Source organism: Enterobacter sp. 168J2 (genome assembly GCF_034107265.1).
In the GTDB taxonomy this organism is placed as follows: Bacteria; Pseudomonadota; Gammaproteobacteria; order Enterobacterales; family Enterobacteriaceae; genus Enterobacter; species Enterobacter nematophilus.
In genome coordinates this window covers 166,753-224,423 of sequence record NZ_JAWNEB010000005.1, presented here as the reverse complement: position 1 = coordinate 224,423, position 57,671 = coordinate 166,753, and the positions used below count along the sequence as shown (strand labels likewise).

Annotated in this window: 52 protein-coding genes and 1 pseudogene (2 of these 53 only partly in view); 21 read left to right on the top strand and 32 right to left on the bottom strand. The window is 56.2% G+C overall.

The features are described from left to right. Nucleotides 1-808: the 5' portion of an HMP-PP phosphatase gene (gene cof, locus USG84_RS15235; RefSeq protein ID WP_061099034.1), read on the bottom strand. 11 nt of this gene lie to the left of the window's left edge; only the first 808 of its 819 coding nucleotides appear in the window; its start codon is at nt 806-808; the stop codon falls past the left edge of the window. Between the two features lie 101 nt (nt 809-909). Between cof and USG84_RS15230 the strand changes: the two genes are divergently transcribed. Both USG84_RS15230 and queC read left to right on the top strand, forming a co-directional pair. Beyond that, a complete protein-coding gene (locus USG84_RS15230; protein WP_253540928.1) occupies nt 910-2,610 on the top strand; it encodes an SgrR family transcriptional regulator in 1,701 nt (566 codons plus the stop codon). Nucleotides 2,611-2,676: 66 nt separating this feature from the next. Next, the gene (gene queC, locus USG84_RS15225; RefSeq protein ID WP_151413941.1) at nt 2,677-3,372 is read left to right on the top strand and encodes a 7-cyano-7-deazaguanine synthase QueC; all 696 of its coding nucleotides are present in this window, start codon (nt 2,677-2,679) and stop codon (nt 3,370-3,372) included. A gap of 2 nt (nt 3,373-3,374) precedes the next feature. Here the strand turns inward: queC and USG84_RS15220 are convergent, their stop codons facing one another. From USG84_RS15220 to bolA, 10 genes are all read right to left on the bottom strand, one after another. Beyond that, nucleotides 3,375-3,704 (bottom strand): addiction module antidote protein, encoded by a 330-nt coding sequence (locus USG84_RS15220; RefSeq protein ID WP_151413942.1) that lies wholly within the window; start codon nt 3,702-3,704, stop codon nt 3,375-3,377. Nucleotides 3,705-3,868: 164 nt separating this feature from the next. Next, nucleotides 3,869-4,267 carry a YbgC/FadM family acyl-CoA thioesterase gene (locus USG84_RS15215; protein WP_014830880.1) on the bottom strand — a complete coding sequence of 133 codons (399 nt, stop codon included), beginning with the start codon at nt 4,265-4,267 and terminating at the stop codon, nt 3,869-3,871. Between the two features lie 97 nt (nt 4,268-4,364). Further along, nucleotides 4,365-4,745, bottom strand: coding sequence for a helix-hairpin-helix domain-containing protein (locus tag USG84_RS15210; RefSeq protein WP_253540925.1), 381 nt, complete (start codon nt 4,743-4,745; stop codon nt 4,365-4,367). Nucleotides 4,746-4,893: 148 nt separating this feature from the next. Continuing rightward, complete coding sequence (gene ppiD, locus USG84_RS15205; protein WP_151413944.1) at nt 4,894-6,765, bottom strand: peptidylprolyl isomerase; 1,872 nt, start codon at nt 6,763-6,765, stop codon at nt 4,894-4,896. Nucleotides 6,766-6,977: 212 nt separating this feature from the next. Beyond that, entirely contained in the window at nt 6,978-7,250 is a 273-nt protein-coding gene (hupB, locus tag USG84_RS15200) for a nucleoid-associated protein HU-beta (protein ID WP_002444653.1), read from the bottom strand. Nucleotides 7,251-7,460: 210 nt separating this feature from the next. Next, a complete protein-coding gene (gene lon / locus USG84_RS15195) occupies nt 7,461-9,815 on the bottom strand; it encodes an endopeptidase La (RefSeq protein WP_061099040.1) in 2,355 nt (784 codons plus the stop codon). A gap of 183 nt (nt 9,816-9,998) precedes the next feature. Beyond that, nucleotides 9,999-11,273 carry an ATP-dependent protease ATP-binding subunit ClpX gene (gene clpX / locus USG84_RS15190; protein WP_061099041.1) on the bottom strand — a complete coding sequence of 425 codons (1,275 nt, stop codon included), beginning with the start codon at nt 11,271-11,273 and terminating at the stop codon, nt 9,999-10,001. Between the two features lie 125 nt (nt 11,274-11,398). Beyond that, nucleotides 11,399-12,022, bottom strand: coding sequence for an ATP-dependent Clp endopeptidase proteolytic subunit ClpP (gene clpP, locus USG84_RS15185; RefSeq protein ID WP_014069126.1), 624 nt, complete (start codon nt 12,020-12,022; stop codon nt 11,399-11,401). Between the two features lie 260 nt (nt 12,023-12,282). Continuing rightward, on the bottom strand, nt 12,283-13,581 hold the full coding sequence (tig, locus tag USG84_RS15180) for a trigger factor (protein ID WP_008503318.1): 1,299 nt from the start codon (nt 13,579-13,581) through the stop codon (nt 12,283-12,285). 330 nt (nt 13,582-13,911) lie between these two features. Further along, a complete protein-coding gene (bolA, locus tag USG84_RS15175; RefSeq protein WP_003859051.1) occupies nt 13,912-14,229 on the bottom strand; it encodes a transcriptional regulator BolA in 318 nt (105 codons plus the stop codon). Nucleotides 14,230-14,534: 305 nt separating this feature from the next. Here bolA and USG84_RS15170 point away from each other — a divergent pair, with 305 nt between their 5' ends. The 8 genes from USG84_RS15170 to USG84_RS15135 all read left to right on the top strand — a co-directional run bounded on the left by USG84_RS15170 (nt 14,535) and on the right by USG84_RS15135 (nt 23,406). Then, nucleotides 14,535-15,113, top strand: a complete 579-nt coding sequence (locus USG84_RS15170) for a lipoprotein (protein ID WP_023310568.1) — start codon at nt 14,535-14,537, stop codon at nt 15,111-15,113. Nucleotides 15,114-15,158: 45 nt separating this feature from the next. Then, entirely contained in the window at nt 15,159-16,634 is a 1,476-nt protein-coding gene (gene ampG, locus USG84_RS15165) for a muropeptide MFS transporter AmpG (protein WP_253540920.1), read from the top strand. A 477-nt stretch (nt 16,635-17,111) separates the two neighbouring features. Next, nucleotides 17,112-18,059 (top strand): cytochrome o ubiquinol oxidase subunit II, encoded by a 948-nt coding sequence (gene cyoA / locus USG84_RS15160; RefSeq protein WP_008503322.1) that lies wholly within the window; start codon nt 17,112-17,114, stop codon nt 18,057-18,059. Nucleotides 18,060-18,075: 16 nt separating this feature from the next. Continuing rightward, entirely contained in the window at nt 18,076-20,067 is a 1,992-nt protein-coding gene (gene cyoB, locus USG84_RS15155) for a cytochrome o ubiquinol oxidase subunit I (RefSeq protein ID WP_028012157.1), read from the top strand. Next, nucleotides 20,057-20,671, top strand: coding sequence for a cytochrome o ubiquinol oxidase subunit III (locus tag USG84_RS15150; RefSeq protein ID WP_003859057.1), 615 nt, complete (start codon nt 20,057-20,059; stop codon nt 20,669-20,671). Before cyoB ends, USG84_RS15150 begins: the two co-directional genes overlap by 11 nt. Further along, complete coding sequence (locus USG84_RS15145; protein WP_006176899.1) at nt 20,671-20,997, top strand: cytochrome o ubiquinol oxidase subunit IV; 327 nt, start codon at nt 20,671-20,673, stop codon at nt 20,995-20,997. Before USG84_RS15150 ends, USG84_RS15145 begins: the two co-directional genes overlap by 1 nt. A gap of 11 nt (nt 20,998-21,008) precedes the next feature. Beyond that, on the top strand, nt 21,009-21,896 hold the full coding sequence (gene cyoE / locus USG84_RS15140) for a heme o synthase (RefSeq protein ID WP_061099044.1): 888 nt from the start codon (nt 21,009-21,011) through the stop codon (nt 21,894-21,896). Between the two features lie 148 nt (nt 21,897-22,044). Then, a complete protein-coding gene (locus USG84_RS15135) occupies nt 22,045-23,406 on the top strand; it encodes an MFS transporter (RefSeq protein ID WP_253540918.1) in 1,362 nt (453 codons plus the stop codon). Nucleotides 23,407-23,438: 32 nt separating this feature from the next. Here the strand turns inward: USG84_RS15135 and USG84_RS15130 are convergent, their stop codons facing one another. Further along, nucleotides 23,439-23,930 (bottom strand): YajQ family cyclic di-GMP-binding protein, encoded by a 492-nt coding sequence (locus USG84_RS15130; RefSeq protein ID WP_023293165.1) that lies wholly within the window; start codon nt 23,928-23,930, stop codon nt 23,439-23,441. Nucleotides 23,931-24,051: 121 nt separating this feature from the next. Here USG84_RS15130 and panE point away from each other — a divergent pair, with 121 nt between their 5' ends. Both panE and yajL read left to right on the top strand, forming a co-directional pair. Next, complete coding sequence (gene panE, locus USG84_RS15125) at nt 24,052-24,963, top strand: 2-dehydropantoate 2-reductase (protein WP_061099046.1); 912 nt, start codon at nt 24,052-24,054, stop codon at nt 24,961-24,963. Next, nucleotides 24,926-25,516: a protein deglycase YajL gene (gene yajL / locus USG84_RS15120; RefSeq protein ID WP_151413945.1), complete on the top strand. Its 591-nt coding sequence runs from the start codon at nt 24,926-24,928 to the stop codon at nt 25,514-25,516. The genes panE and yajL overlap by 38 nt, the downstream gene beginning before the upstream one ends. 67 nt (nt 25,517-25,583) lie before the next feature. Here yajL and thiI read toward each other — a convergent pair whose 3' ends face one another. After that, nucleotides 25,584-27,032: a tRNA uracil 4-sulfurtransferase ThiI gene (thiI, locus tag USG84_RS15115; RefSeq protein ID WP_253540916.1), complete on the bottom strand. Its 1,449-nt coding sequence runs from the start codon at nt 27,030-27,032 to the stop codon at nt 25,584-25,586. Nucleotides 27,033-27,223: 191 nt separating this feature from the next. Between thiI and xseB the strand changes: the two genes are divergently transcribed. The 4 genes from xseB to USG84_RS15095 are packed head-to-tail and all read left to right on the top strand — an operon-like array spanning nt 27,224 to nt 31,288. Then, entirely contained in the window at nt 27,224-27,466 is a 243-nt protein-coding gene (xseB, locus tag USG84_RS15110) for an exodeoxyribonuclease VII small subunit (protein WP_008503331.1), read from the top strand. Further along, nucleotides 27,467-28,366: a (2E,6E)-farnesyl diphosphate synthase gene (gene ispA / locus USG84_RS15105; protein ID WP_008503332.1), complete on the top strand. Its 900-nt coding sequence runs from the start codon at nt 27,467-27,469 to the stop codon at nt 28,364-28,366. Between the two features lie 24 nt (nt 28,367-28,390). Then, nucleotides 28,391-30,253 carry a 1-deoxy-D-xylulose-5-phosphate synthase gene (gene dxs, locus USG84_RS15100; RefSeq protein WP_151413946.1) on the top strand — a complete coding sequence of 621 codons (1,863 nt, stop codon included), beginning with the start codon at nt 28,391-28,393 and terminating at the stop codon, nt 30,251-30,253. 60 nt (nt 30,254-30,313) lie between these two features. Next, nucleotides 30,314-31,288, top strand: a complete 975-nt coding sequence (locus USG84_RS15095) for an aldo/keto reductase (protein ID WP_061099050.1) — start codon at nt 30,314-30,316, stop codon at nt 31,286-31,288. A 57-nt stretch (nt 31,289-31,345) separates the two neighbouring features. Here USG84_RS15095 and thiL read toward each other — a convergent pair whose 3' ends face one another. From thiL to nrdR, 5 genes are all read right to left on the bottom strand, one after another. Then, a complete protein-coding gene (gene thiL / locus USG84_RS15090) occupies nt 31,346-32,317 on the bottom strand; it encodes a thiamine-phosphate kinase (protein WP_061099051.1) in 972 nt (323 codons plus the stop codon). A 77-nt stretch (nt 32,318-32,394) separates the two neighbouring features. Next, nucleotides 32,395-32,814 (bottom strand): transcription antitermination factor NusB, encoded by a 420-nt coding sequence (nusB, locus tag USG84_RS15085; protein ID WP_006809908.1) that lies wholly within the window; start codon nt 32,812-32,814, stop codon nt 32,395-32,397. A gap of 21 nt (nt 32,815-32,835) precedes the next feature. After that, the gene (gene ribE, locus USG84_RS15080; protein ID WP_006176874.1) at nt 32,836-33,306 is read right to left on the bottom strand and encodes a 6,7-dimethyl-8-ribityllumazine synthase; all 471 of its coding nucleotides are present in this window, start codon (nt 33,304-33,306) and stop codon (nt 32,836-32,838) included. Between the two features lie 87 nt (nt 33,307-33,393). Further along, the gene (ribD, locus tag USG84_RS15075; protein ID WP_320738356.1) at nt 33,394-34,497 is read right to left on the bottom strand and encodes a bifunctional diaminohydroxyphosphoribosylaminopyrimidine deaminase/5-amino-6-(5-phosphoribosylamino)uracil reductase RibD; all 1,104 of its coding nucleotides are present in this window, start codon (nt 34,495-34,497) and stop codon (nt 33,394-33,396) included. 4 nt (nt 34,498-34,501) lie between these two features. After that, the gene (nrdR, locus tag USG84_RS15070; RefSeq protein ID WP_008503337.1) at nt 34,502-34,951 is read right to left on the bottom strand and encodes a transcriptional regulator NrdR; all 450 of its coding nucleotides are present in this window, start codon (nt 34,949-34,951) and stop codon (nt 34,502-34,504) included. 153 nt (nt 34,952-35,104) lie between these two features. Here nrdR and USG84_RS15065 point away from each other — a divergent pair, with 153 nt between their 5' ends. Both USG84_RS15065 and USG84_RS15060 read left to right on the top strand, forming a co-directional pair. Further along, the gene (locus tag USG84_RS15065) at nt 35,105-35,644 is read left to right on the top strand and encodes a DUF3251 domain-containing protein (RefSeq protein ID WP_320738355.1); all 540 of its coding nucleotides are present in this window, start codon (nt 35,105-35,107) and stop codon (nt 35,642-35,644) included. Nucleotides 35,645-35,914: 270 nt separating this feature from the next. Then, complete coding sequence (locus tag USG84_RS15060; protein ID WP_028012146.1) at nt 35,915-36,799, top strand: nucleoside-specific channel-forming protein Tsx; 885 nt, start codon at nt 35,915-35,917, stop codon at nt 36,797-36,799. Nucleotides 36,800-36,913: 114 nt separating this feature from the next. Here the strand turns inward: USG84_RS15060 and USG84_RS15055 are convergent, their stop codons facing one another. The 7 genes from USG84_RS15055 to queA form a co-directional block, all read right to left on the bottom strand. Then, nucleotides 36,914-37,594, bottom strand: a complete 681-nt coding sequence (locus USG84_RS15055) for a helix-turn-helix transcriptional regulator (protein ID WP_061099053.1) — start codon at nt 37,592-37,594, stop codon at nt 36,914-36,916. A 14-nt stretch (nt 37,595-37,608) separates the two neighbouring features. Further along, the gene (locus USG84_RS15050; RefSeq protein ID WP_061099054.1) at nt 37,609-37,974 is read right to left on the bottom strand and encodes a VOC family protein; all 366 of its coding nucleotides are present in this window, start codon (nt 37,972-37,974) and stop codon (nt 37,609-37,611) included. Nucleotides 37,975-38,116: 142 nt separating this feature from the next. Then, the gene (gene secF / locus USG84_RS15045; protein WP_028012143.1) at nt 38,117-39,088 is read right to left on the bottom strand and encodes a protein translocase subunit SecF; all 972 of its coding nucleotides are present in this window, start codon (nt 39,086-39,088) and stop codon (nt 38,117-38,119) included. Nucleotides 39,089-39,098: 10 nt separating this feature from the next. After that, nucleotides 39,099-40,946: a protein translocase subunit SecD gene (secD, locus tag USG84_RS15040; RefSeq protein ID WP_071888278.1), complete on the bottom strand. Its 1,848-nt coding sequence runs from the start codon at nt 40,944-40,946 to the stop codon at nt 39,099-39,101. Nucleotides 40,947-40,973: 27 nt separating this feature from the next. Further along, a complete protein-coding gene (gene yajC / locus USG84_RS15035) occupies nt 40,974-41,306 on the bottom strand; it encodes a preprotein translocase subunit YajC (RefSeq protein WP_000007630.1) in 333 nt (110 codons plus the stop codon). A gap of 22 nt (nt 41,307-41,328) precedes the next feature. Beyond that, nucleotides 41,329-42,456, bottom strand: coding sequence for a tRNA guanosine(34) transglycosylase Tgt (gene tgt / locus USG84_RS15030; protein ID WP_045259930.1), 1,128 nt, complete (start codon nt 42,454-42,456; stop codon nt 41,329-41,331). A 53-nt stretch (nt 42,457-42,509) separates the two neighbouring features. After that, the gene (gene queA, locus USG84_RS15025) at nt 42,510-43,580 is read right to left on the bottom strand and encodes a tRNA preQ1(34) S-adenosylmethionine ribosyltransferase-isomerase QueA (protein ID WP_032646148.1); all 1,071 of its coding nucleotides are present in this window, start codon (nt 43,578-43,580) and stop codon (nt 42,510-42,512) included. 92 nt (nt 43,581-43,672) lie between these two features. Here queA and acpH point away from each other — a divergent pair, with 92 nt between their 5' ends. Both acpH and USG84_RS15015 read left to right on the top strand, forming a co-directional pair. After that, a complete protein-coding gene (gene acpH / locus USG84_RS15020) occupies nt 43,673-44,254 on the top strand; it encodes an ACP phosphodiesterase (RefSeq protein ID WP_061099057.1) in 582 nt (193 codons plus the stop codon). Nucleotides 44,255-44,381: 127 nt separating this feature from the next. Further along, complete coding sequence (locus tag USG84_RS15015) at nt 44,382-44,984, top strand: peroxiredoxin C (RefSeq protein ID WP_003859113.1); 603 nt, start codon at nt 44,382-44,384, stop codon at nt 44,982-44,984. A 43-nt stretch (nt 44,985-45,027) separates the two neighbouring features. Here the strand turns inward: USG84_RS15015 and USG84_RS15010 are convergent, their stop codons facing one another. From USG84_RS15010 to phoB, 7 genes and pseudogenes are all read right to left on the bottom strand, one after another. Further along, nucleotides 45,028-46,413: a DUF3999 domain-containing protein gene (locus tag USG84_RS15010; protein ID WP_253540906.1), complete on the bottom strand. Its 1,386-nt coding sequence runs from the start codon at nt 46,411-46,413 to the stop codon at nt 45,028-45,030. After that, the gene (locus USG84_RS15005) at nt 46,410-49,031 is read right to left on the bottom strand and encodes a DUF2339 domain-containing protein (RefSeq protein ID WP_253540904.1); all 2,622 of its coding nucleotides are present in this window, start codon (nt 49,029-49,031) and stop codon (nt 46,410-46,412) included. The genes USG84_RS15010 and USG84_RS15005 overlap by 4 nt, the downstream gene beginning before the upstream one ends. 86 nt (nt 49,032-49,117) lie before the next feature. Continuing rightward, complete coding sequence (malZ, locus tag USG84_RS15000) at nt 49,118-50,935, bottom strand: maltodextrin glucosidase (protein ID WP_253540902.1); 1,818 nt, start codon at nt 50,933-50,935, stop codon at nt 49,118-49,120. 162 nt (nt 50,936-51,097) lie between these two features. Continuing rightward, nucleotides 51,098-52,471 (bottom strand): proline-specific permease ProY, encoded by a 1,374-nt coding sequence (proY, locus tag USG84_RS14995; protein ID WP_028012135.1) that lies wholly within the window; start codon nt 52,469-52,471, stop codon nt 51,098-51,100. An 81-nt stretch (nt 52,472-52,552) separates the two neighbouring features. Then, a pseudogene (gene brnQ, locus USG84_RS14990) lies at nt 52,553-53,871 on the bottom strand (branched-chain amino acid transporter carrier protein BrnQ). A 409-nt stretch (nt 53,872-54,280) separates the two neighbouring features. Further along, entirely contained in the window at nt 54,281-55,576 is a 1,296-nt protein-coding gene (phoR, locus tag USG84_RS14985) for a phosphate regulon sensor histidine kinase PhoR (RefSeq protein ID WP_253540899.1), read from the bottom strand. A 21-nt stretch (nt 55,577-55,597) separates the two neighbouring features. Next, nucleotides 55,598-56,287: a phosphate response regulator transcription factor PhoB gene (phoB, locus tag USG84_RS14980; protein ID WP_008503265.1), complete on the bottom strand. Its 690-nt coding sequence runs from the start codon at nt 56,285-56,287 to the stop codon at nt 55,598-55,600. A 187-nt stretch (nt 56,288-56,474) separates the two neighbouring features. Between phoB and sbcD the strand changes: the two genes are divergently transcribed. Continuing rightward, nucleotides 56,475-57,671, top strand: partial view of an exonuclease subunit SbcD gene (gene sbcD, locus USG84_RS14975; RefSeq protein ID WP_151413371.1) — the 5' portion only. It continues 9 nt past the right edge of the window; 1,197 of the gene's 1,206 nt are visible here — the first part of the coding sequence; the start codon lies at nt 56,475-56,477; its stop codon lies off the right edge, out of view.

Here is a 57,671-nt window from a genome sequence, read left to right as displayed (position 1 = left end):
AATATGGGAGGTTGTTGTTGTCCAGCCAATGCGTCAAAAAATGGGACACCGCTTCCTTACCGCAGTGCCCGATAACCGGCAGATGAGGAAGCTCTGCGATCAGCTGCGGCATCGCATTCCCCATAATCAGACCGCGCCCCACGCTGCCCAGCATTTCGCGGTCATTCATGGCGTCGCCAAACGCCATACACTCCTGCAGCGTTAAGCCCAGGTGGTCGCTCAGCACCGCCAGGGCGGAACCTTTGTTACAGCCCACCGGCAGCACTTCAAGACAATCCACCGCCGAGAAGGTCAGGTGCGCCCGGTCGCCCAGCGCCTCATTCAGTTGAATCCGTAAGCGGCAAAGATCGTCGTGATCGCCACAGAAGCAGATCTTGGTCACCGCGTGGGCGGGGATCCGACGCAGATCGATAAGCTGGTATTTGAAGCCGCTGTAAACATGCGCGTGCAATAATTCGGGGATTTCGCTTCCGGTAAACCAGCCTTGATCGTTAAAGACGTGGATACTGGCCTGCGTGTCCCAAGTGCTGTGCAGGACAATATCCGCCACTTCCGGATTGAGATCCTGGCGGTGCAGCACCTCTCCTTCAACGGTGTGAATGCGCGTTCCGTTACCCGTGATTAAAAACGCATCCAGGGAAAACGCGCCCAGCAAATGGCGCATCTCCAGCACGTGGCGGCCAGTGGCAAACGTCAGGGTGACATCACGCTCGCGCAGGCGCTTCAGGGTATTCAGCGTTTTCTCCCCCAGACGGTGATCCGGCATTAACAGCGTACCGTCCATATCAAATGCAGCGAGGCGGGCCATGATTACTCCTGAAATGTGATGCGATTAACTTGTGCATCAGTATCGTGTGAGATATACGGAAGTAATAGTGAATAGATGAAAATTATTGTTCCGGGTTTCTTATGCGCCAGCTTAACCGCCTTAACCAGTATCAGCGCCTGTGGCAACCTTCCGCCGGCGCTCCGCAGCTCGTAACCGTGAGCGAGCTTGCCAGCCGCTGCTTTTGTAGCGAACGGCATGTCCGCACCCTGCTGCGTCAGGCCCAGGAGGCGGGCTGGCTCAGCTGGCGCGCGCGGTCTGGTCGCGGCAAGCGCGGTGAGCTAACGTTCCATGCCAGCCCGGAGTCACTGCGCAATGCGATGATGGAAGAGGCGCTGAAGAGCGGGCAGCAGCATAACGCGCTTGAGCTGGCCCAGCTTGCCCCTGAAGCGCTACGGTCATTACTGCATCCGTTTTTGGGCGGGCAGTGGCAAAACGACACGCCGACGCTGCGCATCCCCTACTATCGCTCGCTGGAGCCGCTTCAGCCGGGCTTTTTGCCTGGCCGGGCGGAGCAGCATCTGGCGGGACAGGTATTCTCTGGTTTGACGCGTTTTAACGGCAACAGCAGTGAACCCACGGGCGATCTGGCGCATCACTGGGAGGTCTCTGCTGACGGGCTGCGCTGGCACTTCTACATTCGTTCCACGCTGCACTGGCATAACGGCGATAAAATAGAAACGGCGCAACTCCAGCGAAGCCTGACGGCGCTGTTGACGCTTCCCGCCCTGCGCACCCTGTTCAGAAGCGTTTTACGTATCGAAACAACGCATCCACAGTGTCTGACGTTTATGCTGCATCAGCCGGACTATTGGCTGGCGCACAGGCTGGCAACCTACTGCAGCCGTCTGGCGCATCCCGACAATCCTGCGGTTGGCTGCGGTCCCTTCCGGCTGGCCGCCTTTGAGCCCGACCTGGTTCGTCTGGAAAGCCATGAGCAGTACCACCTGAGCCATCCGCTGCTCAAGGCCATCGAATACTGGATCACCCCCCAGCTGTTTGATTACAGGCTGGGCACCAGCTGTCGTCACCCGGTGCAAATCGCGATTGGCGAGGCCGATGAGCTGGAAACCCTGAGGCTGGTCAGCAGCAGCACCAGCCTGGGCTTCTGTTACCTCACGCTGAAGCAGAGCGCGCGCCTGAACGAGATGCAGGCAAAGCGGCTTATCAATATCATCCATCTCTCCAGACTTCTGCACACGCTTCCGCTCAACGAAGGGCTCATTACGCCCACCGAGGAACTGCTTCCCGGCTGGACGATCCCCGAATGGCCTGATTTAACGGACGTTGTCCTGCCTGAGGCGCTGACGCTGGTTTACCATCTCCCAGTTGAGCTACATACCATGGCCAGCCAGTTAAAGGAGTACCTGGCGCGGCAGGGTTGTGAACTGACCGTCATCTTCCACGACGCCAAGACGTGGGACAGATGCCAGCAGCTTGCCGATGCAGACATCATGATGGGGGACAGGCTGATTGGCGAAGCGCCAGCGTATACGCTTGAGCAGTGGCTGCGCTGCGATGCACTGTGGCCGCACGTGTTAAGCGCACCGGCCTACGCCCATTTGCAAGCCACGCTGGATGCAGTGCAGAATCAGGCCGAAGCTCGGGACCGTCACGCCGGTCTGCAAGCCATTTTCAACCGCCTGATGGAAAATGCGGTGCTGACGCCGCTTTTTAATTATCAATATCAAATCAGCGCCCCGCCAGGGGTCAACGGCATACGCCTCAACACCCGCGGCTGGTTTGATTTTACCGAAGCCTGGCTACCCGCCCCCAAATCGTGAAGAAGCTGGTCGCCGCCGTAGCCAGACGGTAACATAACGTTTTTACCGTAACAGTCGAGATGATTTATGAAACGTGCCGTCGTCGTGTTCAGCGGAGGACAAGACTCTACAACCTGCCTGGTTCAGGCCCTTCATCAGTATGATGAAGTTCACTGTGTGACTTTCGATTATGGCCAGCGTCACCGCGCTGAAATCGACGTCGCCCGTGAACTGGCCCTAAAACTGGGGGCACGCGCGCACAAGGTGCTGGACGTTACGCTGTTAAACGAACTGGCCGTCAGCAGCCTCACCCGGGACAGTATTCCCGTACCGGACTACGAACCCGATGCCAGCGGCATTCCGAACACCTTCGTGCCGGGCCGTAATATTCTGTTCCTGACCCTGACGGCGATATACGCCTACCAGGTAAAAGCCGAAGCGGTAATTACGGGCGTGTGCGAGACCGACTTCTCAGGATATCCGGACTGCCGCGATGAGTTTGTAAAAGCGCTCAACCACGCCGTCAATCTGGGGATGGCGAAAGAGACGCGCTTTGAAACCCCGCTCATGTGGCTGGATAAAGCCGAAACCTGGGCGCTGGCCGACTACTGGGGCAAGCTGGATTTAGTTCGCAGCGAAACCCTCACCTGCTATAACGGTCTCAAAGGCGACGGTTGCGGCCAGTGCGCAGCCTGTAATCTGCGCGCTAACGGACTGAACCACTACCAGGCTGATAAAGTCGGCGTGATGGCGGCAATGAAGCAAAAGACCGGGCTTAAATAAGGCTACCGGACCGTGCTGTCGAACAGTTTTACCCCGGCAGCACGGGTCACCTTCATTAGCGTAGTCAGCGTTGGGTTGCCGTTGTCTGATAAGGTTCGGTATAGCTGCTGGCGGGAAAGCCCGGCTTTGGCAGAGATTTCACCTATGCCGCCGCGGGCTTCGATGACCTGACGGAGTGCAATGAGATAGGCAGGGATCCCCTGATCTTCATAGATCTCATCCAACGCAACATTCAAATAAATTTGAGCAGAGGAAGGATCCTCGCGGAGCATTTTTACTACTGCTTCATTGTGATTGACGCTACTCGAAAATTTTCGTTCTAGCATATTCATCGTTATTCATCCTGAAACTGATAAATTTCACCAATGCGTTACGAGCCATTTCGGCGAATTTCACTTCGATGTTGGTTAACGCCAGGATCCATGCATTTTCTAACCCTGGCTCTTTGCTATGCTATCTCTGTGATAACATCATTTCTTGTACTGAAGTCAAATCTCTACACGATCATCAACTCCAGCTTTTCCCGCAGCTCACCTTCCAGCGGCAGCGCTTTCTGGGTTTTCAGATCGATACAGACAAAGGTGATCAGCGCATCAGCCACTACCTGCCCTTCTGGATCGAGCGTCACCACCTGGCTTAACACGCCGCTCTTGCCGTTTAGCTGTTGTACCTGACTGGTCACGGTGAGCACATCGCCCAGCACGGCCGGGCGGCGGTAGTTGATATTGATATTGACGACCACGAACGCGATGTTGTGCGCGGTCAGCCACTGAAAGCTTTCGCTGTTTTCCAGTCCGTCCCAGCGCGCTTCTTCAAGAAATTCGAGATAGCGGGCGTTGTTAACGTGCTGGTAAACATCAAGATGGAAACCGCGTACTTTGATTTTTGTCTGCATAGCGCAATAGCCTTTCGTTGTTATAGGATCAGAGGTCATAACTGGTATGACCTCTTTATCCTGGCAAACTTTTGCCGCAGTGCAAGAAATTGCGTTATTACAGTGTCAGGTGTGAGAGGTTGCGCTCAACCAGCGCGCTGCCCATGCCCGGAACCTGCTTGAGATCGTCGACAGTTTTGAAAGGGCCGTATTCTTCACGATAGCTGACGATGGCCTGCGCTTTTTTCAGGCCGACACCGTTCATTGCGCGAGCGAGATCCTCTGCCGAGGCCGAGTTAATGCTGACCCGCGTACCGTCATCATCTGCGTTTTTACCGGCGACAGCCGCTTTGGTTTGCCCCTGCACCGGTGCTGCCGCGTCAGACTTGCTCTGCGTAGTCTGTGTTTTAGCGGCGGGCGTCGCCGCCAGCGCGCCAGTGCTCATCCCGGTGGTGGCAACAGCCAGCGTAATTAACAGTGCTTTGATTCCACATTTCATGCTGTTATCTCCTTGTTTGTTGACAGCCACGCAACGATAGCCGCCGGAGAAAACAGGCACAAACAGCAGATTGCAGAAATGGAAAAGGCCGCGAAGGCGGCCTTTGGTTTTTGCAGAGCATTACGAAAATCTGCGAGCAGACACGTAATTACTGCTGCTGAGTCATCACATCACCCAGCTTGATTTTGGCTTCTTTACGCAGGTTGCTCATCATGGCTTCGAAGGCAATCTGAGCATTGTTCTGAGTAATGCCCTGAACCATCGCCTTCTTCTGCGCTTCTGGCAGGGTGCCGGCTTTCACTTCGTCCAGCGCCAGCAGAACAACGTTACCCTGCATATCGGTGGTGGTGCCGAAGCTTGGCTTATCTTTTGCCGGCAGCGTCAGGCCAAACGCGGCCTGGCTGATTGGATCCTGACCGGTGCGGCTCAGCGTTTTCGCCTCACCGAAGCTCAGGCCAGCCGCTTTCAGCGCGTCCTGTTTACCCGCTTTCAGATCGGCCAGAATCTTCTCAGCATCCAGTTTAGCCTGCTGTTCTGCTTTGTTGTGCTTAACCTGAGAGACGACCTGATCCTTCACTTCCGCCAGCGGTTTGACCGCTTCTGGCTTGTGCTCGCTGACGCGCAGAACAAAGGCGCGATCGCCGTCAACGGTAATGATGTCAGAGTTGCTGCCCGGCGTGCCGTTCTCGCCCACCAGACCACCGTTAAAGATGGCATCGGAAACCGGTTTGAAGTTCAGCTCTTCCGGCAGGTTGTCGCGACCAAACCAGCCGGTCTCAACCGCTTTCACACCCGCCGCCTGCTCTGCACCTGCCAGAGATTCGTTGTCGTTGCTGGCAGCATCGCTCACTTTCTGCTGCAGCGCGTAGTAGGCATCCAGCGCTTTTTCCTGTTTCACTTTCGCGGCGATATCATCACGAACCTCAGCCAGCGGCTTGGTTTTCGCCGCGGTGATGTCGTCCAGACGCACGACCAGGAAACCAACGGATGATTTAATCACACCAGACAGCTGGCCTTTCTCTTTCAGACCGGCATTTTTCAGCTCGTCCGGCGTGGTTGCGTCTTCCAGCCAGCCCATATCACCGCCGTTTTTCGCAGAGATAATGTCGGTGGATTTCGCTTTCGCGACGGTGGCGAAATCAGCGCCCTTGTTCAGCTCATCCAGTACCGCCTTAGCATCTGCTTCAGTTTTGGTCTGAATCACGCTGTAGCGGTTACGCTGCGGCTGAGTGAACTGATCCTGATGCTGATCGTAGTAAGACTGGATCTCCGCATCAGACGCGCTTTCCTGCAGCGCAGCTGCATCCAGCTTGATGTAGCTCACGCGGAACTGTTCTGGAGAAACAAAGGCGTTTTTATTCTGCTCGTAGTAAGCATTAACGTCTGCGTCGCTAACCTGCTGTTTCGCCGCCAGGGCGTTTACATCAATGGTTGCTTCACGGACCACGCGCTGCTGTGCCACCAGCGCGGCCAGTTCGTCGGTTTCACCTTTAAGCATGAAATCGGTACCCACGACAGCGTTGATGAGCTGCTGGGTTGTCAGCTGGTTACGCAGCGCCTGCGCGTATTGATCCGCCGTCATGCCCATCTGGTTAACGATGCTGTTGTAACGCGCGTTGTCGAATTTACCGTTAGACTGGAATGCCTGAGTGGCGAAGATCGCTTTTTTCACCTGCTCGTCGCTGATGCCAAGGCCCAGCTTTTTGGCATACTGATCCAGCAGCGCTTCGTCGATAAGACGGTTCAGTGTCTGTTGGCGCAGGGTTTTCATGTACCCTTCGTTCGCCGCCAGTTCAGAGAATTGGTCGCCCAGCTGTTGCTGCATACGGTTACGCTCACCGGCAAAAGCATTCTCGAACTGACCACGGCTGATTTCCTGGCCATTCACTTTTGCGGCATAGTTCGCGCCACCGCCAATAAGGTAACTGCTCACGCCGGTCAATATGAACGACACGATAATGATACCGAAAATAATCTTGAGCACGAGACTGTTAGCAGCCGTGCGTAAGCTGTCCATCATGGTGTAACAACACTCCGCTGTAGGTGACTGGTTACCTGACGCTGACGGAAAATCCTGCCCGTCGCGCGTAAAGGCGTATTGTGACAAGAAAACGGGGCGATTGTCAGCCCACAACTCGCATAAACTCGCACAAATCAGGTCTGGACAAACAAAAAAGGCACATCAAACGATGCGCCCTTGTACTATCCGGCTTCCCTGAAACGGGAAAGCAATCAGTTTACTGCGTCTTTCAGCGCTTTACCTGCACGGAAACCCGGCACTTTAGCAGCAGCAATGGTGATCTCTTTACCGGTCTGAGGGTTGCGGCCAGTACGGGCAGCACGCTCTTTAACAGCAAAAGTACCGAAGCCTACCAGTGCAACGTCGTCCCCAGCCTGCAGAGATTCAGTAACAGAAGCAATTAATGCATCTAACGCACGTCCAGCTGCAGCTTTAGAAATATCAGCACCAGCAGCAATTTTGTCAATCAGTTGAGATTTATTCACTGTTCTCTTCCTCTCTTTATAATTTATATCGCGCCTGAGTCCTTCACAACGCGACCGCGCAGCAGTTATATCAGGCCTGCCATGACCTTACAACACCCGTTGTTGATGGCTGACCTAATCAGCAATCTAAATTAGCTATACAAAAAAAGGCTGGCAAGTGCGAAATGACTTACCAGCCTTGTTTTTATTGACGCTCTTTGCGCGAGGTCACTATTTTGCGGTTACAACCTGCATTCCGGACGGTTCATTCTGCAATGCGAGAGTAAGTACTTCCTCAATTCGCTTAACAGGATGGATCTGCAGATCGGCAATCACGTTGTCCGGAATCTCTTCCAGATCGCGTTTGTTTTCGTATGGAATCAATACGGTTTTGATCCCACCGCGGTGTGCCGCCAGCAGTTTTTCTTTTAACCCGCCGATTGGCAGGACCTGACCGCGCAGGGTGATTTCACCGGTCATTGCCACATCGGCACGTACCGGGTTGCCCGTCAGACAGGAGACCAGCGCCGTACACATCGCAATACCCGCGCTTGGGCCATCTTTCGGCGTCGCCCCTTCCGGAACGTGAACGTGAATGTCGCGTTTTTCATAGAAATCCGGGTTGATACCCAGTTTTTCCGCACGCGCGCGCACCACGGTCAGCGCAGCCTGAATAGACTCCTGCATCACTTCACCCAGCGAGCCGGTGTAGGTCAGCTTGCCTTTGCCCGGTACACAGGCGGTTTCGATGGTCAGCAGATCGCCGCCCACTTCCGTCCATGCCAGACCGGTGACCTGGCCCACGCGGTTTTCGTTGTCCGCGCGACCGTAGTCGAAGCGCTGAACGCCCAGGTAGGCATGCAGATTGTCGCCGTTAATCACGATGTGCTTCAGGCTCTTATCCAGCAGCAGCTGTTTCACCGCCTTACGGCACAGTTTAGAGATTTCGCGCTCAAGGCTACGCACGCCCGCTTCACGGGTGTAGTAACGGATGATGCCGATAATCGCGCTGTCCTCGACGGTCAGCTCGTTGGCTTTCAGCGCGTTACGCTCAATCTGCTTCGGCAGCAGGTGCTGTTTAGCAATGTTCAGCTTTTCGTCTTCGGTATAACCGGAGAGGCGGATCACTTCCATACGGTCCAGCAGCGGTGCCGGAATGTTCATGGAGTTGGAGGTCGCCACGAACATTACATCGCTGAGATCATAATCCACTTCCAGGTAGTGATCGCTGAACGCCACGTTCTGTTCTGGATCAAGCACTTCCAGCAGAGCAGACGCCGGGTCGCCGCGCATGTCCGACGACATTTTGTCGATTTCATCAAGCAGGAACAGCGGGTTTTTAACGCCCACTTTCGCCATTTTCTGGATCAGTTTACCCGGCATAGAACCGATGTAGGTGCGGCGGTGACCGCGGATTTCCGCTTCATCACGCACGCCGCCCAGCGCCATACGGATATATTTACGTCCGGTCGCTTTGGCGATGGACTGGCCCAGAGAGGTTTTACCCACCCCCGGCGGTCCTACCAGGCACAGAATTGGGCCTTTAATTTTGTTCACACGGCTTTGTACCGCGAGGTACTCAAGGATGCGGTCTTTGACGCGTTCCAGGCCGTAGTGGTCGGTATCGAGGATTTCCTGGGCCTGACGCAGGTCTTTCTTGACCTTGCTGCGGGCGTTCCACGGAACCTGCACCATCCACTCAATGTAGCCGCGCACGACGGTCGCTTCAGCCGACATTGGAGACATCATTTTGAGCTTCTGCAGTTCTGCTTCGGCTTTCTCTTTCGCCTCTTTCGGCATCTTCGCCGCGTCGATCTTACGCTTCAGCGCTTCGTTTTCGTCCGGCGCGTCGTCCATCTCGCCCAGCTCTTTCTGAATGGCCTTCATCTGCTCGTTCAGATAGTACTCACGCTGAGATTTCTCCATCTGCTTTTTCACGCGGTTACGAATGCGCTTCTCAACCTGCAGCAGATCGATTTCAGACTCCATCATCGCCATCAGGTATTCCAGACGTTCGTTAACGTCGGACATTTCCAGCACGGACTGTTTGTCAGCCAGCTTCAGCGGCATGTGTGCAGCGATGGTGTCCGCCAGACGCGCAGGATCGTCGATGCTGTTCAGCGACGTCAGCACTTCTGGTGGAATTTTCTTGTTCAGCTTGATATAGCCTTCAAACTGGCTAATTGCGGTGCGCACGAGCACTTCCTGCTCGCGTTCATCAAGCTGAGGCGAATCAAGGTACTCTGCCTTGGCAGAGAAGTGTTCGCCATTGTCAGACAGGGTGGTAATACGCGCACGCTGCAGCCCTTCCACCAGCACCTTCACGGTGCCGTCAGGCAGCTTCAGCATCTGCAAAATAGAGGCCACGGTCCCGACGGTGAAAAGATCGTTTACACCCGGCTCATCCGTTGATGCTTCTTTCTGGGCCACCAGCATGATTTTTTTATCATGATCCATGGCGGCTTCGAGGCAACGGATAGATTTTTCCCGCCCTACAAATAAGGGTATGACCATGTGCGGATAAACCACCACATCGCGCAACGGCAATACGGGGATTTCAATGCGTTCAGAACGCTCAGGATTCATAGAGCTCTCTCTTAGTTTAGTGTCCGCCAGGTAAGCTGGTCATGTCACAGTGCTTCACATAACCATTAACATGTATCCAGTATATGGGGATGTTTCCCACACATTCAACGCTATGAATACGGAAAAAGTAAAGGGGAGATAAAATCCCCCCTTTTTGATTAACTGCTTGTATGATTTGGTGAATTATTCGCCAGATGCCTGCTGGGCTTCCGGTTTACCGTAAATCAGCAGCGGCTTGGATTGGCCGCCGATCACGGACTCGTCGATAACCACTTTTTCGACATCTTCCATCGACGGCAGATCGTACATGGTGTCGAGCAAAGCCGCTTCAACGATAGAGCGCAGGCCACGCGCGCCGGTTTTACGGATCATCGCTTTCTTGGCAATCGCATCCAGCGCTTCGTCACGGAATTCCAGATCGACGCCTTCAAGATTGAACAGCGCCTGATACTGCTTGGTAAGCGCGTTTTTCGGCTCTTTCAGGATCTGGATCAGCGCCTCTTCACTCAGCTCATTCAGCGTTGCCACAACCGGCAGACGGCCAATGAATTCAGGGATCAGACCAAATTTGATCAGATCTTCAGGCTCAACCTGCGACAGCAGTTCGCCTTCGTTGGCTTTCTCGGACTTCGCCTTCACCGTTGCGCCAAAACCAATGCCGGAGCCAGTTTCAACACGGTGGGAAATGACTTTATCCAGACCAGCAAACGCACCGCCGCAGATGAACAGAATCTTGGAGGTATCAACCTGCAGGAACTCCTGCTGCGGATGTTTGCGTCCGCCCTGCGGCGGAACGGCCGCAACCGTACCTTCAATCAGCTTCAGCAGAGCCTGCTGCACGCCTTCACCCGAGACGTCACGAGTGATGGACGGGTTGTCTGATTTACGGGAGATCTTGTCGATCTCATCAATATAAACAATCCCGCGCTGTGCTTTCTGAACGTCGTAATCGCACTTCTGCAGCAGCTTCTGAATGATGTTTTCAACGTCTTCACCCACATAACCGGCTTCGGTCAGGGTGGTGGCATCCGCCATGGTAAATGGAACATCCAGCAGGCGCGCCAGGGTTTCAGCCAGCAGCGTTTTACCGGAGCCGGTTGGCCCGATCAGCAGAATGTTACTTTTGCCCAGTTCTACGCCATTGCTGGTGTCGCCGTTACGCAGACGTTTGTAGTGGTTATACACCGCTACAGCCAACACTTTCTTGGCCTGCTCCTGGCCGATGACATAGTCGTCAAGGTGATGACGAATCTCATGCGGCGTTGGCAATGCGCTACGCTCACGGTGCGGCGCAACTTCTTTAATCTCTTCGCGAATGATGTCGTTACATAAATCGACGCATTCGTCGCAGATATACACGGACGGCCCGGCAATCAGTTTACGCACTTCATGCTGGCTTTTGCCGCAAAAAGAGCAGTACAGCAGTTTGCCCGAACCATCTTTGCGTTTATCTGTCATGAGTCCAAACCTCTTTTTAAGTTCTTTGTGCCGCACATGACGACGCAAATGCCATTCTAAGACGCGTGTGCTTTAAGCAGCGTGCCGCCCTACCTTAGTATAGCGGCACACTCGCGTCGCGGGCATCAATTACGATGGGTCAATACGGAGTCGACTAAGCCGTACTCAACTGCCTCTGGAGCAGAGAGGAAGCGATCGCGCTCGGTATCGCGCTCGATCTGCTCAAGAGATTGACCTGTATGCTGCGCCATAAGTTCATTCATGCGCGCTTTTACTTTCAGAATTTCGCGGGCGTGGATTTCGATATCCGTCGCCTGCCCCTGGTAACCACCCAGCGGCTGGTGAATCATCACGCGGGAGTTAGGCAGGCAGAAACGCTTACCTTTCGCCCCTGCGGTTAACAGGAAGGCCCCCATGGATGCAGCCTGACCCATACAAATAGTGCTGACATCTGGCTTGATGAACTGCATGGTGTCATAAATGGACATGCCCGCCGTAATCACACCGCCAGGCGAGTTGATGTACAGGTAAATGTCTTTTTCCGGGTTTTCCGCTTCCAGGAACAGCATCTGCGCCACGATCAGGTTAGCCATATGGTCTTCTACCTGGCCGGTCAGAAAGATAACGCGTTCCTTGAGCAGACGGGAATAGATATCGAAAGAACGCTCACCACGTGAGGTCTGTTCAATAACCATTGGCACCAGCGCCATATGGGGTGCAAAGTTATCTCGTTCGCCACTGTATGACATTTCCGTCTCCTGGTTCAAAATTGAAAACACCTGCTGTACTGATTGTAACCTTATGGACGGATTATCAGCCAGTCTCAATCATCGTGATTACATACTTATGGGGTTCGCCACGCCCTATTTCAAGCATAACAACCTTTTGTTGTAACGCTAACACTGAAAGGGCGTTTTAGCACCCTTCCAGAACCCATGCCGCGATAAAAAAAACCCGTCGCCGGAGGGCAACGGGTTTTTTGTTCAAACTTTAAACCGTTAGGGCGAAATTACGCCTGCTGGTTCATCAGTTCGTTGAAAGAGGTCGCTTTTTCGGTCACTTTCGCTTTCGCCAGTACCGCTTCAACAGCCTGCTCTTCCAGTGCGACGTTGCGCATGTTGTCCATCAGCTCTTTGTTCTTACCGTAGAACTCGATCACTTCTGATGGATCTTCATATGCAGACGCCATCTCTTCGATCAGACCCTTCACACGCTCTTCGTCAGCTTTCAGCTCGTGGGTACGAATCACTTCGCCCAGCAGCAGGCCAACAACAACGCGGCGTTTCGCTTGCTCTTCAAACAGCTCGCGCGGCAGTTCCATCGCTTGCTGCTGGTTGCCACCGAAACGCTGTGCAGCCTGACGGCGCAGCACGTCGATTTCGCTGTCGATCAGGGCAGCAGGAACGTCGATTTCGTTCGCTTTCACCAGACCTTCAATCGCCTGAGATTTCACACGGTTACGCACAGCACCGTTCAGCTCGCGCTCCATGTTTTTACGCACTTCGGTACGCAGGCCAGCAACAGAACCATCTTCAACGCCGAAACGCTTGATGAACTCTTCAGTCAGTTCTGGCAGTTCGCGCTCTTCAACTTTCTTCAGGTTGATGACGAACTTCGCTGCTTTACCTTTCAGGTTTTCAGCGTGGTATTCTTCCGGGAAGGTCACGTCGATGGTGAACTCTTCGCCAGCCTTGTGGCCTTTGATGCCGTCTTCGAAGCCTGGGATCATACGGCCCTGGCCCATTGCCAGTACGAAGTCAGACGCTTTACCGCCTTCAAACTCTTCGCCGTCTACAGAACCGGTGAAGTCGATGGTTACGCGGTCTTCCGCGTCAACAGCGCCTTCTTTCTCTTTCCAGTTCGCCTGCTGCTTACGCAGGGTGTCCAGCATGCCGTCAACGTCTTCGTCAGTCACGGAAACAATCGGTTTTTCAACTTCGATAGATTCCAGACCTTTCAGCTCAACTTCCGGGTACACTTCGAACTCTACGGAGTAGGTGAAGTCTTCGCCCAGTTTGTATTCGCCTGGCACGTAGTTTGGTGCGCCAGCTGGATTGATTTTTTCTTTGATGATCGCGTCGATAAAGTTGCGGCTCATCAGTTCACCCAGCACATCCTGACGCACGGAAGCGCCATAACGCTGAGCAACAACATTCATTGGTACTTTGCCCTTACGGAAGCCGTCAATACGTACTTTTTTTGCTACGTTGACCAGCTCGCTTTTCACAGCAGTTTCGATGCTGTCAGCAGCGATAGTAATCGTTACACGGCGGCCAAGGCCTTGAGTGGTTTCAACTGAAACTTGCATCTTGTTACCTCAAAAAAATCACAGTGCTCGGTCAACTCTGAATCTGTCTGTTATACCGGGATGCTCTCTTAGTGCAGATTCACATTCCCTGTCGCCAGAATCATCCCGAAGACATTCAATAAGACGCGGCATTATAGCGGCATCACTTAGGTGAGTCGAGAACGGTTGGAGCATGTTGCTGCGGCTTTTTTCACACTTTAAGGCTATTTTTAGCCTTAAAATCGCACCATCCGCTCAAAACTCAGACAAAACAAAACGGCCCGGAGGCCGTTTTGAGGAAATCTGTAAGCAACATACTGGAAAAGCTCCAGCCGTTGCAAATCCGATTTATCAGGCGATGGTGCCTGCACCGCGACAAGGCGGCGACGCGAAAACCGTATCCTGCAGGCCTTCCCATTCCTTAATGGTGTAGGTATGCAGTGCCAGCGCATGCACGGTTGTGGAGAGTTCTTCCGTCAAGGTGCTGTAGATCAGGCGATGTCGGTTCAGGAAACGTTCTCCCGTGAAGCGATCGCTAACCAGAACCACTTTAAAGTGGCTTTCAGAACCTGCCGGCACGTTATGACGATAGCTTTCGTCGACGACTTCGAGGAACACAGGGTTAAACGCTGCCCTTAATTTTTCTTCTATCTGTTCACGTATCATCATGAAATTACTCCTCCGACAACGCTAAGATGTCACCCATCCCTTTAAATGTTAGCCGCTTTTACCGTTTCCATTACACCTTGACAACAAATATTTAGCTTTCGTCTTATTTTCTCATTCAAATGCATGAAGTTCACTGTGAGACTCATACCTTTCGTCACTCGCGGGAGGAGAAAAAGGGTGAGCTGGTCAGTTTTCAGACAAGACGATGAATTTACATGCGTTGACCACTTCCCCTGACCGTTGTCGATGTTATGATGGCGGCAATTTCTCTCTCTTTATGCTTACGATTCGTTGAGAACCTGAAAATGTTAAAAAAACTCTTCTTTCCGTTGGTAGCCCTTTTTATGCTGGCAGGCTGCGCTACTCCGCCTACCACTATTGATGTCTCACCAAAAATCACTCTGCCTCAGCAGGACCCTAGCCTGATGGGCGTCACCGTGAGCATTAACGGTGCCGATCAGCGTCAGGACCAGGCACTGGCAAAAGTGACCCGCGATAACCAGCAGGTGACGCTGACCGCGTCCCGCGACCTGCGCTTCCTGCTGCAGGAAGTGCTTGAGAAGCAAATGACCGCTCGCGGCTACATGATTGGCCCAAGCGGCGCGGTTGATCTGCAGATCATCGTCAACAACCTTTACGCAGACGTCTCTCAGGGCAACGTGCGCTACAACATCGCGACCAAAGCGGATATCGCCATCATTGCCACCGCGAAGAACGGCAACAAGATGACCAAAAACTACCGCGCCAGCTACTCCGTCGAAGGCGCGTTCCAGGCATCTAACCAGAACATTGCTAACGCCGTTAACAGCGTGCTGACTGACACCATCGCCGATATGGCGCAGGACACCAGCATTCACGACTTTATCAAGCAGAACGCACGTTAATCCTGCTCGCTGGCCCGGTGCTTCACCGGGCCAGTTCATAAGACCATGTCCAGTCACTACTTACGCATTTTCCAGCAACCGAAATCAGCGATTCTGCTGATCCTCGGCTTTGCCTCCGGTTTACCCCTCGCGCTCACCTCCGGCACCCTTCAGGCGTGGATGACGGTTGAGAACATCGATCTCAAAACCATTGGTTTCTTCTCGCTGGTCGGTCAGGCGTATGTCTTTAAGTTCCTGTGGTCGCCGGTGATGGATCGCTATACGCCGCCGTTCCTGGGACGTCGTCGCGGCTGGTTAGTGATGACGCAGGTCCTGCTGCTGCTGGCGATTGCGGCGATGGGCTTTCTTGAGCCGACCACACAGCTCCGCTGGATGGCCGCGCTTGCGGTGGTGATAGCCTTCTGTTCCGCCTCCCAGGATATTGTGTTCGACGCCTGGAAGACTGACGTCTTACCTGCCGAGGAGCGCGGGGCCGGTGCAGCCATCAGCGTGCTGGGCTATCGCCTCGGGATGCTGGTCTCCGGCGGGCTGGCGCTGTGGCTGGCCGACCGTTACCTCGGCTGGCAGGGCATGTACTGGCTGATGGCCGCCCTGCTTATCCCCTGCATTATCGCAACCCTGTTTGCTCCCGAACCGAGCGACGTCATTCCGGTTCCCCGCTCGCTGGAGCAGGCCGTGGCCGAACCGCTGCGCGACTTTTTTGGCCGCAACAATGCCTGGCTGATCCTGCTGCTCATCGTCCTTTATAAGCTGGGCGATGCCTTTGCCATGAGCCTGACCACCACCTTCCTGATTCGCGGCGTCGGTTTTGATGCCGGTGAAGTGGGTGTAGTGAATAAAACGCTGGGGCTGTTTGCGACCATCGTCGGCGCGCTTTACGGCGGCGTATTGATGCAGCGCCTGACGCTGTTCCGCGCGCTGCTGATCTTCGGCATTCTTCAGGGCGCATCAAACGCGGGATACTGGCTGCTGTCGGTGACCGACAAGCATATGTTCAGCATGGCAGCGGCGGTCTTCTTCGAAAACCTCTGTGGCGGCATGGGGACGGCGGCATTTGTCGCCCTGCTGATGACCCTGTGCAATAAATCATTTTCCGCCACGCAGTTTGCGCTGCTCTCGGCGCTCTCGGCCGTTGGCCGCGTGTACGTGGGTCCAATTGCCGGTTGGTTTGTGGAAGCCCACGGCTGGCCAACTTTTTATCTCTTCTCGGTCGCGGCTGCCGTGCCGGGGATTTTATTATTGCTGGTGTGTCGCCAGACGCTGGAATATACCCAGCGGACCGAACACTTTATGCCGCGCACTGAATATCACCGCGCTTACCGTTTTGCGTTACGTCTGCTCATGGCGGGCTGCGCCGCGCTGTCGCTCTGGCTTGTGGTACTTATCGTTAACGCCAGTACGTCTCTGGCGCTCCCTCTCGAAGCCCTTCTGCTGGACGCCGGAGCCCTGCTGGCCATCGCCGGGATCCTGACGGGCGGTATGCTCGATTTTATGGCATTGCGTAAAACGCAGATGGCCTGAAGAAAAAGTGAAAGGTTATTTCCCGTTGTAATCACCAACCGAAATTATAACGGTGAAATAGCCAACAGCCGCTAAAAAAATATTTGTTGTTTTGTGCGGGATAGGATTTGGAAATTATTGGAGCCAATTCCAAAACGCTATTTTTCATTAAACGATTCAGCATTGGAAAGTTTGATTTTTCGTTTTTTAGATGTCTTTTTATTGATAATTAATTGTTAATTTTTTGTATATTTTTAACAATGGTTATACCAATTGCCCCTTTTAGGGTATGCTTGGGGGTCCTTTCGTTATAAAGCCCATATCATGCGGCTTCGGTCATAAAAACCGACATAATCTGCAACACTTGTGACACGTGCGGCAGAACCCGGTAACACCTTCCTGACACAGGCCTAATGATGTTTACAGTAATGTAACCTTCCCGTAAAATGCCCGCACACTTTAAACGCCACCAGACTCCCGTGGAATTGAGGTCGTTAAATGAGACTCAGGAAATACAATAAAAGTTTGGGATGGTTGTCATTATTCGCAGGCACTGTATTACTCAGTGGCTGTGATTCTGCACTACTAGACCCCAAAGGACAGATTGGACTGGAACAACGTTCACTGATATTGACGGCTTTTGGCCTGATGTTGATTGTGGTTATTCCTGCCATTTTGATGGCTGTTGGTTTCGCCTGGAAGTATCGTGCGAGCAATAAAGATGCGAAGTATAGCCCGAACTGGTCACACTCCAACAAAGTTGAAGCTGTGGTCTGGACGGTACCTATCCTGATCATCCTGTTCCTTGCCGTACTGACCTGGAAAACCACTCACGCACTAGAGCCAAGCAAGCCGCTGGTTCACGATGAAAAACCTATTACCATTGAAGTGGTCTCCATGGACTGGAAATGGTTCTTCATCTATCCAGAGCAGGGCATTGCTACCGTGAATGAAATCGCCTTCCCGGCGAACACTCCGGTTCAGTTCAAAGTGACCTCCAACTCCGTAATGAACTCCTTCTTCATCCCGCGTCTGGGTAGCCAGATTTACGCGATGGCCGGTATGCAGACAAACCTGCATCTGATCGCGAATGAAGCAGGCACCTACGATGGTATCTCCGCCAGCTATAGCGGCCCGGGCTTCTCAGGTATGAAGTTCAAAGCTATTGCGACGCCGGACCGTGCCGCTTTCGACCAGTGGGTTGAAAAAGCGAAGCAGTCTCCAAACACCATGTCTGACATGGCGGCGTTCGAAAAAGTGGCTGCACCTAGCGAATACAACAAGGTGGAGTACTTCTCTAACGTGAAACCTGATTTGTTCAAAGACGTTATTGGCAAATTTATGGATCACGGTAAGAGCATGGACATGACCCAGCCAGAAGGCGAGCACAGCGCGCACGAAGGTATGGAAGGCATGGACATGAGCCACGCGGAAACCGCTCACTAAGGGGCCGAGGAAGAAAATGTTCGGAAAATTGACACTGGATGCAGTGCCCTACCATGAACCGATTATCATGGTTACGGTGGCTGCAATTATCATTGGTGGCGCGGCCTTAGTTGGCCTGATCACTTACTTCGGTAAGTGGAGCTACCTGTGGAATGAGTGGCTGACTTCGGTTGACCACAAAAAACTCGGTATCATGTACTGCATCGTCGGTATCGTCATGTTAATTCGTGGCTTTGCGGATGCAATCATGATGCGTAGCCAGCAGGCACTTGCGTCTGCAGGCGAAGCCGGCTTCCTGCCACCGCACCACTACGACCAGATCTTTACCGCCCACGGCGTTATCATGATCTTCTTCGTGGCGATGCCGCTGGTAATCGGTCTGATGAACGTTGTCGTTCCGCTGCAAATCGGCGCGCGCGACGTCGCGTTCCCGTTCCTGAACAACCTGAGCTTCTGGTTCACGGTTGTCGGCGTAATCCTGGTTAACCTGTCACTGGGCGTGGGCGAATTCGCGCAGACCGGCTGGCTGGCGTACCCGCCGCTGTCGGGAATTGAGTACAGTCCGGGTGTTGGTGTTGACTACTGGATTTGGGCGCTTCAGCTCTCCGGTGTCGGTACAACCCTGACCGGTATCAACTTCTTCGTGACCATCCTGAAGATGCGTGCACCTGGTATGACGATGTTCAAGATGCCGGTATTTACCTGGGCATCTCTGTGCGCCAACGTACTGATTATCGCATCGTTCCCAATTCTGACCGTCACCATCGCGCTGCTAACCCTGGATCGCTACCTGGGCACCCATTTCTTCACGAATGATATGGGTGGCAACATGATGATGTACATCAACCTGATTTGGGCCTGGGGTCACCCGGAAGTGTACATTCTGGTTCTGCCAGTCTTCGGTGTGTTCTCCGAAATCGCGGCAACCTTCTCGCGTAAACGTCTGTTTGGTTACACCTCGCTGGTGTGGGCAACCGTGTGTATTACCGTTCTGTCGTTCATCGTTTGGCTGCACCACTTCTTCACTATGGGTGCGGGCGCGAACGTAAACGCCTTCTTCGGTATCACCACCATGATTATCGCCATCCCTACCGGGGTGAAGATCTTCAACTGGCTGTTCACCATGTACCAGGGCCGTATCGTGTTCCACTCAGCAATGCTGTGGACCATCGGCTTCATCGTGACCTTCTCCGTGGGTGGGATGACCGGCGTACTGCTGGCGGTACCAGGTGCTGACTTCGTTCTGCACAACAGCCTGTTCCTGATTGCGCACTTCCATAACGTTATCATCGGCGGCGTGGTCTTCGGCTGCTTCGCAGGTGTGACTTACTGGTGGCCTAAGGCGTTTGGCTTCACGCTGAACGAAACCTGGGGTAAACGCGCGTTCTGGTTCTGGATCATTGGCTTCTTCGTGGCGTTTATGCCGCTGTACGTGCTGGGCTTCATGGGTATGACCCGTCGTCTGAGCCAGCAGATCGATCCGCAGTTCCACCCAATGCTGATGGTTGCAGCGGGCGGTGCAGCGCTGATTGCCTGCGGTATTCTGTGCCAGCTGATTCAGTACTACGTGTCCATCCGCGACCGTAACCTGAACCGCGACCTGACCGGTGACCCATGGGGTGGCCGTACGCTGGAGTGGGCAACCTCTTCTCCACCGCCGTTCTATAACTTTGCCGTAGTGCCGCACATTCACGAGCGTGATGCATTCTGGGAAATGAAAGAAAAAGGTGAAGCGTACAAGCAACCTGAGCATTACGAAGAGATCCATATGCCGAAAAACAGCGCTGCGGGCATCGTGATTGCCGCTTTCGCAACGGTATTTGGTTTCGCAATGATCTGGCACATCTGGTGGATGGCGATTGTTGGCTTCGCTGGCATCGTAATCAGCTGGATTGTGAAGAGCTTTGACGAGGACGTGGACTACTACGTACCAGTCCGTGAAGTTGAAAAGCTGGAAAATCAGCATTTCGACGAGATTTCTAAAGCGGGGCTGAAAAATGGCAACTGATACTCTGGCGCACTCAACTGCCCACGCGCATGAACATGCGCACCATGATACAGGACCGACCAAAGTCTTCGGTTTCTGGATCTACCTGATGAGCGACTGCATTCTGTTCTGCTGTCTGTTCGCGACCTATGCCGTTCTGGTGAACGGCACAGCGGGCGGCCCGACCGGCAAGGACATCTTTGAACTGCCGTTCGTTCTGGTTGAAACCGCACTGCTGTTATTCAGCTCCATCACCTACGGCATGGCGGCTATCGCCATGTACAAAAACAACAAGAGCCAGGTTGTCTCCTGGCTGGCGTTGACCTGGCTGTTTGGTGCTGGCTTTATCGGGATGGAAATCTATGAATTCCATCACCTGATTATGGAAGGCTTCGGCCCGGATCGCAGTGGCTTCCTGTCCGCGTTCTTCGCGCTGGTGGGCACCCACGGTCTGCACGTGACCTCGGGTCTGATCTGGATGGCAGTTCTGATGTTCCAGATCTCCCGCCGCGGCCTGACCAGCACTAACCGTACCCGTATTATGTGCCTGAGCCTGTTCTGGCACTTCCTGGACGTGGTATGGATCTGTGTGTTCTCTGTTGTCTATCTGATGGGGGCGATGTAATGAGTCATTCTAACGATCATGGCGCTTCCCACGGCAGCGTAAAAACCTACATGACAGGTTTCATCCTGTCGATCATCCTGACGGTGATCCCGTTCTGGATGGTGATGAGCGGTTCTGCGTCCAAGCCGGTTATCCTGGGAGCAATCCTGGTGACCGCGGTGATTCAGATTCTGGTGCATCTGGTTTGCTTCCTGCACATGAACACCAAGTCCGATGAAGGCTGGAATATGACGGCCTTTATCTTTACCGTGATTATCATCGCTATCCTGGTAGTCGGTTCCATCTGGATTATGTGGAACCTCAACTACAACATGATGGTTCACTAAGAGCGGCGAGTATGTTTAAGCAATACCTGCAAGTAACGAAACCAGGCATCATCTTTGGCAACCTGATCTCCGTGATCGGAGGGTTCCTGCTGGCCTCTAAAGGCAGCATTGATTACGCCCTCTTTATCTCTACGCTGGTCGGTGTGTCACTGGTTGTTGCGTCCGGTTGTGTATTTAACAACTACATCGACATGGATATCGACAAGAAGATGGAAAGGACCAAAAATCGGGTGCTGGTTAAAGGCCTGATCGCCCCTTCCGTCTCGCTGGTGTACGCCACCTTGCTGGGTATTGCTGGCTTTATGCTGCTGTGGTTTGGTGCTAACCCGCTGGCCTGCTGGCTGGGGGTGATGGGGTTCGTGGTGTATGTAGGCGTCTACAGCCTGTATATGAAACGTCACTCCGTCTACGGCACGCTGATTGGTTCTCTCTCCGGCGCTGCGCCGCCGGTGATTGGCTACTGCGCGGTCACGAACGAGTTCGACAGCGGTGCGCTGATCCTGCTGGCTATCTTTAGCCTGTGGCAGATGCCGCACTCCTATGCCATCGCGATTTTCCGTTTTAAGGATTATCAGGCAGCGAACATCCCGGTTCTGCCGGTCGTGAAGGGCATTTCGGTTGCCAAGAACCACATCACGCTCTACATCATCGCTTTTGCCGTGGCAACGCTGATGCTCTCTCTGGGTGGTTACGCCGGATATAAATATCTGGCGGTAGCGGCTGCGGTGAGCGTCTGGTGGCTCGGTATGGCCCTGCGCGGTTATAAAGTGGAAGATGACAAAGTCTGGGCGCGCAAGCTGTTTGTGTTCTCTATCGTTGCCATCACCTCGCTGTCCGTGATGATGTCCGTAGACTTCATGGTGCCGGATTCACATAACCTGCTGACTTACGTCTGGTAAGATTCGCAGGTGAATAAAAGGGTGCTTCGGCACCCTTTTTTATTCACCAAATCCATTAATAACGCATGTAATATTTGTTAAATAAGCCTTTATTTACCCCGCCCCTTCCCCGCACTACACTATGGCCTGCTTTTGAACTGAGGTGGTAATGAACGATTATAAAATGACGCCAGGCGAGCTACGCGCGACCTGGGGCTTAGGGACTGTCTTCTCGCTACGGATGCTTGGCATGTTTATGGTCCTGCCTGTTCTGACCACGTACGGCATGGCGCTTCAAGGAGCCAGCGAGGCGCTGATTGGCCTGGCAATTGGTATCTACGGCCTTGCCCAGGCGATATTTCAGATCCCGTTTGGTCTGCTCTCCGATAGGGTGGGCCGAAAGCCGCTGATTGTCGGCGGTCTGCTTATTTTTGTTCTCGGTAGCGTCATTGCCGCCCTCTCCCACTCCATCTGGGGCATTATTCTTGGCCGCGCCCTGCAGGGCTCCGGCGCGATTGCCGCCGCCGTGATGGCGCTGCTGTCAGACCTTACCCGCGAACAGAACCGCACGAAGGCGATGGCGTTTATCGGCGTGAGCTTTGGCGTGACCTTCGCGATTGCGATGGTGCTGGGCCCGATTATCACCCATACGCTCGGCCTGCACGCCCTGTTCTGGATGATTGCCGTGCTGGCGACCATCGGGATCGCGCTGACTTTGTGGGTTGTGCCGGACAGCAAAAACCACGTTCTGAACCGTGAGTCAGGCATGGTAAAAGGCTGCTTCAGCAAAGTGCTCGTCGAACCGCGCCTGCTGAAGCTGAACTTCGGCATCATGTGCCTGCACATTCTGCTGATGTCGACCTTTGTCGCCCTGCCCGGCCAGCTTGCCGCGGCGGGTTTCCCGGCGGCTGAGCACTGGAAAATCTATCTGGTGACGATGCTGATTTCGTTTGTCTCCGTCGTGCCGTTCATTATCTATGCCGAAGTGAAGCGCAAAATGAAGCGCGTCTTCGTGGGCTGCGTGGCGCTGCTGCTGATCGCCGAGATCGTGCTCTGGGGCTCCGGCCCGCACTTCTGGGAGCTGGTTGCCGGCGTACAGCTGTTCTTCCTGGCGTTTAACCTGATGGAAGCGCTGCTGCCGTCGCTTATCAGCAAAGAGTCTCCGGCCGGTTACAAAGGCACGGCGATGGGCATTTACTCCACCAGCCAGTTTCTCGGCGTGGCGATTGGCGGCTCGCTCGGCGGCTGGGTGGACGGCCTGTTTGATTCCCAAACCGTATTTCTCGCGGGCGCGCTGCTGGCGACAGCCTGGCTGCTGGTCGCCAGCACTATGAAAGAGCCGCGCTACGTAAGCAGCCTGCGCGTGGAGATACCGGATGAGGTGGAAATCAGCGATGCGCTGAAGCAGCGTCTGGAAGCAAAAGAGGGCGTGACAGAGGTGCTCATTGTCCCGGAAGAGCGCAGCGCTTACGTCAAAATAGACAGCAAAGTGACGAACCGCTTTGAGGTCGAGCAGGCGCTCAAAGCCTGAAAAAAAGCCCGGTTGAACCGGGCTTTTCTGTCTTAATCGCGGAAGTTTTTAAACTGGAACGGCTGTCCCAAATCTCCGCCGCGCACCAGCGCCATCACGGACTGGAGGTCATCGCGAGATTTACCGGTCACGCGAATTTCTTCGCCCTGGATCTGCGCCTGCACCTTCAGCTTGCTGTCTTTGATAAGCTTAACGATCTTCTTCTGCACCGCGCTCTCGATGCCCTGCTTCAGTTTGGCTTCTACAAACCAGTTCTTACCGCTGTGGACAAACTCGTCCGGCACGTCCAGAGACGTCCCTTCAATGCCGCGTTTTAACAGCTTAGCGCGCAGAATGTCGAGCAGCTGATTCACCTGGAAATCAGACTCGCTCAGCACCTTAATGGTCTTATTTGCGTCGTTCAGCTCAAACGACGCCTCAACGCCGCGAAAATCGAAACGTGACTCAACTTCGCGGGTTGCGTTCTCAACGCCGTTGCGAACTTCCTGGATATCAACTTCGGAAACAATATCGAAAGATGGCATCTTTTCTTCTCCCTTCACTTTTGTTGCGTTGCATAATACCCGCTACGAGGCATAACTCAACAGAAGCTTAGCTGTATAATTAAGCTGTAACACCTGGCGCAGTTGCAGGTGAGGAGGAACAATGAAAATTACGGTGCTCGGATGCGGAGCGCTAGGTCAGCTGTGGCTAACCGCGCTGTGCAAGCACGGACATGAGGTTCAGGGCTGGCTGCGCGTGCCCCAGCCCTATTGCAGCGTCAACCTGATTGGTGAAGACGGAAGCATTTTTAACGAATCCCTCACCGCGAACGATCCTGATTTCCTGGCGCAAAGCGACCTGTTGCTGGTGACGCTCAAGGCGTGGCAGGTCTCGGATGCGGTCAAGACATTGGCCGCGCAGCTCCCCCCCACGTCCCCCATTCTGCTGCTGCATAACGGTATGGGAACCCTTGATGAGCTGAAAAGCGTCCCGCAGCCTCTGCTGATGGCGACCACCACCCACGCCGCCCGTCGCGACGGGACTATTATCGTGCATGTCGCCAGCGGCGTGACGCACATCGGCCCGGCCAGAACACAGGATGGGGACTACAGCTATCTGGCAGACGTGCTGCAAAAGGTATTGCCGGACGTCGCCTGGCACAACAACATCCGCCCTCAGCTGTGGCGCAAGCTGGCCGTAAACTGCGTGATCAATCCGCTGACGGCGCTGTGGAACTGCCCGAACGGGGAGCTGAAAAACCATCCGCAGGAGGTGGCGTCCCTCTGTGCAGAAGTCGCTTCAGTCATTGAGCGCGAAGGCCTGCACACCTCAGCAGAGGATTTACGCTGTTATGTCGAGCAGGTTATTGAGAGTACGGCTGAGAACATCTCCTCGATGCTGCAGGACGTTCGGGCATTACGCCATACGGAGATAGACTACATTACCGGCTATCTGCTAAAGCGCGCCCGCGCGCACGGCATCGCCGTGCCGGAAAACGCCCGTCTGTATGACCTGGTTAAACGTAAGGAGAGTGAATATGAGCGCGTCGGCACTGATCTGCCTCGCCCCTGGTAGCGAAGAGATGGAAGCGGTCACCACCATTGATTTAATGGTACGTGGCGGCATTAAGGTAACAACCGCCAGCGTTGCCAGTGACGGCAATCTGGCAATCACCTGTTCCCGGGGGGTGAAAATCCTGGCAGACGCACCGCTTGTTCAGGTGGCTGACGGCGATTACGACATCATCGTCCTGCCCGGCGGCTTAAAAGGCGCGGAATGTTTTCGCGACAGTCCCTTGCTGGTCGAGACCGTGCGTCAGTTTCATTTATCTGGCCGTATCGTCGCGGCAATCTGTGCCGCCGCCGGAACGGTTCTGGTTCCGCACGATATCTTCCCCATCGGCAATATGACCGGTTTCCCGGGGCTGAAGGATACGATCCCGGAAGACCAGTGGGTGGACAAACGCGTCGTCTGGGATCCGCGCGTTAATCTGCTGACCAGCCAGGGACCGGGCACCGCGATTGATTTTGGCCTGAAGATTATTGACCTGCTGGTTGGGCGGGAGAAGGCGTACGAAGTGGCGTCATCGCTGGTGATGCCGGCGGGAATTTATAATTATTACGAATAGGTGTTCTCCCTCTCCCCTTTGGAGAGGGCCGGGGTGAGGGCAACAGGCCGCACTCCCCGGCAATACACTACGGGCGATACACCTTCACATTCGCAAAGCCCTGCTCGCGCAGATACAGCGCCTGCAGGCGGCTCATCACCCCACGCTCACACCACAGCAGATACGTTTTGCTCTGATCGAGGTCGCCAAACTTAGTGCTCAGCTTATAGAACGGCAGAGAAACCACCTCCACGCCGTCCACCACCAGCGGCTTGTCATCCTGCTCGTCAATAGAGCGAATATCCAGAATCGCATCGTTAGCGCCGAAGCCGCTCACGGTTTCAACTTCAACGACTTCCTGCTCGGTCTGCTGGGCAATTTCGCGGATATCGATGTTGGACGCTTCCGCCACCACCTTTTCCAGAATGCTGAAGTCGAAGTTCTCTTCTTCCGCTTCGATCTTCGCCTTCACCGCTTTCACCGTTGGGCTTTTTGAGATCACGCCGCAGTATTCCGGCATGGTGCGGGCAAAATCTTCGGTGCCGATTTCGCGCGCCAGGTCGATGATGTGCTCTTTGTCGTGGGAGATCAGCGGACGCAGGATCAGCGTATCAGAGACGTTGTCGATCAGACGCAGGTTGGTCAGCGTCTGGCTGGAGACCTGACCCAGCGCTTCGCCGGTGACCAGCGCCTGCACGCCGTAGCGTTCAGCCACTTTGGACGCCGCGCGCACCATCATACGTTTCAGGATCACGCCCATCTGGCCATCGTCCACTTTTTCGAGGATTTCGCCGACCACTGGCTCAAAGTTAATCGCCACAAAACGCACGCGATGGGAGCTGCCGAAGCGGTTCCAAAGGTAATGCGCCACCTGACGAACGCCGATTTCATGCGCCGCGCCGCCCAGGTTGAAGAAACAGTAATGCACGCGACAGCCGCGACGCATCAGCATATAGCTGGAGACGCCGGAGTCGAAGCCGCCTGAGATCAGGGACAACACATCTTCCTGGGTGCCAATCGGGAAGCCGCCGATGCCTTCATAGCGCCCTTTTACCAGCAGCAGGCGATCGTTTTCGATCTCCAGGTTAACGGTCACGTCCGGGTTGGTCAGACGTACGCGCGCCGTTTCGACGTGCTGGTTCAGACCGCCGCCGACGTAACGTTCAACTTCAATGGAGCTGAATTCGTGCTTGCCGCGACGCTTCACGCGCACGCAGAAGGTTTTGCCTTCGATCTGATCGCGGTACTGGACCAGCGCTTTCTCGAAGATGTCGTGCATATCGCTGAACGGAACATCTTCCACTTCCAGAATATGGTGGATCCCAGGAATACGGGTCAGGGCGTCGCGAATATCCTGACGTTTATTTTCGTCTTTGGCGCGCACTTCCACGTGGTCCCAGTGGCGCACCACGGCGAGGGTTTCGTCGTAGTGCTTTAATACGTTACGAATGTTCCCGGTGAGAATTTTAATAAAGCGCAAACGCACAGATTGGCTTTTGATGGTGATTTCAGGGAACAATTTAATGATAAACTTCATGGCGGCAATGTTTCTTAGGCAAGCGTATTAAGGCTTGTAATGGAAAAGAGTACAGCAGCCCACACCCGTGGCTGCATCCAGGCGCGCAAGTATACCACCATCGCGCCGCTCCTGTGCACATTGCGCGTTATTTGCTTATCCGCCCGAGTCCGTTACCATATCAGGGCTGAGAATATAAGAGTCAATTCACTATGCCGAAGAAGAACGACGCACCGGCCAGTTTTGAAACTGCGCTGAGTGAACTGGAGCAAATCGTTACCCGTCTTGAAAGCGGCGATCTCCCGCTGGAAGAGGCGCTTAACGAATTCGAACGTGGCGTGCAGCTGGCGCGCCAGGGGCAGGTCAAACTGCAGCAGGCCGAGCAGCGCGTGCAGATCCTGCTCTCCGACAGCGAAGACGCGAAAACCACGCCTTTCACACCGGACGCCGAGTAAATGGATTTTGCCAACGAGCTTCAGGCGCGCGTCGTGCGCGCCAACGACGCCCTGCGCCGATTTATTGCGCCACAGCCTTTTCAGAACACTCCACTGGTTGAAGCCATGCACTATGGCGCACTCTTGGGTGGAAAGCGCCTGCGCCCGTTTCTGGTATACGCCACCGGCAATATGTTTGGTATCAGCGATAACACGCTGGACGCCCCGGCAGCCGCCGTTGAGTGCATCCACGCTTATTCACTGATTCACGACGATCTCCCGGCGATGGACGACGACGATCTGCGCCGGGGTCAGCCAACCTGCCACATTAAGTTTGGCGAGGCGAATGCCATTCTGGCGGGTGATGCTCTGCAAACGCTGGCGTTCTCGATTCTGAGCGACGCGCCGATGGCGGAAGTGGCCGACCGCGACCGCCTGGCGATGATTTCTGAACTGGCGATGGCCAGCGGCGTGGCCGGCATGTGCGGCGGTCAGGCGCTGGATCTTGAAGCGGAAGGACGTCAGGTTAATCTGGAACAGCTGGAGCGTATTCATCGCCATAAGACGGGCGCGCTTATTCGTTCCGCCGTTCGCCTGGGCGCGCTGAGTGCGGGTGAGCAAGGGCGTAAAGCCCTGCCGATTCTGGACAGATACGCAGAAAGTATCGGTCTGGCATTCCAGGTTCAGGATGACATTCTGGATGTGGTGGGCGATACTGCAACATTGGGTAAACGTCAGGGTGCCGACCAGCAGCTTGGCAAAAGTACCTACCCCGCCCTGCTGGGTCTTGAGCAAGCCCAACGTAAAGCCCGGGATCTGATTGACGATGCCCGCCAGTCGCTGAATGAACTGGCCGCGCAATCGCTGGATACCTCGGCACTGGAAGCGCTAGCGGACTATATAATCCAGCGTGATAAATAAACTATATATCTCGATGAGCCTTTGATGAGTTTTGATATTGCCAAATACCCGACACTGGCGTTAGTTGACTCCACCCAGGAGTTACGTCTGCTGCCGAAAGAGAGCCTGCCGAAGCTGTGCGACGAGCTGCGTCGCTACCTGCTCGATAGCGTAAGCCGCTCCAGCGGCCATTTCGCCTCCGGGCTTGGCACGGTAGAGCTGACCGTGGCGCTGCACTACGTCTATAACACGCCGTTCGATCAGCTTATCTGGGACGTCGGCCACCAGGCCTATCCGCACAAAATTCTGACCGGACGTCGCGATAAAATTGGCACTATTCGTCAGAAAGGTGGCCTGCACCCGTTCCCGTGGCGCGGTGAGAGCGAGTATGACGTGCTGAGCGTCGGCCACTCATCGACCTCCATTTCTGCGGGCATCGGTATTGCCGTTGCCGCCGAGAAAGAGAACAAGCAGCGCCGCACCGTCTGCGTGATTGGCGACGGAGCCATCACCGCCGGCATGGCCTTCGAGGCCATGAACCACGCGGGCGATATCAAGCCGGACATGCTGGTTATCCTCAACGATAACGAAATGTCGATCTCCGAGAACGTCGGCGCGCTGAATAACCATCTGGCACAGCTGCTTTCCGGCAAGCTCTACTCGTCGCTGCGCGAAGGCGGCAAAAAAGTCTTCTCCGGCGTACCGCCGATTAAAGAGCTGCTCAAGCGCACCGAAGAACATATCAAAGGCATGGTCGTGCCGGGGACGCTGTTTGAAGAGCTGGGCTTTAACTATATTGGCCCGGTTGACGGTCACGATGTCCTGGGGCTGGTGACCACGCTCAAGAACATGCGCGACCTCAAAGGCCCGCAGTTCCTGCACATCATGACCAAAAAAGGGCGTGGCTACGAGCCGGCGGAGAAAGATCCGATCACCTTCCACGCGGTGCCGAAATTCGACCCGTCCAGCGGCTGTCTGCCGAAAAGCAGCGGCGGCATGCCGAGCTATTCTAAAATCTTCGGCGACTGGCTGTGCGAAACCGCTGCGAAAGACAATAAGCTGATGGCGATTACCCCGGCTATGCGCGAAGGCTCCGGCATGGTGGAGTTCTCCAGAAAGTACCCTGACCAGTATTTCGACGTGGCGATTGCCGAGCAGCACGCGGTGACGTTTGCCGCGGGCCTGGCGATTGGCGGCTACAAGCCGGTTGTTGCAATCTATTCCACCTTCCTGCAGCGCGCCTACGATCAGGTGATCCACGACGTGGCCATCCAGAAGCTGCCGGTGCTCTTTGCTATCGACCGCGCGGGCATCGTCGGTGCCGACGGCCAGACGCACCAGGGCGCGTTCGATCTCTCCTTCCTGCGCTGTATCCCGGATATGGTTGTCATGACGCCAAGCGACGAGAACGAATGTCGTCAGATGCTGTTTACCGGCTACCACTATCAGGATGGCCCAAGCGCGGTTCGCTACCCGCGCGGCAATGCGGTGGGCGTTGAGCTCCAGCCGCTGGAAAAACTGCCGATCGGTAAAGGTCTGGTGAAGCGTCGCGGCGAGAAGGTGGCGATCCTGAACTTCGGCACGCTGATGCCGGAGGCGGCAAAAGCGGCTGAAACGCTGAACGCTACCCTGGTGGATATGCGCTTTGTGAAGCCGCTGGATGAGTCCCTGATCCTGAATATGGCTGAGACGCATGACGTGCTGGTCACGCTGGAAGAAAACGCCATCATGGGCGGTGCGGGCAGCGGCGTGAACGAAGTGCTGATGGCAAACCGTAAGGCCGTGCCGGTGCTGAACCTCGGCCTGCCGGATTATTTCATCCCGCAAGGTACCCAGGACGAAGCGCGTGCGGCGATTGGCCTGGACGCTGCCGGTATCGAAGCCAAAATCCGCAGCTGGCTGGACTGACCCTCCCCCTTTCCGCTCCTGCTATGCTTAAACGTAATGTTTAAACAGCAGGAGCGGACCGTGCAATACACAACATTAGGAAAAACCGACCTTAACGTTTCCCGACTTTGCCTGGGCTGTATGACCTTTGGCGAGCCCGACAGGGGAAACCACGCCTGGACACTGCCGGAAGAGAGCAGCCGCCCGATTATCAAACGCGCCATTGAAGGCGGCATTAACTTCTTTGACACCGCCAACAGCTACTCCGACGGCAGCAGCGAGGAGATTGTCGGCCGCGCCCTGCGCGATTTTGCCCGTCGTGATGAGATTGTCGTCGCCACCAAGGTCTACTACCCGGTGGGCGACCTGGCTCAGGGCCTTTCCCGCGCGCAGATCCTCCGCTCTATTGATGACAGCCTCAGACGCCTGAACATGGATTACGTCGACCTGCTGCAAATTCACCGCTGGGATTACAACACGCCGATCGAGGAGACGCTTGAGGCGCTCAACGACGTGGTGAGAGCCGGTAAAGCGCGCTATATCGGCGCGTCGTCTATGCACGCGTCGCAGTTTGCCCAGGCGCTGGATCTCCAGGCGCAGCACGGCTGGGCGCGCTTTGTCACCATGCAGGATCACTACAACCTGATCTACCGCGAAGAAGAGCGCGAGATGCTGCCGCTCTGCTATCAGGAAGGCGTGGCGGTGATCCCATGGAGCCCGCTCGCGCGCGGACGTTTAACCCGCCCATGGGGAGAAACTACGGCTCGTCTGGTATCAGATGAAGTGGGAAAAAATCTTTATTCCGGTACCGAAGCCAGCGATGCGCTAATTGCCGAACGGTTAGCCGGGATCGCCGACGATACCGGTGCAACCCGTGCGCAGGTGGCGCTGGCGTGGCTGCTGAGCAAGCGCGGGGTTGCGGCACCGATTATCGGCACGTCGCGGGAAGAGCAGCTGGATGAACTGCTGAGTGCGGTGGATTTATCCCTGACGCCGGAGCAGATTGCCGAGCTGGAGACGCCGTATCAGCCGCATCCAGTCGTGGGGTTTAAGTAATCTAATCCGTAGGCCGGGTAAGGCGTAGCCGCCACCCGGCAATACAGAGGCACAAACTTACCCGAAGTGATCGTACCCTTTCCAGTCCAGCGTAACGGGCGCACCGTCTTTCACAAACTTCAGCCCCTCACTTTCCGGCATGATCTGACCGATACAGGTAAATTTCGCGCCGAGATGCGCTAACGCCACGTCGAGCGTTCCGCGGTTCAGCTCAGGCACGGTGAAGCACAGCTCGTAGTCTTCCCCCCCGGACAGCGCCCAGCGCAGCGCCTGCTCAGGTTCCACATGGCGAAGCAGTTGCTCTGACAGCGGGAACAGATCCAGGTCAACGCGCGCGCCCACCCCGCTGGCCTTCAGGATATGGCCGAGATCGGAAATCAGCCCGTCAGAGAGATCGATAGCCGAGCTGGCCCGCTCGCGCAGCGCCTGACCGTGCAGAATACGCGGCGTCGGGCGCAGGTGGCGCTTCACCAGATATGCCGCATCGTCAGCGTCCTTCACGGTTAAGCGATCCTGAAGGATCGCCAGCCCTGCCGCGCTGTCTCCCGGCGTACCGGTCACGTAGATCCAGTCGCCCGGCTTAGCGCCCGAGCGCTTCAGCGCGCGACCGAGCGGCACATAGCCGTGGATCGCCAGCGTCATCGACAGCGGCCCGGCAGTCGTATCGCCGCCAATCAGCTGCATATCGTAATAATTCAGCTGTTCAAACAGCGCGTCGCTAAAGGCTTCCAGCCAGGCTTCATCCACCTCTGGCAGGGTCAGGGCCAGCGTCAGCCAGGCAGGATCGGCCCCCATCGCGGCCAGATCGCTGACGTTGACCGCCAGCGCTTTATACGCCAGATCGGCAGGATCGATATCCGGTAAAAAATGACGTCCGCACACTAAGGTGTCGGTGCTGATTGCCAGCGTCTGCTTTTCAGGAATATTGAGAAGTGCACAGTCATCGCCAATGCCGGTTTCAACATCAAGACGAGAGGTTCTGACACGGTCGAAATAACGGGCAATCAGGGAGAATTCGCCGCATGCCATACGTTATGCCTCAGCAAATAAAAGAAAAAACCGGAGCCGCACTGCCCGTCAGGCAATGCAGAACTCCGGTTTGCGGATCACTTTTTGTGGGGGCGGATCGCAGGTGCTGCTTTATCAAGTACGCCGTTAACGAACTTGTGGCTGTCTTCAGCGCCGAAGGTTTTCGCCAGTTCGATCGCTTCGTTGATGGCCACTTTGTACGGCACATCATCACGTTTAGACAGCTCAAACAGCGCGATACGCAACACTGCTTTTTCCACCTGGCCCAGCTCTTCGAGCAGACGGGACAGGTATGGCTTCATCAGGCCATCGAGATACGCGCTATTAGTCGCCACTCCCGACAGCAGTTCACGGAAGTACAGAACGTCAACGTCTTTCACGTCCTGTTCTGACAGGAACTGGTATTCAACATCAGCGATGTCGTTCTGGGACAACTGCCAGGAGTAAAGTGCCTGAACGGCACATTCACGGGCGCGGCGACGAGCAGCAGGTTTCACGGAATTCCCCTTACAAAAAAATCAGGCCTTGATGGCTTTCAATACATTGATCATTTCAAGCGCGGTCAGTGCAGCTTCTGCACCTTTGTTACCGGCTTTGGTGCCAGCACGTTCGATGGCTTGTTCAATACTTTCGGTGGTCAGCACGCCGAACGCGACAGGAATTTCAGCATCCTGCGCAACGTGTGCCAGACCGTTGCTTGCACCGCCCGCAACGTATTCGAAGTGCGCAGTGCCGCCACGAATAACGGTACCCAGCGCAATCACCGCGTCGTATTTACCGGTTTTCGCCAGCGCGCCCGCCGCCAGTGGCAGTTCGTAAGCGCCTGGAACCCAAACAACGGTAATGTTGTCATCTTTAACCTGGCCGATACGTTTCAGGGCGTCAATCGCACCTTCCAGCAGGCTGTCGTTGATGAAGTTGTTGAAACGCGCAATGGTGATGGCGACGCGAGCGTCCGGGGTAGCTACAGCAGCTTCAATAATGTTCATACTCTTCCTTTACGGGTTCATTTGGCCCCGCAGGGGGGCGGATTTTATCATAATACTTTGCGCACTGCTTCCCTATTTCGGGAGCAATTACGCTGTCGTTAAATGGAGGCAGACATCCGGACCCACCGGACGAATCTCGCTGAATGTGAGTTGCGGTGCGTCGGCCAGTTTTTCAAGGCCGGGCAGCACAAACAGGCCGCGTGCGTCGTGACCTAACAGTTTAGGCGCAACGTAGACCAGCAGTTCATCCACCAGCCCCGCCTGAAGCAGCGCGCCGGCGAGCGTCGGACCGGCTTCGACCCAAATGCTGTTCACCTGCTGCTTGCCGAGCAGCAGCATCAGCACAACGAGATCCAGATGTCCGTTATGCTCCGGCACCATAACGCTGCGCACGCCTTCCGGCCACTCGCGCGTATCTTCTTTGGTGCGCGCAATCCAGGTTTCACCCGGCTGCTGGACGATGCGGTGCTCCGGCGTCACGCGGTTCTGGCTATCAATGATAATACGCAGCGGCTGGCGCAGGTTTTCCTGCGGATAAAGCGCCTGGGTATCGGCATTCAGTTCGTTCCAGCGCACGGTCATGGCCGGATCGTCAGCGAGAACCGTTTCACTGCTGGTGAGGATAGCATGGCTTTGCGCGCGCAGGCGTTGCACATCGCGCCTTGCCTGCGGCGAGGTGATCCACTGGCTTTCACCGTTTGCCATCGCCGTACGGCCGTCCAGCGAGGCGCCCAGCTTGAGCTGAATGTACGGAAAACCGGTGCGCATGCGCTTCAGGAAGCCTTTATTCAGGGCTTCCGCATCCTGCATCATCAGCCCATGGCTGACGTCGATCCCTTCCTGCTGCAGGCGGTACAGACCGCGCCCGGCCACCTGCGGATTCGGATCCTGCATCGCTGCCACCACGCGTGAAACGCCCGCCGCGATCAGCGCTTCGCAGCACGGCGGCGTCCGCCCGTGGTGGCTGCAGGGCTCAAGCGTCACATAGGCGGTGGCACCGCGCGCCTTCTCACCGGCCATGCGCAACGCATGGACCTCGGCATGCGGCTCGCCTGCGCGATAGTGAAACCCTTCCCCCACGATCTCGCCATCTTTCACGATAACGCACCCGACGTTCGGGTTGGGATGGGTGGTAAAACGACCGCGCTGCGCCAGCTTCATGGCTCGCGCCATGTAAATCTCATCCTGCATGAGCTTAATCCTGTAAGCGGGCGATCTCTTCGCCAAACTCTTTGATATCTTCGAAACTGCGGTAGACAGAGGCGAAACGGATATAGGCGACCTTGTCGAGCTTTTTTAATTGCTCCATCACCAGGTTGCCGATCATTTTGCTCGGCACTTCACGCTCACCCAGGCCACGCAGGTAAGATTTAATGTGGTTTAACGCCATTTCAACGTCATCCGCGCTGACGGGCCGTTTTTCGAGGGCCTTCAGCATTCCGCTGCGCAGTTTCTCTTCGTTAAACGGCTCGCGCACGTCGTTACTTTTTACCACGCGCGGCATTACCAGCTCTGCAACCTCAAAGGTCGTGAAACGCTCGTTGCACACCAGACACTGCCGACGACGGCGCACTGAAGACCCTTCGCCCACAAGGCGAGAGTCGATGACTTTGGTATCCACAGCGGAGCAGAATGGGCAATGCATACGGTATCCCTGTTATCTGGTTAACTGATTTTCATTTTACCCTGATCTGGCCTGACAACAAAGGAAGAGCTTTTTTGAGACAAAGGATCTATGTCTGGCGGTACGTTGCTGGCTACCATTATGGGGATCCGTTATTTCAAGGAAATAAACGCTATGACAAGACGTTACCTGAGAATTTTACTGGTGGGGAGCCTCTTCACCCTTAGTGCCTGTGCACAGCAAACCGAAGTCCGTCAGATGAAACAAAGCGTGAATACGCTTAACACGGCGATGGACAAACTGAACAAAGAAACGGTGAAGATAACCCAGCAAAACGCGCTGAACGCTAAATCCACCAGCGGGGTATATCTGCTGCCGGGGTCGAATACGCCTGCCCTGCTTAACAGCCAGATCGGCACGCTGAAAATGTCGCTGGTGAACGTGGCGGCGAACGCGGATGGTACGCGCGCAACATTGCGTATTCACGGCGAATCTAACGATCCGCTGCCCGCCTTCAGCGGCACCGTAGAGTGGGGCCAGATCCAGGGCACCACGGAGAGCTACCAGGAGGTGAACGTGAAGAATCAGCTTTTCACCGCTCCGGCCAGCGTGTTAGCGCCCAGCGATGTAGATATTCCGCTTCAGCTAAGCGGCCTATCCCCCGAGCAGTTAGGCTTTATCCGCATTCACGATATCCAACCCGCCGCGCAATAATCCCTTCCTTTTGAGCGGAGTGAAATGTCACTCCGCTAACATTTACATTTCGTATGGATTGGCAACAGAAATGATTGCCGCTACAATCCCCGCCGTTTAAAGTACGCAAACGTGAACGCAATCGATTACGCGTGTGAGAGATATGTGAAACAACACATATTTTTGTGAGCAGGGATTCCTATAATAGGCACCGCAGAAACACGAAATATTTAGAAACGCAATTCGCGCATTTTTCACTCCCGGAAGGGAATTTCAATCAGTGGCATGATTATGAAAAAAACATTACTCGCAGCCGGTGCAGTTCTGGCACTGTCCTCCTCTTTCACTGTTAACGCAGCGGAAAACGAGAAACCACAATACCTCTCCGACTGGTGGCACCAGAGCGTTAACGTGGTAGGCAGCTACCACACCCGTTTCGGACCACAGATCCGCAACGATACCTACCTGGAATACGAAGCGTTCGCCAAGAAAGACTGGTTTGATTTCTACGGCTATATGGATGCGCCTGTATTCTTCGGTGGTAACACCGATGCGAAAGGTATCTGGAACCACGGTTCCCCACTGTTCATGGAGATCGAACCGCGCTTCTCCATCGACAAGCTGACCGGTACCAGCCTGGCGTTTGGACCGTTTAAAGAGTGGTACTTCGCGAACAACTATATCTACGACATGGGCCGCAATAAGTCTGGTCGTCAGAGCACCTGGTATATGGGTCTGGGTACCGACATCGACACCGGCCTGCCAATGAGCCTGTCCCTGAACGTGTACGCGAAATACCAGTGGCAGAACTACGGCGCTGCGAATGAAAACGAGTGGGACGGCTACCGTTTCAAAGTGAAATACTTTGTGCCAATTACCCAGCTGTGGGGCGGTAATCTGAGCTACATCGGCTTCACCAACTTTGACTGGGGTTCAGACCTGGGCGACGACGATTTCCGTGACCTGAACGGCAAGAAAGCGCGTACCAACGATTCCATCGCCTCCAGCCACATCCTGGCGCTGAACTACGATCACTGGCACTACTCTGTAGTTGCGCGTTACTGGCACAACGGTGGCCAGTGGAACGACGACGCGAGCCTGAACTTCGGTAACGGCGACTTTAGCGTCCGTTCTACCGGCTGGGGTGGTTACCTGGTCGTAGGTTATAACTTCTAATCAGTGCGGGACCGTGCGGGCTGATGCCCTCACCCTCTCCCACAGGGAGAGGGAACAAACACTAAAAACGGCAATAGACATTGCCGTTTTGCTTTTACCACGCCACCCGGCTTTTTACTGCTTAACTTTCCGCAAAAAATCCGCCAAAGACCTGTCCGCACTCTCGCTGAACCGCCTCTCCGTCATCACTATATTGAGACACCGGTCGAGCCGGAAACAGCGATAATCATCGCGCCGTTCACACCACGCCGCCAGCAGCCAGCGCTCCCCCCAGAAGAACAGCCCCAGCGGCTGCACCTCACGCTTTGAGAGCTGTCCGGCTTCATCACGATAATGCAGCGCCAGCACGCGCTGGGCGGAAATCGCCTGATGGATCATGTCAAAATCGCTGCGGGAGTGGCTTTGCATGCAGAATTCCGGGGCGTAGATCCGCGTCTGCTCCGCCTTCCGGCGGCTCTCCTCGGGCAGGATAGCCAGCACCTTCTCCTGGGCCGACTCCAGCTCGCGCGACAGCGATTCCCCACCCCAGGTTTTGAGCAGGCGAATCGCGACCATCAGCGCCTCGGACTCCTTATTTGTCAGCATCAGCGGCGGCAGGTCAAAGCCCGACATGAGGCGATATCCGCTTCCCGCCTCGCCCTCCACCGGCACGCCGGAAAGCGAGAGGTCGCGGATATCGCGGTAGACCGTGCGCTCGGACACGCCAAGCCGCTCCGCCAGATGCGCTGCCGTTGTCAGACGCCTGCCCCGCAGGATCTGCACAATCTGAAACAAACGGTCAGCGCGTCGGGTCATAACGTCATTCGCTCTCAGGCAGGTTGATGAAGGCCGACGCGGTTACCCTCGCTGTCGGTAAACAGTGCGATAGTGCCGATACCGTGCGGCAGTTCCAGCGGGCCAAACACGCACTCGCCGCCCGCAGAGGCAATGCGATCGAGCGTGGCCGCCAGGTTGTCAGTATGCAGGTAAATAATAGCGCCCTGCAAAGACGGCGTAACGCCGTCAAATTTTGCCAGCGCCCCCCCGGTATACGGATCCTCATGCGGGAAAACCGCCAGTTCAGCCACGTCCATTTTCTCGCGACGCAGCGCGAGCTGCATCACCGGCTCATAAAATTTGATGGCGCGATCCATATCCGAGACCGGAATTTCAAACCAGTTAATTACGCTTTTCATACATCCTCCTGCCTGTTGTTTGGGTTCAGAAGGAGTCTACGGCAGGGCTCCTGACAGCATACTGTCAGGAGTGTTTGTCAGGAGCAGATAAAAAAAATCCCGGCCAAAAGACCGGGATTCCGATAACGCGCTAAACGTCGCCTTACGGCAGAATGGACGGCTGATCCGCCCCTTCTTTCTCGACCTTCTGCTGGAGCAGGTGCTCGCGCTTCATGCCAAGTTTCAGTGCCAGGGCAGACGCGACGTAGATTGACGACGCTGTACCGATGGAGACACCGATCAGCATGGTCAGCGAGAAGCCTTCCAGCACCGGGCCACCGAACAGGAACAGCATCAGGATCACCATTAAGGTGGTACCGGATGTGATCAAGGTACGGTGCAGCGTCTGGGTCAACGACACGTTAAAGATTTCGTACGGCGTGCCGCGACGGATCTTACGGAAGTTTTCACGGATACGGTCAGATACCACGATACTGTCGTTCAGTGAGTAACCGATTACGGACATCAGGGATGCCACGATGGTCAGGTCAATCTCAATGTGGAACAGAGACAGTATGCCCATGGTGATCACCACGTCGTGCGCCAGGGCGATAACCACACCGGCCGCCAGTCGCCACTCAAAGCGGAAACCAACGTAAACCAGGATGGAGATCAGCGCCACCAGCAGCGCCATGGCGCCGGTTTGCGCCAGGTCCGCACCCACGCTCGGGCCGACGAACTCAATACGCTTGACCGCCGCGCTCTGGCTGGTGGTCTCGTTAATGACCTGTACGACCTTGCTGCCCAGCTCCTGGCTGCCGTTGGCATCGTGCACCGGCGGCATACGCACCATGATGTCGCGGCTGCTGCCGAAGTTCTGCAGCAGCGGCTCTTCAAAGCCCGCTTTCTGCAGAGACAGGCGCATCTGGTCCATATCGACCGGTTTTTCCAGGGAGATCTCGATGACCGTACCACCGGTGAAATCCAGACCCCAGTTAAAGCCTTTCACGCCCATAACGATGATGGACAGAATCAGCAGTAAGCCTGAAATGCCGAAGGCCCAGTAGTCCCAGCGCATAAAGTCCCAGACTTTACGGCCGTGGTTCAATTGTTCAACAGTATATTCCTGTGCCACAACGCACTCCTCAGATAGACAGCTTTTTGACGCGCTTGCCGCCGTACAGCAGGTTCACGATGGCACGGGTGCCGACAATAGCGGTAAACATTGACGTTGCGACACCGATACCGGTGGTAATCGCAAAGCCTTTGATCGCGCCAGTACCCACTGCATACAGGATAAGAACCTTAATCAGTGTTGTTACGTTCGCATCGAAGATGGAGCTGAACGCGCCTTTATAGCCTTCGTCAATCGCCTGCTGAACAGAGCGACCGTTGCTCAACTCTTCTTTGATACGTTCGTTAATCAGTACGTTGGCGTCGACCGCCACCGCAAGGGTCAGAACGATACCCGCAATCCCCGGCATGGTCAGCGTCGCCCCCGGCAGCAGGGACATAATGCCGATGATCAGTACCAGGTTCGCGATCAGCGCGGAGGTCGCAATCAGACCAAACTTCTTATAGAAGAAGATCATGAAGAGGATAGAGACCGCCAGACCGGCCAGACACGCTTCCAGACCCTGCTGGATGTTTTGCATACCCAGAGTTGGACCAATGGTACGTTCTTCAACAATCTGAATTGGCGCAATCAGCGCACCAGCACGCAGCAGCAGCGAGAGCTGACGCGCTTCGTTCGGGTTGTTGATACCGGTAATACGGAAGCTGTTACCCAGACGAGACTGGATGTTGGCGATGTTAATCACCTCTTCCTCTTTCACCAGCACCGCACGGCCGTTTGCATCTTTCTTACCGCTGTCTTTGTACTCCACGAACAGGGTCGCCATCGGTTTGCCGATATTGTCCTTGGTGAAGTTAGACATGATGTTACCACCCGCGCTATCCAGCGAGATGTTAACCTGCGGCTGGTTGTACTCATCCTGGCTTGAAGTGGAGTCGGTGATGTGGTCACCGGTCAGGATCACGCGTTTGTACAGCACAACCGGCTGACCTTCGCGAGTCTGTTTCACTTCGGAGTCACCCGGAATACGGCCAGACGCCGCGGCGGACTGGTCAACGTTGGAGTTTACCAGACGGAATTCCAGCGTCGCGGTCGCACCGAGGATCTCTTTCGCCCGCGCGGTATCCTGGATACCCGGCAGTTCAACCACGATACGGTCAGCACCCTGACGCTGTACCAGCGGCTCAGCTACGCCCAGCTGGTTCACACGGTTACGCAGAATGTTGATGTTCTGCTGAACGGCATATTCACGCGCTTCTTTCAGACGCGCATCGGTCATCACCGCACGCAGCTGGTTGCTGCCCTGAGAGGTGATCACCAGGTCACGGTGACGTTGGGTCAGGTAATCTACAGCCTGATCGCGCGCCGCGCTGTCGCGGAACGTGATGCTCATGCCGTAGTTATCTTCTTTACGCACAGTAGTGTATGGGATGCCTTTGTCGCGCAGATCGCTGCGCAGGCTGTCGATATTCTGTTCCTGCAGCTTGCCGAGCGCGGTATCCATATCCACTTCCATCAGGAAGTGAACGCCGCCACGCAGGTCAAGACCCAGCTTCATTGGCTCTGCGTTCAGCGCAGCCAGCCAGCGAGGGGTTGCAGGAGCAAGGTTAAGCGCCACGACATATTTGTCACCCAGCACGCCCATCAGCGCTTCGCGAGCGCGGAGCTGCGTGTCGGTGGTGTCGAAGCGAGCAAGAATTGCACCCTCTTCCAGAGCCACAGACTTAGCGGTAATTTTTTCTTCTTGTAACGTTTTCTGGACCTGGATCAGCGTTTGCTCACTGGCGGCGACACCGCGCGCGCCAGTGATTTGAACAGCCGGATCCTCACCATACAGGTTGGGAAGCGCGTACAGCAGGCCGACGATAATCACGACGACCAGCATGATGTACTTCCACAAAGGATAACGGTTTAACACGGCAGTTCCCTTTGGGAAAAGTTGGGATTACAGCGCCTTCATGGTGCCTTTCGGCAGAACGGCAGCTACGAAGTCACGTTTGATAACCACTTCAGTGGTGTCGTTCAGGGCGATAGCAATGTAGCCGCTTTCAGCCACTTTGGTCACGCGACCGACCAGGCCACCGTTGGTCAGCACTTCATCGCCTTTCGCGATGGAGTCCATCAGCTTTTTGTGCTCTTTGGTACGCTTCTGCTGTGGGCGCAGGATCATGAAGTAGAAGATCAGACCGAACACAACCAGCATCAGGATCAGAGACATCGGGCTGCCCTGCGCCGGAGCACCTGTTGCCGCTACCGCATCAGAAATAAAAAAGCTCATTCAAATTCCCTCATTATTAATATTAATCAACGTTCAACGGTGGAACATCCCGCCCCTGACGTTGGTAAAAATCGGTCACGAAGCTCTCTAATTTACCCTCTTCGATAGCCTTGCGTAAACCAGACATTAAGCGCTGATAGTAGCGAAGATTATGAATCGTATTGAGACGCGCGCCCAAAATCTCGTTACAGCGATCGAGATGATGCAGATACGCGCGAGAATAATTGCGACAGGTATAGCAATCGCACTCGGAATCGAGCGGGCTGGTGTCACTCTTATGCTTCGCGTTACGGATTTTCACCACGCCATCGGTAACGAACAGATGGCCGTTACGCGCGTTGCGGGTTGGCATCACGCAGTCGAACATATCAATGCCGCGACGTACGCCTTCCACCAGATCTTCGGGTTTACCCACACCCATCAGGTATCGTGGTTTATCCGCCGGGATTTGCGGGCAGACGTGCTCCAGAATGCGGTGCATGTCTTCCTTCGGCTCACCCACAGCCAAACCGCCGACAGCGTAGCCATCAAAGCCTATCTCTACCAGACCTTTAACAGAGATATCGCGTAAATCTTCGTAAACGCTGCCCTGAATGATGCCAAACAGCGCATTTTTGTTCTGCAGGGAGTCAAAACGGTCGCGGCTGCGCTTCGCCCAGCGCAGAGACATCTCCATAGAGCGTTTCGCGTAGTCCCAGTCTGCCGGGTATGGCGTACATTCGTCGAAGATCATCACGATGTCAGAGCCGAGATCGTACTGAATCTCCATCGACTTTTCTGGATCGAGGAAAATCGGATCGCCGTTGATCGGGTTACGGAAGTGTACGCCCTGCTCGGTGATCTTGCGGATATCGCCCAGGCTGAAGACCTGGAAGCCGCCGGAGTCGGTCAGGATCGGGCCTTTCCACTGCATAAAATCGTGCAGATCGCCGTGGAGCTTCATGATCTCCTGACCCGGGCGCAGCCACAGGTGGAAGGTATTGCCGAGGATAATCTGTGCGCCAGTGGCTTCAACTTCTTCCGGCGTCATCCCTTTTACGGTGCCGTACGTGCCCACAGGCATAAACGCGGGGGTTTCCACCACGCCGCGATCAAACACCAGGCGACCGCGACGCGCGCGGCCATCGGTGGTATCGAGTTCAAATTTCATTTTTTCTCCGACGTCAGAAAAACAGTCCAACGTTGTAAAACGGTGCCGCGGACTTATTCCCCGACACGCTCATTCAAAGCCAGCGGATTGTACGTGATAAACATCGCGTCCCCGTAGCTAAAAAAGCGATATTTTTGTTCTACCGCAGACTTGTAGGCATTCATCGTATGCTGATAACCCGCAAACGCGGAAACCAGCATAATCAGCGTCGATTCAGGCAGATGGAAGTTGGTCACCAGCGCGTCAATCACTTTGTACTGATAGCCCGGGTAGATAAAGATCTGCGTATCGCCAAAGAACGGCTCGATAAGATCGTTCTTTGCAGCCTGCGCGGCGCTCTCCAGTGAGCGCACGGACGTCGTACCGACGGCCACGACGCGGCTACCGCGCGCTTTCGCCGCCAGCACCGCGTCCACCACATCCTGAGGCACTTCGGCATACTCGGAGTGCATGATGTGGTCTTCAATGCTGTCCACGCGCACCGGCTGGAAGGTGCCCGCGCCGACGTGCAGCGTCACAAACGCCATCTCCACGCCCTTCGCGCGCAGTTTTTCCAGCAGCGGTTCATCAAAGTGCAGGCCTGCGGTTGGCGCCGCGACCGCGCCAGGCTTTTGGCTGTAGACGGTCTGGTACAGCTCGCGGTCGGCCTCTTCGTCCGGGCGCTCAATGTACGGCGGCAGCGGCATGTGGCCGATGGCGTTCAGGATGTCGAGCACCGTGCGCTCGTCGTCGAACGCCACCTCAAACAGCGCGTCGTGGCGCGCGGTCATAGTCGCCTTGATGCTTTCGTCATCGCCCAGCAGCAGCTCCGCACCCGGCTTCGGTGCCTTAGAGGCGCGAATATGTGCCAGAATACGTTTATCATCGAGCATACGTTCAACCAGCACTTCAATCTTGCCGCCGCTGGCCTTACGGCCAAACAGGCGCGCCGGGATCACGCGGGTATTGTTAAAGACCAGCAGATCGCCAGGGTTGAGCTTGTCGAGCAAATCGGTGAAAGTACCGTGCGTCAGCTCGCCCGTTGGCCCATCCAGTGACAGTAAGCGACAGCTGCTGCGCTCAGGCATGGGATAGTGAGCAATCAGGGATTCAGGTAGTTCAAAGGAGAAATCGGCGACGCGCATGACGTATACTCGTGACTTAAAAACAGGCGGCATAGTCTAGTGCTCACACCCTTTTGCTGCAACAACTAGCCGCCACTGGACAAATAAAACGCATGAATTTTCTCGCTCACCTGCATCTCGCACACCTCGCTGACAGCTCCCTTTCCGGCAATTTGCTGGCCGATTTCGTGCGCGGCAACCCCGCTGAAGCGTATTCCCCCGAGGTTGTCGACGGGATTTTTATGCACCGCCGCATTGATGTCATTACCGATAACCTGCCGGAGGTGACGGAAGCAAAAGCGTGGTTTCGCCCTGAAACGCGCCGCGTTGCGCCGATCACGCTCGACGTGATGTGGGACCACTTCCTGTCTCGCCACTGGGAACAGCTCTCGCCGGAGATGCCGTTGCCGGCGTTTGTGCGCTACGCCCGCCAGCAGGTGTCAATAATTCTGCCCGACTCGCCGCCGCGCTTTGTGAATCTGAATAACTACCTGTGGTCGGAGCGCTGGCTGGAGCGCTATCGCGAGATGGACTTTATCCAGAATGTCTTAAATGGCATGGCGAGCCGCCGCCCGCGGCTGGACGCGCTGCGCGACTCCTGGTATGACCTGGATGAACATTACGATGCGCTGGAGAGCCAATTCTGGCAGTTTTATCCGCGCATGATGGTGCAGGCGAAAAACAAACAGCTGTAACAGAATTCACATTGATAGGTAAAAGCTGGCGGAACGATTGTCGCCACCTCTTTGTCTTATCCATGAACACTCTCTATACTGGCTCGCGTTGCGTTCCAAATAACCTTAGTATCTACAGGAGAATCATATGGTTCTGGTAACTCGTCCGGCTCCGGATTTTACAGCTGCAGCAGTTCTGGGCAACGGTGAAATCGTTGAAAACTTCAACTTCAAACAGCACACCAACGGTAAAGCGACCGTTCTGTTCTTCTGGCCAATGGACTTCACTTTCGTTTGCCCGTCTGAGCTGATCGCGTTCGACAAACGTTATGAAGAATTCCAGAAGCGTGGCGTGGAAGTGGTTGGCGTCTCCTTCGACTCTGAATTTGTACACAACGCATGGCGTAACACCCCTGTCGAAAACGGCGGCATCGGTGCGGTGAAATACGCAATGGTTGCGGACATCAAACGCGAAATCCAGCAGGCTTACGGTATCGAACATCCGGACGCTGGCGTTGCGCTGCGCGGTTCCTTCCTGATCGACGCAAACGGCATCGTTCGTCACCAGGTTGTGAACGATCTGCCGCTGGGTCGTAACATCGACGAAATGCTGCGCATGGTTGACGCGCTGCAGTTCCACGAAGAGCACGGCGAAGTGTGCCCGGCTCAGTGGGAAAAAGGTAAAGAAGGTATGGCTGCTTCCCCAGACGGCGTAGCTAAATACCTGTCCGAGAACGTATCCAGCCTGTAATCGGCACTGTTTACGAAAGAGGCCCGCTGATGCGTGCCTTTTTTTATGGCTTACGCTGCGTCTCTCGCCAGATGCGCCAGGCCATGCCCGCCAGCAGAATTACGCCCGCAATCAGCACGCCCCACACCAGCAGCGCGTTCATCCGGCTCTCCCGCTCGGACGCAGAGGTCGCGGTCAGACGCCCCTCGCCGCCTAACGCGACATCATCCAGAATGTCGGCCTGCGGCAGGTTCGCCATCTCATAGGTTTTGCGCAGATCGGCTGGGATCAGCATGTCAGGCTCCACGCTGGCAGGCTTTGCAGCGCCATTGCCCCAGGCAAGCACGTACGGCGCTTTCCCCTGCGCGTTGAACACCAGGTCATAGCGGTCGAGATGCCCGGTGACGCTCGGCAGGTATTCCGGCAGACGCGCATTCAGCGTCGCGATCTTCACCGCCTGCACCAGGCCCCCGTTAAGCGAAACCGGTGGAGACGTTTTCCCCTCCAGACGGTAAAGAACCTCTTTTTTCAGGGGGTGCCATGTGTCTTTATCCGAACTCCGCCACGCTATCTCCACGGGAAGGACGCCGTCGCCGTTCAGTGAGATGCTGACAGCGCTCAGCGGCTGCGGACGCGCCCATCGCCACTGCGCTTCGCTTGTCGATAGCTGCTCCCCTACCCCTTCAAGATCGATCGCGTCCGGCGCCGCCCGCGCAGGGGCGCTGATCGCGTTAACGCCGGTTAAGGTCACCCCCTGGCTCTGGGCATTCAGCACGACCAGGAGATAGCGATTCGTATCGGGAGACAAAACGATATCGGTATCGATCCTGTCGAGCTTAAGACGATCCTGTCCGCTCGCCACGTCCAGCAGCGGCATATCCTCACGCAGGCCATACCAGCGCTTAAGATCGTCGCTGTAATAGACCGACGCCGTTCCCTGCCACGGCGTCTGAGGGGTATTCCAGAGCAGCTGCAGCTGGGACAAAGCCACCTCACCCGTAGCCTGCTCCGGCAGGGTCAGCAGGTAATGCTGCCCGGCTGCGGCGGCTTTTTGCCCCTCCAGCACAATCTCGACGCCGTTTCCGGAACGGAGCAGGATCTTATCGCTCTCCCCATCCCCTCGCGCAGGCGCAAGCGGTGAGGCGTCCAGAGGAAAGAGGCGCAGTGCCGTGGATTGCGCTGTCGCCTGCGGGCGCGTCGCGGTGACCAGGCTGAAGGGAACCGGCTCGCCCGACTGATTAAAGACGCGAACGTCATGCAGATCCGGCGACGTGCTCTGGGCATAGACGGCGAGCGGCAACGTCACCCGATACCACTGGGAGGGAGCAGACGTATTCAGCGAGCGGCCAAAGGCATAGTCCCGGGGCGATTCCGTTTGTACCTCGTCGCAGAACGCCGGGCCTGCAAGCGCCAGCAGCGCGGTACATAATACCGCTTTCATCCATTTCATTTTTCATCTCCTGTTTTGGGCGGTAGCGGCGAGAAATACCCCACGATCAGCACCAGTATTGCCACGCCGATAAACGCCACCGCACGTGACAGACCGCCTCCGCCCGCGCTGTCCACCAGCATCAGTTTAACCATCACCACACCCAGCAGCGCGGCGCCGCCAAGCCACTCCTGACGGGAGGCCCGGCGGGTGGCGTGGACCATGATCACCAGCGCGCTCAGCATCCAGAACAGGGCAAACGCGGTCTGGATCAGCCGCGAATCCCACAGCGACGCCGTATTCCAGGCCACGTCGCCGTACCAGGCCAGGGCGCGCATCAGCGCGCCATTAAGCCACCAGAAGCCAAACGCCATAATCGCGACGGCAGGCCACGGACGGGCCTGCGCAAGCCATGCCGGATAGTAGCGATCCACCGCCCGGTAGAAGACCACCAGCCCCAGCAGCGCGAACGCCGCGCCTTCCTCAAGCGGGTTCACCAGCGGCAGCCAGGTCTGACGATAAACTACGCCGTCCTGGAAATTGGTCACCACCAGCAATACCAGCAGCGCCGCGATCGCGGGGATCGGTGCCACACACGCGTAGAGCGCAGGCCACTCCCGGAACGGCCACCCGCGACGGCGCACCGCCGCGGAGAGCGCCACGATCATCCCGCCGCCTGCGGCCATCGCCAGCCCGCTGCCCCAGGCCGCCATGCCCCACGGCAGCGACCGGGCAAACCAGTAAAGCTCCGCCGCCAGCGCCAGTAAAATCATCCAGAACAGCGACAGATGCAGCCCCCCGGAGACGCGCGGCGCTAAACGGGCGCCGTCGCGCCGCAGCAGCATCAGCGCAGCAGGAAGCGCAATACCCCAGGCCAGATTTGACCAGCCGGCGGCAAACATCTGCTGGTGCGAGAGCTGATAGCCCACCATCACCAGCATCAGCGGCCACAGCAGCCATTTGCTGGCATCCAGCTCCCGCCACGCCAGACGAGCGGCAGCCTGCCGCCAGCCCCAGACCGACGCCGCCGTCAGCGCCAGCACGCAAGCCAGAACTGGCAATTCCTGCTTCAACACCAGCCGCGACGCGCCAAATAGCGCCACGAGCCAGAACAGCAGCCCGCCTGCCAGCAGCGCCCAGCTAACCGGCAGAAAGATGTTCCGCCACAGCCAGGCCGCAGCCAGCCAGCAAAGGCTGAGGATGGCGAAGATAAGCAGCAGGCTCAGCGAGGTCACGCCGTTCATCTGCGCCCACAGCGCGCTGCCGAGCGCCAGCACCATCAGCGCCGTCCCGCTATAGCTCATGCGCCGCTGGTGCTGCTGCACGCCCAGCCAGAGAATGCCCAGCCCCTCCAGCGCCCAGGCCATCGCCGTCCAGCGCGCGGAGAGCGCCAGCGGAATCGCAAGCGTGGCAAACCCTCCGCCGATCGCCAGCGCCGCCATCACCAGCGGTCTCCCAATGGACGGATAGCGGCGCAGCGCAAGGAAAGCGAGGGCAAGATAAAATGCCCCATATCCCAGCGCGCTCAGGGCCGGGCCATATTCCCAGTGCCGGGTCATGCCGTACTGCATCCCGAAGCCTATCAGCGGCGGGGCAAACAGCAGCACGCCGTCAATAATCTGCTTCCCTTTCTCCTGCGCCCGCAGCGACAGCGCCACGCTCAGCACGCCGAATATCAGCGTATTGGCAATCAGGAACAGCTGGCAGATCCAATAGTCTTCAGGCTGGTAATCACTCAGCCCCCACAGGCCGCCCACGCCAAAGGTAAAGAGCAGCCCGAGCAGGTTAAGCTCGCGCCAGTGCTGCCAGATGCTGATGGCGAGAATGCCGATGGAAAGCAGGAGATAGAAGGAGAACAGCGCCACAAAGCTGCCGCCCCCGGTAGATAGCAGCAGCGGCGCAAGATACCCGCCGAGGCTCGCCAGCATGGCAAGGCTCAACGCCTTTTGCAGGACGGCCAGCCCGACGCTCGCGGCGCAAATCACCACCAGCAGCGCAAAGGCCAGCGTTATCGGCAGCATCTGCCAGAGCCGGAAGGCGCCGAAGACCGTCAGGTAGAGAATGCCCGTCGCCCCGCCCTGTAAGATAAGCGCGTAGATCGGCTGCTTGTGCCGCAGCCGCCACCCAACCGCCAGCAGCACGATGGCAAACAGCGCCGTCGCCACCAGGCGCAGCTCTAGCGGGAACAGGGAGTGTTCAACGGTATAGCGCAGCAGGAAAGAGAGGCCGAGGAAAAGCAGCAAGATGCCAAGCTTCGCGAGCGGATTGCCCTGCATAAACCAGCGCGCCAGCGACGTCACTATGCCGCCAAAGGCAGAAGGCTGTTTAGCCGCAGGCGCTGGGGCCGGAGCGGGTTTTGCCTCGGCTGTGGGAATGTCGGGACGCCAGGGATCGACAGGCGCGGGCGCGTCCTCAGCCACCGGCGCGGCCTCAACCGCCGGAGTGGCCGCTTGCATCTGTTCTGGCTCCGGCGCTATCTCAGCCGCACCGCGCTGCTCAAGCGCCTCAATGCGCTGGCGTAGCCGGGCGATCTCCTGCTGCGCCGCCGTGCTTCGATTAAACCCGATAACCGCAAGCACGGGCGCAACCAGCAGCGCAAAAACCAGGAATAAACAGCCAAGGATGTAAAGCTCGTCCATGTTTCCACCTTCACCGTAAACGATCCGTTAAGATTGACACAAATCGTTGCATTTGCGCCATCTTAAAAGGTGGAAACATTAGCGCATTAGCTGCCGAGCCAGACCGTCGCGGATACCGCAGGCAGCGCCAGCACGCCATCCTGAATCGTCGCTTTGCCCTCTTTGTTCGTCCACTTCGCCACCTTAAGCAGCGGCGAATCATCCAGCACCACTTCGCAGGCCTCGCCCCGGTTAATCGCCACCAGCACGCGCTGCTGGTTATAGACGCGGACAAAAACCACCACGTTATCGTGGGCGTACGCCACCTGGCAGCCGCCGTAGCGCAGGGCGAGACTCTGTTTGCGCAGTTTCGCCAGCCGCTGGTACAGGCTAAACAGCACCTTGTCCTGTTTCTCTGCCTCCCACGGGAAGGTTTTGCGGCAGAACGGATCGTTGTTGCCGTCCAGCCCCACTTCGTCTCCGTAGTAAATGCACGGCACGCCCGGCCATGTGAAGAGCCAGGTGACCGCCAGCGGCAGACGCGCCACATCCTTGCCGAGCAGGGATTTAAAGCGCGCGGTGTCGTGGCTATCGAGCTGGTTAAACATCCGCAGCTGCTGCTGATGCGACAGGCCAGCGCGATAGTTATCCATCCACGCTGCGCAGGTTTCGGCGTCAATATGGTTCGGATCGTAGGAGATATCGGTGTTAGCCAGGAATCCCCACAGCGGGAAGGTAAAGCCGCGATAGTTCATCGCCGCATCTTCGGCATCGTTTTGCAGCCACTGGCGCGCGTCGCCAAAGTGTTCGCCAAAGACAAACGCCTCCGGCTGGGCCGCTTTCGCCGAACGCGCGATCCCGGCCACGTGCTGAAGGTTATTTCGCGCCCCGCCCGCTTCACCGAGCATATGCACCACGTCCAGACGCCAGCCGTCCATATTCCACGGTGCCTTCAGCCAGTGGCGGACGATGCTGTCTTCGCCTCCGTAGATTTCATTCACGAGCGTTGGCGACTGGAAATCCAGTTTAGGCAGGCTCGGGTAGCCCAGCCAGTCCAGCGCGCGCCCCTCCTCGTTAAAGCTGTACCAGTCGCGCTGCGGCGAGTCCGGATTATGGCACGCCCCGCCCATCGACTGGTTATGACGGTCAAACCACGCGTGCGAATCGCCGCTGTGGTTGAACACGCCGTCCAGGATCAGGCGCATCCCCTCTTTTTGCGTGTTCTCACGCAGGCGCAGCAGCGCCTCGTCGCCGCCAAACTGCTCATCAACGTGACGATAATCCTGGGTATCGTATTTATGTACGCTCGGGGCTTTAAACACCGGGTTCAGGTACAGCGCCGTCACGCCGAGTTTTTTCAGGTACGGCAGCTTTTCGCTGATGCCGTCGAGATCCCCGCCGTAGAACGTCGAGCCGCCCGCCTGCGCCGTCACCGGTTCATCCCATTTTTTCAGGATGATGTCGTGACCGGCAGCATGATGGTAATAGACCTTGTCCTGGTCGGCGGTGCGTTTTTCGCTGCGCGCAAAGCGGTCCGGGAAAATCTGGTAAAAGACCCGATCGTTAACCCACTGCGGGCCGTTATCCGGATAATCCACGGCAAACTGCTCCAGCCGCGCGGGAGGGAAACGGCTAAATCCCTGCGGGGTAAACCACAGCTGGCGATTGTTCCACAAAAGCTTAAAGCTGTAACGGCGGCGCGGCTGCCCGCTGCGCAAATCGATATTCGCCCGCCACGCCGTAATCCCCGGCTGAGGCTGGCTGCGCAGCTTGTGCATTTTCAGCCCGGTCTCTTCGTTATCAATTTCGGCGCGGAGCGTCACGCGTTCCGGCTGATTTTCCCCCGCCAGCCAGAGCGTAATCACAAGGTTGTCTTTGTTTTGCTTAACAAATGGGGCAACCGGAAGGTGCCAGGCGTTTAACATCACGAATCCCCTCTGATGAAATTGACGTCACCTTGCCACAGGGTGGTTAAGGTTAGCTCACCATGACGAGATTTATTGGGGGAGGAGGACGGGGGAGGAGGCATCAGTGCAGCCTGATGCCCTCACCCTAGCCCTCTCCCACGGGGAGAGGGAAAATGGATATTACTGTGCTTCCGCCAGCTGGCGGTCACGGCGGCACTTAAACACCCAGCCGATCAGCAGCAGAACGATCCACGCGCAGCCCACGTACAGGGAAATGCGGGTATCCGGGTGGTAGCCAATCAGGCCAATGATAAACACCAGGAAGATCAGCCCGACCACGGTCGTCGCCACCCCGCCCGGCACTTTAAACTTCAGCGCTTTCGCCTCATCCGGCGATAGACGGCGGCGGAAGGCAATCTGCGACAGCAGGATCATGATCCACACCCACACGGTCGCGAAGGTCGCCAGGGACGCAATCACCAGGAATACGTTCTCCGGCATGATGTAGTTCAGGTAAACCGAGAACAGCAGCGCCACCGTCATCACCACTACCGTCACCCACGGCGTGCCGCGACGTGAAGTTTTGGCGAACACCTTCGGCGCGCTGCCCTGCTCCGCCATGCCGTGCAGCATGCGCCCCACGCCAAAGACGTCACTGTTGATCGCGGAAAGCGACGCGGTCAGCACCACAAAGTTCAGAATGCTGGCAGCAAAGGCAATGCCCATATGCTGGAAGGTCAGAACAAACGGGCTACCGTTGGTACCCACCTGGTTCCACGGGTAGATGGACATAATCACGAACAGCGTCCCCACGTAGAACACCAGAATACGCATCGGCACAGAGTTGATGGCGCGCGGAATGGATTTCTCCGGATCTTTCGCTTCCCCGGCGGTGATACCGATAATTTCGATACCGCCGTAGGCGAACATCACCATCTGCAGCGACATCACCATCCCGAGCCAGCCGTTGCTGAAGAAGCCGCCGTTGCTCCAGAGGTTATGGATGCCGGTCGGCTGGCCGCCGTTGCCAATCCCCCAGATGATGATCCCGAAACCGGCCACAATCATGATGATGATGGTCGCGACCTTGAAGAAGGAGAACCAGAACTCCAGCTCGCCGAACACCTTCACGCTCATCAGGTTGACGGCGCAAATGAGCAACACCACGCTCAGCACCCAGATCCAGTGCGGCACCGCCGGGAACCAGACGCCCATGTAGATGCCGAATGCGGTTACGTCGGCAATCGCCACAATCAAAATTTCAAAGCAGTAGGTCCAGCCGGTGATAAACCCAGCCAGCGGGCCGAGGTTTTCCTGCGCGTAGCGGGAGAAGGAGCTGGCAGACGGGTTGTGAACCGACATTTCGCCGAGGGCGCGCATGATGATATACGCCGCCACGCCGCCGATGATGTAGGCCAGCAGAACGCTTGGACCGGCCATTTTAATGGCATCTGCCGAGCCATAAAAAAGACCGGTGCCGATAGCAGAGCCCAGCGCCATAAAGCGGATGTGGCGCGTGCTCAATCCACGTTTAAGTTTGTTAGTGCTTTCCATTTAAATCTTGCCATTCAACACGAAAAAAACAAAAAACCACGGGGCCTTAAGCCCCGTGGTTAAACAGTTTGTTGCCGTTGATTAATGAGCGTTCGATGCGACCTGACGCCCTGCAGCACGGTCCCAGATAACCGCCAGAACCAGTGCAACAACGGTAGGCATCAGCCAGGCCAGGCCCTGCTCGGACAGCGGCAGACGCTGTGTCCAGGCTGGCAGAATTTCAGCGAACGCTGATGCTTTAATCCCGTCAAGGATACCAAAAATCAGGCTGATAAACATGGCTGGGGCAATAATTCGTGAGGAGTTATGCCACCACGGACGGGTGAAGCTCAGCACCACCAGCACGATGCATGGCGGATAGATCGCCGTCAGCACCGGAATAGAGACCTGAATCAGGTGGCTCAGACCGAGGTTAGACACCGCCATGGAGAAGATACCGAGGATAAACACCAGGGTACGGTAAGAGAGCGGCAGATACTGCGCAAAGAACTCTGCGCAGGCGCAGGTCAGGCCAACCGCGGTGACCAGACACGCCAGGAAGATCAGCGCCGCCAGCAGCATGCTGCCCGCCCCACCGAAGGTGTGCTGAACGTAAGCGTGCAGGATAGCCGCACCGTTCGCGTTCTGATCGACCAGCATCGCGCTATCGGAGCCCAGGCGGAACAGCGCCAGATACAGCAGCGTCAGGCCCACACCGGCCATCAGGCCAGCCCAGATGGTATAACGGGTCAGCAGGCGCGCTTCAGTCACGCCGCGGGAACGCGCGGCGTTAACGATAACGATACCAAACACCATCGCGCCCAGCGTATCCATCGTCAGGTAGCCGTTCACAAAGCCGTTAGAGACGCGGCGTTTTTATAGGCATCCATCGCGTCGCTAATCGGGCCGGCTGGCCAGATGATAGCTGCCACGGCCAGCACGATCAGCGCCACAATTTTCAGCGGCGCCAGGAAGTTACCGACCGTGTCCAGCAGCTTGCCCGGATAGAGGGAAACCAGAATCACGATGGCGAAATAAATCAGGCTGTAGATGAACAGCGGCATAGCGCCGTCGCCGGTCAGCGGGGCGATGCCCACTTCGAAGGAAACGGTCGCGGTACGCGGGGTGGCAAACAGCGGACCAACGGCCAAATAGCAGACGGTTGCCAGCAGAACGCCAGCCACTTTGCCAATCGGGGTGCTGAGGCTATCCACGCCGCCACCGACTTTCGCCAGCGCGATAACTGTCAGTACCGGCAGACCCACGGCAGTAATCAGGAAACCAAACGCGGCGGTCCAGACGTGTTCACCCGCCTGTAAGCCAACCATTGGAGGGAAAATGATGTTGCCTGCGCCAACGAACAGCGCAAATGTCATAAAGCCCAGCGCGATAATGTCACGCGATTTTAAGTGATGGGTCATAAAACCTTACTGCCTGTGGATGTGGTGTTGAAAACGTTGAGATTTTCGATTTCCCTGACGGGACGATACAGCCGAAAATTTGCTCAATTTCAGCGGGAAATGCTCCCGTCCTGGCGTGGAGAAGAATAGTTTTTCGATTTACCACGCAAATACAGTCGGTCTGACAGTATCTGGGGGGCAATTTAAACGCTTATAACGTTTAAAGGCAAGGAGGGATCGCAAAACCAGAACAATATGCCAGTATGAAAACGCACACCAGAACAATGCGCTAATTATAGGAAAAACCCATGGCTAATCATGCGAACAAAAAACAGCCAACCGTATAAAATTCACACGCGTTTCGCTTGACTGCAAAGCAAACGGGCCAGCGATTGCTGACCCGTGGAAAGGTAAAATGACACGCCTGCCGTCAGGCGCTCTTTTTGGCAATTAATCGTTCCGGGATAACGAAACTGAAGCGGGTTCCCTTACCCAGGGTACTCTGGATATCAAGACGGCTTTCATGGTGATTCACCGCGTGTTTCACAATCGCCAGCCCCAGGCCGCTCCCCCCCGTCTGCCGCGATCGCGCTTTATCCACCCGGTAGAAGCGCTCGGTCAGGCGCGGAATATGCTCCGGGGCGATCCCCGGCCCGTTATCCTCCACGCTAAACTCGGCGCCTGCCGGCGTATGCTGCCAGCGCACCACGATATCCGTCCCTTCCGGCGTATGGTTTACCGCGTTGTACACCAGGTTGGAGATGGCGCTACGCAGTTCATCCTCGCTGCCCAGCACCTTCAGCGTATTGTCGACGTCAAAGGTCAGCTGATGTTTTTTATGGCTTAACGTCTGCGCTTCACGCTCGACGACGCGCAGCATCATGGGCACATCAATGGTGTCATTCAGCGCAAGCGACGGCGCCGCTTCAATCTTCGACAGCGTCAGCAGCTGCTTCACCAGCCCTTCCATACGGTGCGTTTGCTCGCGCATCGTATGCAGCGCTTTTTCACGCGGCGCTCCTTCCAGGGTTTGCTCCTGCATCATCTCCAGGTAGCCCTGCAGCACGGTCAACGGGGTGCGTAGCTCGTGGCTGACGTTGGCGAAGAAGTTACGACGCGCCCCTTCCAGCTGGTGCATCTGGGTCACGTCGCGCGCCACCATCAGCCACTGGCGATCGCTGTAGGGCATCACGCGGATTTCCAGATGGCGACCGTTATTCAGCTTCAGATTGTGGGGACGGGTGAAATCACGCTTTTTCAGATACAGCGTGAACTCGGGATAGCGCAGAAGGTTGAGGATATTCTGACCATTATCGTCCGGCCAGCGCAGGCCCAGCAGCTGTTGCGCAAGCCCGTTACACCAGAAAATAGTTCCTTCTTCTGTCGTCAGAATCACCGCATCCGGCAGCGACTCTGCGCCGCTGCGAAAGCGTTTGATCAGGCTTCCCAGCTCGCGGCGGCGCTTTTTATTGCGCATCTGCATCTGATGCAGGCCGTACAGCAGCGGCTCCCAGCTGCCGCTTCCCGGCGGCGGCGTCATACTGCGGTCAACCCACAGCCACCAGGAGAGACGCAGCAGGTTCCAGAAATGCCAGACTAACAGCCCGGTGACCGCCGCCAGCAGAAACCACGGCAGGTGCCCAATAATGGCCCCCAGAAGGAGGGCCGGAATACAGCATAAGATCAGTTCAAAGACGAGCCTTTTCCATGACAGACGTTCCAGCACGCGTCACACTCCTGTCATTGTTCAGAAACGGGTCGAGAAACGATAACCCGTGCCGCGGACCGTCTGTACCATGCGATCGTGGCCGCTCAGTTCCAGCGCTTTTCGCAGGCGGCGGATATGTACGTCAACCGTCCGGTCTTCGACATACACGTTAGTTCCCCAGACGTTATTCAGCAACTGCTCGCGGCTGTAAACGCGTTCCGGATGGGTCATAAAGAAGTGCAGGAGTTTAAATTCGGTAGGCCCCATGTCGAGGGGATTTTCGCCGGTCATCACGCGGTGTGATGTTGGATCAAGGCTCAGGCCCTGCATCTCGATCACCTCTTCCACCGCCATCGGCGAAATACGGCGCATGACGGCCTTAATGCGGGCAACCAGCTCTTTCGGAGAGAAAGGCTTGGTTATGTAATCGTCCGCGCCGGTCTCCAGACCGCGCACGCGATCCTCTTCCTCTCCGCGCGCCGTGAGCATCACAACCGGAATGTCGCGGGTTAGCGCTTCACGCTTCAGGTGTTTGATAAACTGCAGTCCGGAGCCGCCGGGCAACATCCAGTCAAGCAGAATCAGATCGGGCCAGGGTTCATTCAGCTGGTTCACCGCGCTGTCATAATCTTCCGCTTCAACCGGCTGGAAGCCATTTTGTTCGAGCACGAAGCACACCATTTCACGAATTGGAGCTTCATCTTCTACGACCAGAATACGTCTCGCCATACTTTGCCCTGTCTTATCTTATTTAAGTTACAAGTTTGTAATGCGGCGCCATTATGCGTCAGATTTATGACAGATTTATGAAAAACAGTACCACTATAAATGGCAAACTGTTGTTTTATTACAGCGGTTATTTTCCTCTCCCTGACAGTTTATAATCGCCCGCATCGTTTTTCGCCACGGATCTCCTATGCGCATACTTCACACCTCGGACTGGCATCTGGGTCAAAATTTTTACAGCAAAAGCCGTGCGGCTGAACATGAAGCGTTCCTGAACTGGCTTCTGGAAACGGCCCAGGCGCACGAGGTGGATGCCATTATTGTGGCGGGTGACATCTTTGATACCGGTTCGCCGCCGAGCTATGCGCGCGAACTGTATAACCGCTTCGTGGTGAACCTGCAGCAGACCGGCTGTCATCTGGTGATTGTCGCCGGTAACCATGACTCCGTTGCCACGCTCAATGAATCCCGCGACATCCTGGCGTTTCTCAATACCACCGTGGTCGCCAGCGCCGGGCACGCGCCGCAGATCCTGAAAAAACGCGACGGATCGCCGGGCGCGGTACTGTGTCCGATTCCCTTTTTACGCCCGCGGGACATCGTGCAAAGCCAGGCGGGACTGTCGGGCGCGGAAAAGCAGCAGCATTTATTACAGGCCATCACCGACTATTATCACCAGCAGCACGCGGAAGCCTGCGCCCTGCGCGGTGAACAGGCCATTCCGGTCATTGCCACCGGGCACCTCACCACCGTCGGGGCCAGCAAAAGTGACGCGGTCCGCGAGATCTATATCGGTACGCTTGATGCCTTTCCCGCGCAAAACTTCCCGCCCGCGGACTACATCGCGCTCGGGCACATTCACCGCGCCCAGGTCATCGGCGGCTGCGAGCATATCCGCTACTGCGGTTCCCCTATTTCGCTCAGCTTCGATGAAACCGGCAAAGCCAAATCCGTACATCTGGTGAGCTTTGATGAGGGCAAACTCAGCGCCGTCGAGACGCTGGAAGTGCCGGTCACCCAGCCGCTGGCGGTGCTGAAGGGCGATCTTGCCGCGATTACGGAACAGCTTGAGCAGTGGCGCGGCGCTGAGCTTAACCCGCCCGTCTGGCTGGATATTGAAATCACCACCGATGATTACCTGCACGATATGCAGCGGAAAATTCAGGCGCTGACCGAAGAGTTGCCGGTAGAGGTGCTGCTGGTGCGCCGCAGCCGCGAGCAGCGCGAGAAAATTCTGCTCGGCGCCCAGCGCGAAACGCTCAGCGAACTGCGGGTAGAGGAGGTATTTGAACGCCGCCTGTCGCAGGAAGAGATCGATGATGCGAAGCGCGTCAGGCTCAACGAGCTGTTCAGCCGTACCCTGCACGCCCTCAATGACGAGGAAGAA

Bases quoted from the DNA above. Each gene is read 5' to 3' on its own strand.
- USG84_RS15230 (WP_253540928.1), top strand. From the start codon at position 910: ATGCGCCAGCTTAACCGCCTTAACCAGTATCAGCGCCTGTGGCAACCT.
- queC (WP_151413941.1), top strand. From the start codon at position 2,677: ATGAAACGTGCCGTCGTCGTGTTCAGCGGAGGACAAGACTCTACAACC.
- USG84_RS15220 (WP_151413942.1), bottom strand. From the start codon at position 3,704: ATGAATATGCTAGAACGAAAATTTTCGAGTAGCGTCAATCACAATGAA.
- USG84_RS15215 (WP_014830880.1), bottom strand. From the start codon at position 4,267: ATGCAGACAAAAATCAAAGTACGCGGTTTCCATCTTGATGTTTACCAG.
- USG84_RS15210 (WP_253540925.1), bottom strand. From the start codon at position 4,745: ATGAAATGTGGAATCAAAGCACTGTTAATTACGCTGGCTGTTGCCACC.
- ppiD (WP_151413944.1), bottom strand. From the start codon at position 6,765: ATGATGGACAGCTTACGCACGGCTGCTAACAGTCTCGTGCTCAAGATT.
- lon (WP_061099040.1), bottom strand. From the start codon at position 9,815: ATGAATCCTGAGCGTTCTGAACGCATTGAAATCCCCGTATTGCCGTTG.
- clpX (WP_061099041.1), bottom strand. From the start codon at position 11,273: ATGACAGATAAACGCAAAGATGGTTCGGGCAAACTGCTGTACTGCTCT.
- clpP (WP_014069126.1), bottom strand. From the start codon at position 12,022: ATGTCATACAGTGGCGAACGAGATAACTTTGCACCCCATATGGCGCTG.
- tig (WP_008503318.1), bottom strand. From the start codon at position 13,581: ATGCAAGTTTCAGTTGAAACCACTCAAGGCCTTGGCCGCCGTGTAACG.
- bolA (WP_003859051.1), bottom strand. From the start codon at position 14,229: ATGATGATACGTGAACAGATAGAAGAAAAATTAAGGGCAGCGTTTAAC.
- USG84_RS15170 (WP_023310568.1), top strand. From the start codon at position 14,535: ATGTTAAAAAAACTCTTCTTTCCGTTGGTAGCCCTTTTTATGCTGGCA.
- ampG (WP_253540920.1), top strand. From the start codon at position 15,159: ATGTCCAGTCACTACTTACGCATTTTCCAGCAACCGAAATCAGCGATT.
- cyoA (WP_008503322.1), top strand. From the start codon at position 17,112: ATGAGACTCAGGAAATACAATAAAAGTTTGGGATGGTTGTCATTATTC.
- cyoB (WP_028012157.1), top strand. From the start codon at position 18,076: ATGTTCGGAAAATTGACACTGGATGCAGTGCCCTACCATGAACCGATT.
- USG84_RS15150 (WP_003859057.1), top strand. From the start codon at position 20,057: ATGGCAACTGATACTCTGGCGCACTCAACTGCCCACGCGCATGAACAT.
- USG84_RS15145 (WP_006176899.1), top strand. From the start codon at position 20,671: ATGAGTCATTCTAACGATCATGGCGCTTCCCACGGCAGCGTAAAAACC.
- cyoE (WP_061099044.1), top strand. From the start codon at position 21,009: ATGTTTAAGCAATACCTGCAAGTAACGAAACCAGGCATCATCTTTGGC.
- USG84_RS15135 (WP_253540918.1), top strand. From the start codon at position 22,045: ATGAACGATTATAAAATGACGCCAGGCGAGCTACGCGCGACCTGGGGC.
- USG84_RS15130 (WP_023293165.1), bottom strand. From the start codon at position 23,930: ATGCCATCTTTCGATATTGTTTCCGAAGTTGATATCCAGGAAGTTCGC.
- panE (WP_061099046.1), top strand. From the start codon at position 24,052: ATGAAAATTACGGTGCTCGGATGCGGAGCGCTAGGTCAGCTGTGGCTA.
- yajL (WP_151413945.1), top strand. From the start codon at position 24,926: ATGAGCGCGTCGGCACTGATCTGCCTCGCCCCTGGTAGCGAAGAGATG.
- thiI (WP_253540916.1), bottom strand. From the start codon at position 27,032: ATGAAGTTTATCATTAAATTGTTCCCTGAAATCACCATCAAAAGCCAA.
- xseB (WP_008503331.1), top strand. From the start codon at position 27,224: ATGCCGAAGAAGAACGACGCACCGGCCAGTTTTGAAACTGCGCTGAGT.
- ispA (WP_008503332.1), top strand. From the start codon at position 27,467: ATGGATTTTGCCAACGAGCTTCAGGCGCGCGTCGTGCGCGCCAACGAC.
- dxs (WP_151413946.1), top strand. From the start codon at position 28,391: ATGAGTTTTGATATTGCCAAATACCCGACACTGGCGTTAGTTGACTCC.
- thiL (WP_061099051.1), bottom strand. From the start codon at position 32,317: ATGGCATGCGGCGAATTCTCCCTGATTGCCCGTTATTTCGACCGTGTC.
- ribE (WP_006176874.1), bottom strand. From the start codon at position 33,306: ATGAACATTATTGAAGCTGCTGTAGCTACCCCGGACGCTCGCGTCGCC.
- ribD (WP_320738356.1), bottom strand. From the start codon at position 34,497: ATGCAGGATGAGATTTACATGGCGCGAGCCATGAAGCTGGCGCAGCGC.
- nrdR (WP_008503337.1), bottom strand. From the start codon at position 34,951: ATGCATTGCCCATTCTGCTCCGCTGTGGATACCAAAGTCATCGACTCT.
- USG84_RS15065 (WP_320738355.1), top strand. From the start codon at position 35,105: ATGACAAGACGTTACCTGAGAATTTTACTGGTGGGGAGCCTCTTCACC.
- USG84_RS15060 (WP_028012146.1), top strand. From the start codon at position 35,915: ATGAAAAAAACATTACTCGCAGCCGGTGCAGTTCTGGCACTGTCCTCC.
- USG84_RS15055 (WP_061099053.1), bottom strand. From the start codon at position 37,594: ATGACCCGACGCGCTGACCGTTTGTTTCAGATTGTGCAGATCCTGCGG.
- USG84_RS15050 (WP_061099054.1), bottom strand. From the start codon at position 37,974: ATGAAAAGCGTAATTAACTGGTTTGAAATTCCGGTCTCGGATATGGAT.
- yajC (WP_000007630.1), bottom strand. From the start codon at position 41,306: ATGAGCTTTTTTATTTCTGATGCGGTAGCGGCAACAGGTGCTCCGGCG.
- tgt (WP_045259930.1), bottom strand. From the start codon at position 42,456: ATGAAATTTGAACTCGATACCACCGATGGCCGCGCGCGTCGCGGTCGC.
- queA (WP_032646148.1), bottom strand. From the start codon at position 43,580: ATGCGCGTCGCCGATTTCTCCTTTGAACTACCTGAATCCCTGATTGCT.
- acpH (WP_061099057.1), top strand. From the start codon at position 43,673: ATGAATTTTCTCGCTCACCTGCATCTCGCACACCTCGCTGACAGCTCC.
- USG84_RS15015 (WP_003859113.1), top strand. From the start codon at position 44,382: ATGGTTCTGGTAACTCGTCCGGCTCCGGATTTTACAGCTGCAGCAGTT.
- USG84_RS15010 (WP_253540906.1), bottom strand. From the start codon at position 46,413: ATGAAATGGATGAAAGCGGTATTATGTACCGCGCTGCTGGCGCTTGCA.
- USG84_RS15005 (WP_253540904.1), bottom strand. From the start codon at position 49,031: ATGGACGAGCTTTACATCCTTGGCTGTTTATTCCTGGTTTTTGCGCTG.
- malZ (WP_253540902.1), bottom strand. From the start codon at position 50,935: ATGTTAAACGCCTGGCACCTTCCGGTTGCCCCATTTGTTAAGCAAAAC.
- proY (WP_028012135.1), bottom strand. From the start codon at position 52,471: ATGGAAAGCACTAACAAACTTAAACGTGGATTGAGCACGCGCCACATC.
- phoB (WP_008503265.1), bottom strand. From the start codon at position 56,287: ATGGCGAGACGTATTCTGGTCGTAGAAGATGAAGCTCCAATTCGTGAA.